This is a genomic window from Variovorax sp. UC122_21 (assembly GCF_044056785.1).
Taxonomy (GTDB): domain Bacteria; phylum Pseudomonadota; class Gammaproteobacteria; order Burkholderiales; family Burkholderiaceae_C; genus Variovorax.
Genome location: NZ_CP172004.1, coordinates 2065438 through 2121826 on the forward strand (window position 1 = coordinate 2065438; position 56389 = coordinate 2121826).

At 68.7% G+C, this 56389-nt stretch carries 47 protein-coding genes, 1 tRNA gene and 6 pseudogenes; 40 read left to right on the forward strand and 14 right to left on the reverse strand.

Going from position 1 to position 56389, the window contains the following annotated elements:
* The first annotated feature begins 8 nt into the window (after nt 1-8).
* The 22 genes and pseudogenes from pnp (at nt 9) to ACHMXE_RS22215 (ending at nt 20887) form a co-directional block, all read left to right on the forward strand.
* Nucleotides 9-2366, forward strand: coding sequence for a polyribonucleotide nucleotidyltransferase (gene pnp, locus ACHMXE_RS22110; protein ID WP_395351281.1), 2358 nt, complete (start codon nt 9-11; stop codon nt 2364-2366).
* A gap of 96 nt (nt 2367-2462) precedes the next feature.
* A complete protein-coding gene (locus tag ACHMXE_RS22115; RefSeq protein ID WP_203201915.1) occupies nt 2463-3461 on the forward strand; it encodes an NAD(P)H-quinone oxidoreductase in 999 nt (332 codons plus the stop codon).
* Between the two features lie 13 nt (nt 3462-3474).
* A complete protein-coding gene (gene tpiA / locus ACHMXE_RS22120) occupies nt 3475-4236 on the forward strand; it encodes a triose-phosphate isomerase (protein ID WP_203201914.1) in 762 nt (253 codons plus the stop codon).
* A 37-nt stretch (nt 4237-4273) separates the two neighbouring features.
* Nucleotides 4274-4678 (forward strand): preprotein translocase subunit SecG, encoded by a 405-nt coding sequence (secG, locus tag ACHMXE_RS22125; RefSeq protein WP_203201913.1) that lies wholly within the window; start codon nt 4274-4276, stop codon nt 4676-4678.
* Between the two features lie 117 nt (nt 4679-4795).
* Nucleotides 4796-4880: transfer RNA gene (locus ACHMXE_RS22130), tRNA-Leu, on the forward strand.
* Between the two features lie 63 nt (nt 4881-4943).
* On the forward strand, nt 4944-5303 hold the full coding sequence (locus ACHMXE_RS22135; protein ID WP_012748607.1) for an NADH-quinone oxidoreductase subunit A: 360 nt from the start codon (nt 4944-4946) through the stop codon (nt 5301-5303).
* A gap of 12 nt (nt 5304-5315) precedes the next feature.
* Entirely contained in the window at nt 5316-5795 is a 480-nt protein-coding gene (locus ACHMXE_RS22140) for an NADH-quinone oxidoreductase subunit B family protein (protein WP_057592164.1), read from the forward strand.
* Nucleotides 5796-5807: 12 nt separating this feature from the next.
* Complete coding sequence (locus tag ACHMXE_RS22145; protein ID WP_209543421.1) at nt 5808-6419, forward strand: NADH-quinone oxidoreductase subunit C; 612 nt, start codon at nt 5808-5810, stop codon at nt 6417-6419.
* Between the two features lies 1 nt (nt 6420).
* On the forward strand, nt 6421-7674 hold the full coding sequence (locus ACHMXE_RS22150) for an NADH-quinone oxidoreductase subunit D (protein WP_395351288.1): 1254 nt from the start codon (nt 6421-6423) through the stop codon (nt 7672-7674).
* Nucleotides 7675-7684: 10 nt separating this feature from the next.
* Nucleotides 7685-8224, forward strand: a complete 540-nt coding sequence (gene nuoE, locus ACHMXE_RS22155; RefSeq protein ID WP_395351291.1) for an NADH-quinone oxidoreductase subunit NuoE — start codon at nt 7685-7687, stop codon at nt 8222-8224.
* Nucleotides 8224-9564: an NADH-quinone oxidoreductase subunit NuoF gene (nuoF, locus tag ACHMXE_RS22160; protein ID WP_203201910.1), complete on the forward strand. Its 1341-nt coding sequence runs from the start codon at nt 8224-8226 to the stop codon at nt 9562-9564. Before nuoE ends, nuoF begins: the two co-directional genes overlap by 1 nt.
* 17 nt (nt 9565-9581) lie before the next feature.
* On the forward strand, nt 9582-11759 hold the full coding sequence (gene nuoG, locus ACHMXE_RS22165) for an NADH-quinone oxidoreductase subunit NuoG (RefSeq protein ID WP_395351294.1): 2178 nt from the start codon (nt 9582-9584) through the stop codon (nt 11757-11759).
* Entirely contained in the window at nt 11756-12832 is a 1077-nt protein-coding gene (gene nuoH / locus ACHMXE_RS22170) for an NADH-quinone oxidoreductase subunit NuoH (protein ID WP_203201908.1), read from the forward strand. Before nuoG ends, nuoH begins: the two co-directional genes overlap by 4 nt.
* A gap of 17 nt (nt 12833-12849) precedes the next feature.
* The gene (gene nuoI / locus ACHMXE_RS22175; RefSeq protein WP_057592171.1) at nt 12850-13368 is read left to right on the forward strand and encodes an NADH-quinone oxidoreductase subunit NuoI; all 519 of its coding nucleotides are present in this window, start codon (nt 12850-12852) and stop codon (nt 13366-13368) included.
* A gap of 35 nt (nt 13369-13403) precedes the next feature.
* A complete protein-coding gene (locus tag ACHMXE_RS22180; protein WP_203201907.1) occupies nt 13404-14063 on the forward strand; it encodes an NADH-quinone oxidoreductase subunit J in 660 nt (219 codons plus the stop codon).
* On the forward strand, nt 14060-14368 hold the full coding sequence (gene nuoK, locus ACHMXE_RS22185) for an NADH-quinone oxidoreductase subunit NuoK (RefSeq protein ID WP_019653383.1): 309 nt from the start codon (nt 14060-14062) through the stop codon (nt 14366-14368). Before ACHMXE_RS22180 ends, nuoK begins: the two co-directional genes overlap by 4 nt.
* A gap of 19 nt (nt 14369-14387) precedes the next feature.
* Nucleotides 14388-16428 (forward strand): annotated as a pseudogene (nuoL, locus tag ACHMXE_RS22190) (NADH-quinone oxidoreductase subunit L).
* A 27-nt stretch (nt 16429-16455) separates the two neighbouring features.
* A complete protein-coding gene (locus tag ACHMXE_RS22195) occupies nt 16456-17934 on the forward strand; it encodes an NADH-quinone oxidoreductase subunit M (protein ID WP_209543418.1) in 1479 nt (492 codons plus the stop codon).
* A 24-nt stretch (nt 17935-17958) separates the two neighbouring features.
* Nucleotides 17959-19447: pseudogene (nuoN, locus tag ACHMXE_RS22200) on the forward strand (NADH-quinone oxidoreductase subunit NuoN).
* Between the two features lie 27 nt (nt 19448-19474).
* Nucleotides 19475-19777 carry a DUF2818 family protein gene (locus tag ACHMXE_RS22205; protein ID WP_395351298.1) on the forward strand — a complete coding sequence of 101 codons (303 nt, stop codon included), beginning with the start codon at nt 19475-19477 and terminating at the stop codon, nt 19775-19777.
* A gap of 31 nt (nt 19778-19808) precedes the next feature.
* Nucleotides 19809-20411: an NUDIX domain-containing protein gene (locus ACHMXE_RS22210; protein WP_395351301.1), complete on the forward strand. Its 603-nt coding sequence runs from the start codon at nt 19809-19811 to the stop codon at nt 20409-20411.
* An 8-nt stretch (nt 20412-20419) separates the two neighbouring features.
* The gene (locus ACHMXE_RS22215) at nt 20420-20887 is read left to right on the forward strand and encodes a DUF1178 family protein (RefSeq protein WP_209543415.1); all 468 of its coding nucleotides are present in this window, start codon (nt 20420-20422) and stop codon (nt 20885-20887) included.
* A gap of 59 nt (nt 20888-20946) precedes the next feature.
* Here ACHMXE_RS22215 and ACHMXE_RS22220 read toward each other — a convergent pair whose 3' ends face one another.
* The gene (locus ACHMXE_RS22220) at nt 20947-22734 is read right to left on the reverse strand and encodes an ABC transporter transmembrane domain-containing protein (protein WP_203201900.1); all 1788 of its coding nucleotides are present in this window, start codon (nt 22732-22734) and stop codon (nt 20947-20949) included.
* Nucleotides 22735-22823: 89 nt separating this feature from the next.
* Here ACHMXE_RS22220 and ACHMXE_RS22225 point away from each other — a divergent pair, with 89 nt between their 5' ends.
* The 5 genes from ACHMXE_RS22225 to ACHMXE_RS22245 all read left to right on the forward strand — a co-directional run bounded on the left by ACHMXE_RS22225 (nt 22824) and on the right by ACHMXE_RS22245 (nt 28805).
* Entirely contained in the window at nt 22824-23360 is a 537-nt protein-coding gene (locus ACHMXE_RS22225; RefSeq protein ID WP_209543414.1) for a MarR family transcriptional regulator, read from the forward strand.
* Nucleotides 23353-24855 (forward strand): efflux transporter outer membrane subunit, encoded by a 1503-nt coding sequence (locus ACHMXE_RS22230; protein WP_395351306.1) that lies wholly within the window; start codon nt 23353-23355, stop codon nt 24853-24855. The genes ACHMXE_RS22225 and ACHMXE_RS22230 overlap by 8 nt, the downstream gene beginning before the upstream one ends.
* 29 nt (nt 24856-24884) lie before the next feature.
* On the forward strand, nt 24885-26225 hold the full coding sequence (locus ACHMXE_RS22235) for an efflux RND transporter periplasmic adaptor subunit (protein ID WP_395351309.1): 1341 nt from the start codon (nt 24885-24887) through the stop codon (nt 26223-26225).
* 41 nt (nt 26226-26266) lie between these two features.
* A complete protein-coding gene (locus ACHMXE_RS22240) occupies nt 26267-27832 on the forward strand; it encodes a DHA2 family efflux MFS transporter permease subunit (RefSeq protein ID WP_093339330.1) in 1566 nt (521 codons plus the stop codon).
* Between the two features lie 79 nt (nt 27833-27911).
* A complete protein-coding gene (locus ACHMXE_RS22245) occupies nt 27912-28805 on the forward strand; it encodes a LysR family transcriptional regulator (RefSeq protein ID WP_395351312.1) in 894 nt (297 codons plus the stop codon).
* Here the strand turns inward: ACHMXE_RS22245 and ACHMXE_RS22250 are convergent.
* Nucleotides 28790-29410: a cysteine hydrolase family protein gene (locus tag ACHMXE_RS22250; RefSeq protein WP_395351315.1), complete on the reverse strand. Its 621-nt coding sequence runs from the start codon at nt 29408-29410 to the stop codon at nt 28790-28792. The genes ACHMXE_RS22245 and ACHMXE_RS22250 overlap by 16 nt on opposite strands.
* A gap of 428 nt (nt 29411-29838) precedes the next feature.
* Between ACHMXE_RS22250 and ACHMXE_RS22255 the strand changes: the two genes are divergently transcribed.
* The 6 genes from ACHMXE_RS22255 (at nt 29839) to ACHMXE_RS22280 (ending at nt 35761) form a co-directional block, all read left to right on the forward strand.
* Nucleotides 29839-30609 (forward strand): ABC transporter ATP-binding protein, encoded by a 771-nt coding sequence (locus tag ACHMXE_RS22255; protein WP_395351318.1) that lies wholly within the window; start codon nt 29839-29841, stop codon nt 30607-30609.
* On the forward strand, nt 30609-31316 hold the full coding sequence (locus ACHMXE_RS22260) for an ABC transporter ATP-binding protein (RefSeq protein ID WP_395351320.1): 708 nt from the start codon (nt 30609-30611) through the stop codon (nt 31314-31316). The genes ACHMXE_RS22255 and ACHMXE_RS22260 overlap by 1 nt, the downstream gene beginning before the upstream one ends.
* Nucleotides 31317-31392: 76 nt before the next feature.
* Nucleotides 31393-32589 (forward strand): ABC transporter substrate-binding protein, encoded by a 1197-nt coding sequence (locus ACHMXE_RS22265; RefSeq protein ID WP_209543410.1) that lies wholly within the window; start codon nt 31393-31395, stop codon nt 32587-32589.
* 56 nt (nt 32590-32645) lie between these two features.
* Entirely contained in the window at nt 32646-33842 is a 1197-nt protein-coding gene (locus tag ACHMXE_RS22270; RefSeq protein ID WP_093356153.1) for an ABC transporter substrate-binding protein, read from the forward strand.
* Between the two features lie 45 nt (nt 33843-33887).
* On the forward strand, nt 33888-34763 hold the full coding sequence (locus tag ACHMXE_RS22275; protein WP_203201892.1) for a branched-chain amino acid ABC transporter permease: 876 nt from the start codon (nt 33888-33890) through the stop codon (nt 34761-34763).
* An 11-nt stretch (nt 34764-34774) separates the two neighbouring features.
* Nucleotides 34775-35761, forward strand: coding sequence for a branched-chain amino acid ABC transporter permease (locus tag ACHMXE_RS22280; RefSeq protein WP_395351323.1), 987 nt, complete (start codon nt 34775-34777; stop codon nt 35759-35761).
* A 214-nt stretch (nt 35762-35975) separates the two neighbouring features.
* Here ACHMXE_RS22280 and ACHMXE_RS22285 read toward each other — a convergent pair whose 3' ends face one another.
* Nucleotides 35976-37046, reverse strand: coding sequence for a lipocalin-like domain-containing protein (locus ACHMXE_RS22285; protein WP_395351326.1), 1071 nt, complete (start codon nt 37044-37046; stop codon nt 35976-35978).
* A 170-nt stretch (nt 37047-37216) separates the two neighbouring features.
* On the opposite strand from ACHMXE_RS22285, the pseudogene ACHMXE_RS22290 reads away from it, so the two are divergent.
* Nucleotides 37217-39698, forward strand: a pseudogene (locus ACHMXE_RS22290) (penicillin acylase family protein).
* A 331-nt stretch (nt 39699-40029) separates the two neighbouring features.
* Nucleotides 40030-41613: a carboxypeptidase regulatory-like domain-containing protein gene (locus tag ACHMXE_RS22295; protein WP_395351329.1), complete on the forward strand. Its 1584-nt coding sequence runs from the start codon at nt 40030-40032 to the stop codon at nt 41611-41613.
* Between the two features lie 159 nt (nt 41614-41772).
* Here the strand turns inward: ACHMXE_RS22295 and ACHMXE_RS22300 are convergent, their stop codons facing one another.
* The gene (locus tag ACHMXE_RS22300) at nt 41773-44382 is read right to left on the reverse strand and encodes an FtsX-like permease family protein (protein WP_395351332.1); all 2610 of its coding nucleotides are present in this window, start codon (nt 44380-44382) and stop codon (nt 41773-41775) included.
* A gap of 64 nt (nt 44383-44446) precedes the next feature.
* On the opposite strand from ACHMXE_RS22300, the gene ACHMXE_RS22305 reads away from it, so the two are divergent.
* Complete coding sequence (locus ACHMXE_RS22305; protein ID WP_395351335.1) at nt 44447-45163, forward strand: serine hydrolase; 717 nt, start codon at nt 44447-44449, stop codon at nt 45161-45163.
* A complete protein-coding gene (locus ACHMXE_RS22310; RefSeq protein ID WP_395351337.1) occupies nt 45046-45888 on the forward strand; it encodes a serine hydrolase domain-containing protein in 843 nt (280 codons plus the stop codon). Before ACHMXE_RS22305 ends, ACHMXE_RS22310 begins: the two co-directional genes overlap by 118 nt.
* Before the next feature lie 4 nt (nt 45889-45892).
* On the opposite strand, the gene ACHMXE_RS22315 is transcribed toward ACHMXE_RS22310, so the two are convergent.
* The 4 genes and pseudogenes from ACHMXE_RS22315 to ACHMXE_RS22330 all read right to left on the reverse strand — a co-directional run.
* On the reverse strand, nt 45893-45997 hold the full coding sequence (locus ACHMXE_RS22315) for a hypothetical protein (RefSeq protein ID WP_395352747.1): 105 nt from the start codon (nt 45995-45997) through the stop codon (nt 45893-45895).
* Nucleotides 45998-46097: 100 nt separating this feature from the next.
* Nucleotides 46098-46616 (reverse strand): annotated as a pseudogene (locus tag ACHMXE_RS22320) (thioredoxin fold domain-containing protein); the annotation flags it as partial.
* Nucleotides 46525-46812 (reverse strand): rhodanese-like domain-containing protein, encoded by a 288-nt coding sequence (locus tag ACHMXE_RS22325; protein WP_395352749.1) that lies wholly within the window; start codon nt 46810-46812, stop codon nt 46525-46527. The pseudogene ACHMXE_RS22320 and the gene ACHMXE_RS22325, both read right to left, overlap by 92 nt.
* Nucleotides 46813-47144: 332 nt before the next feature.
* A pseudogene (locus ACHMXE_RS22330) lies at nt 47145-48635 on the reverse strand (aminotransferase class V-fold PLP-dependent enzyme); the annotation flags it as partial.
* Here ACHMXE_RS22330 and ACHMXE_RS22335 point away from each other — a divergent pair.
* Both ACHMXE_RS22335 and ACHMXE_RS22340 read left to right on the forward strand, forming a co-directional pair.
* The gene (locus ACHMXE_RS22335) at nt 48622-48849 is read left to right on the forward strand and encodes a hypothetical protein (RefSeq protein WP_395351339.1); all 228 of its coding nucleotides are present in this window, start codon (nt 48622-48624) and stop codon (nt 48847-48849) included. The pseudogene ACHMXE_RS22330 and the gene ACHMXE_RS22335 sit on opposite strands and share 14 nt — an antisense overlap.
* 41 nt (nt 48850-48890) lie before the next feature.
* A complete protein-coding gene (locus ACHMXE_RS22340) occupies nt 48891-49367 on the forward strand; it encodes an Lrp/AsnC family transcriptional regulator (protein ID WP_203201883.1) in 477 nt (158 codons plus the stop codon).
* Between the two features lie 8 nt (nt 49368-49375).
* Here the strand turns inward: ACHMXE_RS22340 and ACHMXE_RS22345 are convergent, their stop codons facing one another.
* Both ACHMXE_RS22345 and ACHMXE_RS22350 read right to left on the reverse strand, forming a co-directional pair.
* Nucleotides 49376-50290 (reverse strand): ADP-ribosylglycohydrolase family protein, encoded by a 915-nt coding sequence (locus tag ACHMXE_RS22345; protein WP_395351341.1) that lies wholly within the window; start codon nt 50288-50290, stop codon nt 49376-49378.
* A gap of 4 nt (nt 50291-50294) precedes the next feature.
* A complete protein-coding gene (locus ACHMXE_RS22350) occupies nt 50295-50855 on the reverse strand; it encodes an NADAR family protein (protein WP_395351343.1) in 561 nt (186 codons plus the stop codon).
* Between the two features lie 120 nt (nt 50856-50975).
* On the opposite strand from ACHMXE_RS22350, the pseudogene ACHMXE_RS22355 reads away from it, so the two are divergent.
* Nucleotides 50976-51731, forward strand: a pseudogene (locus tag ACHMXE_RS22355) (NUDIX hydrolase).
* Between the two features lie 12 nt (nt 51732-51743).
* On the opposite strand, the gene ACHMXE_RS22360 reads toward ACHMXE_RS22355, so the two are convergent.
* The 4 genes from ACHMXE_RS22360 to ACHMXE_RS22375 form a co-directional block, all read right to left on the reverse strand.
* The gene (locus ACHMXE_RS22360; protein ID WP_395351345.1) at nt 51744-52976 is read right to left on the reverse strand and encodes an RNA polymerase sigma factor; all 1233 of its coding nucleotides are present in this window, start codon (nt 52974-52976) and stop codon (nt 51744-51746) included.
* A gap of 287 nt (nt 52977-53263) precedes the next feature.
* Nucleotides 53264-54625, reverse strand: a complete 1362-nt coding sequence (locus ACHMXE_RS22365; RefSeq protein WP_395351347.1) for an NAD(P)H-dependent oxidoreductase — start codon at nt 54623-54625, stop codon at nt 53264-53266.
* A gap of 37 nt (nt 54626-54662) precedes the next feature.
* Nucleotides 54663-55535, reverse strand: a complete 873-nt coding sequence (locus ACHMXE_RS22370; protein WP_395351349.1) for a phytanoyl-CoA dioxygenase family protein — start codon at nt 55533-55535, stop codon at nt 54663-54665.
* Complete coding sequence (locus ACHMXE_RS22375) at nt 55532-56263, reverse strand: GntR family transcriptional regulator (protein ID WP_395351351.1); 732 nt, start codon at nt 56261-56263, stop codon at nt 55532-55534. The genes ACHMXE_RS22370 and ACHMXE_RS22375 overlap by 4 nt, the downstream gene beginning before the upstream one ends.
* Between the last annotated feature and the right edge of the window lie 126 nt (nt 56264-56389).

The following is a 56389-nucleotide window of genomic DNA, read 5'->3' on the forward strand; positions in this document are numbered from 1 at the left end:
GAGCAAACATGAGCCTCTTCAACAAAGTCACCAAGTCCTTCCAATGGGGCGACAAGACCGTCGTCATGGAAACGGGCGAAATCGCTCGCCAGGCCACGGGCGCCGTGCTGGTCGACATCGATGGCACCGTCGTGCTGGCCACCGTGGTCGCTTCGAAGACCGCCAAGCCGGGCCAGGACTTCTTCCCGCTGACCGTCGACTACATCGAGAAGACCTACGCCGCCGGCAAGATCCCCGGCAGCTTCTTCAAGCGCGAAGCCAAGCCCAGCGAACACGAAACCCTGACCAGCCGCCTGATCGACCGCCCGATCCGTCCGCTGTTCCCCGAGGGCTTCCTCAACGAAGTGCACGTGGTGATCCACACCGTGTCGCTGAACCCCGAAGTCGACGCCGACATCGCCGCGATGATCGCCGTGAGCGCCGCCCTGTCGGTCTCGGGCATTCCGTTCGACGGCCCGATCGGCGCCGCGCGCGTGGGCTACATCAACGGCCAGTACGTGCTGAACCCGGGCCAGACCGCGCGCAAGGATTCGCAGATGGACCTCGTCGTGGCCGGCACCGAAGCCGCCGTGCTGATGGTCGAGTCCGAAGCCCAGCAACTGGCCGAAGACATCATGCTCGGCGCCGTGGTCTTCGGCCACGAGCAGGGCAAGCTGGCGATCAACGCCATCCACGAACTGGTGCGCGAAGCCGGCAAGCCGCTGTGGCTCAAGGAAGGCACCTGGGCGCCCGAAGCCAAGGACGAGGACTTCATCGCCAAGGTCAACGGCCTGGCCGAAGAGAAGCTGCGCGCCGTCTACCAGATCCGCAGCAAGCAGGCCCGCACCCAGGCCCTGCGCGAAGCCAATGCCAGCGTCTACGAGGCCCTGAAGGCCGAAGGCGCCGCCTTCGACGCGGGCAAGGTCAGCGACCTGCTGTTCGCGATCGAAGCGCGCATCGTGCGCAGCCAGATCCTGCAAGGCGAGCCGCGCATCGACGGCCGCGACACGCGCACCGTGCGCCCGATCGAGATCCGCAACTCGGTGCTGCCGCGCACCCACGGCTCGGCGCTGTTCACGCGCGGCGAGACCCAGGCGCTGGTCGTGACCACGCTGGGCACCGAACGCGACGCGCAGCGCATCGACGCGCTGGCCGGCGAGTTCGAGGACCGCTTCCTGTTCCACTACAACATGCCTCCCTTCGCCACCGGTGAAGTCGGCCGCATGGGCTCGACCAAGCGTCGCGAAGTCGGCCACGGCCGCCTCGCCAAGCGCGCGCTCGTCGCCGTGCTGCCGAACAAGGAAGAATTTCCCTACACCGTGCGCGTGGTGTCGGAGATCACCGAGTCGAACGGCTCCTCGTCGATGGCTTCGGTCTGCGGCGGCTGCCTCTCGATGATGGACGCCGGCGTGCCGATGAAGGCCCACGTGGCCGGCATCGCCATGGGCCTGATCAAGGAAGACAACCGCTTCGCGGTGCTGACCGACATCCTGGGCGACGAGGACCACCTCGGCGACATGGACTTCAAGGTGGCCGGCACGACCAACGGCATCACCGCGCTGCAGATGGACATCAAGATCCAGGGCATCACCAAGGAAATCATGCAGGTCGCGCTGGCACAGGCCAAGGAAGCGCGCATGCACATCCTGGGCAAGATGCAGGAAGCGATGGGCGAGGCCAAGGCCGACGTGTCGCAGTTCGCGCCGCGCCTGACCACGCTGAAGATCAACCCCGAGAAGATCCGCGACGTGATCGGCAAGGGCGGCGCGGTCATCCGCGGCCTGCAGGAAGAAACCGGCACGCAGATCAACATCGACGAAGACGGCACCATCACCATCGCGTCGACCGATCCGGCCAAGGCCGAAGAGGCCAAGAAGCGCATCGAGCAGATCACGGCCGAGGTCGAGATCGGCAAGATCTACGAAGGCCCGGTCACCAAGATCCTGGACTTCGGCGCGCTCATCAACCTGCTGCCCGGCAAGGACGGCCTGCTGCACATCAGCCAGATCGCGCACGAACGCGTCGAGAAGGTGACCGACTACCTGAGCGAAGGCCAGATCGTGAAGGTCAAGGTCCTCGAGACCGACGACAAGGGCCGCGTCAAGCTGTCGATGAAGGCGCTGACCGAGCGTCCGGCCGGCATGGAATACAGCGAGCGCCCGCCGCGCGAAGACCGTGGCGACCGCGGTGACCGTGGCGGCGAGCGCCGTGACCGTGGCGACCGCGGTGACCGTGGTGGTGATCGCGGCGATCGCGGTGACCGCGGCGGCGACCGTGGCGAGCGCGCTCCGCGCTTCAACAACGACCAGCAGCAGCAGCCGCGCAACGACCAGGCTCCGGCCGGCGAGTCGCAGCAGCCGCAGGCTCCGCGCGAGTCGCAGGAGTAAGAAGGCCATGGCGGCCGCGGCCTGCGCCGCGCGCCGCCTTTGCCTTTCCGATTGCTGAATGCGCCCGTCGCACGGGCGGCTGGAGGCCAGGAGACCATGAAAGCCATTGAAATCGCTTCGTACGGCGCCCCCGAGGTGCTGCGCGTCACGGATCGTCCCGATCCCGTCGCCGGCGCGGGCGAGTTGCTGATCCGCGTGTCGGCCAGCGGTGTCAACCGCCCCGACGTGCTGCAGCGCATGGGCCACTATCCGGTGCCGCCCGGCGCTTCCGATCTGCCGGGCCTCGAAGTGGCCGGCGAGATCGTGTCGGGCGATGCCGCGGCATTGGCCGAGGCGGGCTTCGCGATCGGCGACCGCGTCTGCGCGCTGATCGCCGGCGGCGGCTATGCGCAGCTGTGCGTGGCGCCCGTGGCGCAGTGCCTGCCGGTGCCCAAGGGCTGGAGCGACATCGAGGCGGCTTCGCTGCCCGAGACCTTCTTCACCGTCTGGAGCAACGTGTTCGAGCGCGGCCGCCTGCAGCAGGGCGAAACCCTGCTGATCCAGGGCGGCTCGAGCGGCATCGGCGTCACGGCGATCCAGATCGCCAAGGCGCTGGGCGCGACCGTGATCGTCACGGCCGGCAGCGACGACAAGTGCGAGGCCTGCCTGAAACTCGGCGCCGATCACGCGATCAACTACCGCACGGCCGATTTCGTCGAAGTGGCGAAGTCGCTGACCGGCGGCAAGGGCGTGGACGTCATCCTCGACATGGTCGCGGGCGACTACGTGGCGCGCGAGGTCGAATGCCTGGCCGAGGACGGCCGGCTGGTGATCATCGCGGTGCAAGGCGGCGTCAAGAGCCAGATCAACGCGGGTCTGGTGCTGCGCAAGCGGCTCACGATCACGGGGTCGACGCTGCGTCCGCGGCCGGTGGCATTCAAGGGCGCGATCGCCCGGGCGCTGCGCGAGAAGGTCTGGCCGCTGCTCGAGAGCGGCGCGGTCAAGCCGGTGATCCACAGCACCTTCGCGGCGGCCGGCGAGCCCAGCGGCGCGGCGCAGGCGCATGCGTTGATGGAATCGAACCAGCACATCGGCAAGATCGTGCTGACCTGGTGACGAGACGAGCACGATGACGACCCACAAGAAGCTGATCGCAGGGAACTGGAAGATGAACGGCAGCCTGGCTGCCAACGAGGCGCTGGTGACGGCGCTGGGGCAGGGGCTCGCGGCGAATGCGCCCGCGTGCGACATCGCGCTGTGCGCCCCCGCACCGTATTTCGCGCAACTGCAGTCGCTGCTGGCGGGTTCGCCGATGGCGCTGGGCGCGCAGGATATCTCCGCGCAGGCGCAGGGTGCCTTCACGGGCGAGCAGTCGGCGGCGATGCTGAAGGACTTCGGTGTGCGCTATGCCATCGTCGGCCATTCGGAGCGCCGCCAGTACCACGGCGAGACCGACGACGCCGTGGCCGCGAAGACCGCGGCTGCGCTGGCCAACGGCATCACGCCGATCGTCTGCGTCGGCGAGACGCTGGCGCAGCGCGAAGCAGGGCAGACCGAGGAAGTGGTGAAGCGCCAGCTGGCCGCAGTCATCCACGTGAACGGCCACTGCATCAGCGAGATCGTGGTCGCCTATGAACCCGTGTGGGCCATCGGCACCGGCAAGACCGCCACGCCCGAACAGGCGCAGGCGGTGCACGCGGTGCTGCGCGCGCAATTGCATCACGCCGCGAGCGAGCACGCGGCCGGCATCAAGATCCTCTACGGCGGCAGCATGAATGCCGCCAACGCGGCCGAACTGTTGGCGCAAGCCGACATCGACGGCGGCCTGATCGGCGGCGCTTCCCTGAAGGCCCCCGACTTTTTGCAGATCATTTCCGCCGCCGCCCGCTGAAGCGGGCAGGGCAGGCATCAATTAGGAGTAAGAACGAATGAACGTGGTCCTCAACCTTCTGGTCGGCGTGCAGATGCTGTCGGCGCTGGTGATGATCGGGCTGATCCTGATCCAGCACGGCAAGGGCGCCGACATGGGCGCGGCCTTCGGCAGCGGCAGCGCCGGCAGCCTGTTCGGCGCCAGCGGCAGCGCGAACTTCCTCTCGCGCACCACGGCCGTGCTGGCCGCGGTGTTCTTCGCCTGCACGCTGCTGCTGGCCTACTTCAGCCATGCACGTCCCACGGGCGGCGGCAGCCTGCTGGAGCGCGCGGCCATCGGCGCGCCGGCCACGCCGGCTTCGGGCGCGGCAGGCCAGATTCCCTCGGGCCAGTCGGGTGCGGCACCTGCTGCGGCGCCTGCGAGCGCGCCCGCGGCTGGCGCGGGACAGATTCCCAGCAAGTAACTCTGATGTTTTCAGAGTGGCCCGTAAGAAATGGCTTCATTTCAGGGTAAACTCTAAAGCTGTTCGGAAAGCCAAACCTCTTAGTAGGCACCTCATGCCATCCGAACAGAAAAAACCGCGGTCGTGGTGAAATTGGTAGACACGCTATCTTGAGGGGGTAGTGGCGAAAGCTGTGCGAGTTCGAGTCTCGCCGACCGCACCAAATCTCACCGACAGGACGCCTCATGAAGGTGCTTCTGTCGGTGGCAAGCGGTGAAAGCTCCCGATGAACCTCGATTCCTACCTTCCCGTCCTCTTGTTCATTCTGGTCGGGGTCGGCGTAGGCGTCGCTCCACAGGTCATCGGATACATCCTCGGCCCCAATCGGCCTGACGCAGCCAAGAACGCACCCTACGAGTGCGGCTTCGAGGCCTTCGAGGATGCGCGCATGAAGTTCGACGTGCGCTATTACCTGGTTGCCATTCTCTTCATCCTGTTCGATCTGGAGATTGCCTTTCTCTTCCCGTGGGCCATTGCGCTCAAGGAGATCGGTGCTGTCGGCTTCTGGGCCATGATGATCTTTCTCGCCATCCTCGTCGTGGGCTTCGCCTACGAGTGGAAAAAAGGCGCGCTCGACTGGGAATAAGGAAGCTACACGATGGCCATTGAAGGCGTTCTCAAGGAAGGCTTCGTCACGACCACCTACGACTCGGTGGTGAACTGGGCGAAGACCGGATCTCTGTGGCCGATGACGTTCGGTCTGGCCTGCTGTGCGGTCGAAATGATGCACGCCGGCGCGGCCCGCTACGACATCGACCGTTTCGGCATGCTGTTTCGTCCGAGCCCGCGTCAGTCCGATCTGATGATCGTGGCCGGCACGCTGTGCAACAAGATGGCGCCGGCGCTGCGCAAGGTCTACGACCAGATGCCCGAACCGCGCTGGGTGCTCTCGATGGGTTCGTGCGCCAACGGCGGCGGCTACTACCACTACAGCTACTCCGTGGTGCGTGGCTGCGACCGGATCGTTCCGGTCGACGTCTACGTGCCGGGCTGCCCGCCCACCGCCGAGGCGCTGCTCTACGGGATCATCCAGCTGCAGCAGAAGATCCGCCGCACCAACACCATCGCGCGTGCCTGAGGAATTGCCGAGATGACCGACTTTGCAATTTCTCCGGAGGCGCTGCAGGCGACTCTGGTGCAGACCCTGGGCGACAAGGCTCGCAGCGTGACCGTTGCGCTCGGCGAAGTGACCGTGGTGGTGAGCGCCGCGAACTACATCGAGGCGGCGCTGCTGCTGCGCGATGCGCCGGGCTGCCGCTTCGAGCAGCTGATCGACCTCTGCGGCATGGACTATTCCGACTACCGCGAAGGCGAGTGGGAAGGCGAGCGCTACGGCGTCGTCTCGCACCTGCTGTCGGTGAGCCTCAACCAGCGCGTGCGCCTGCGGGTGTTCGCGCCCAGCGAAGACCTGCCGGTGGTCGATTCCCTGCAGCCGGTGTGGAACGCGGCGACCTGGTTCGAGCGCGAGGCCTTCGACCTCTACGGCATCGTGTTCGAAGGTCACGACGACCTGCGCCGCATCCTGACCGACTACGGCTTCATCGGCCATCCGTTCCGCAAGGACTTCCCGGTGTCGGGTCATGTCGAGATGCGCTACGACGAAGAACAGAAGCGCGTGGTCTACCAGCCGGTATCGATCGAGCCGCGAGAGATCACGCCGCGCGTGATCCGCGAGGACAACTACGGCGCCGGACTCCACTGACATGGCCGAAATCAAGAACTACACCCTCAACTTCGGTCCCCAGCATCCCGCGGCGCACGGCGTGCTGCGCCTGGTGCTCGAGCTCGACGGCGAAGTGATCCAGCGCGCCGACCCGCACATCGGCCTGCTGCACCGCGCGACCGAGAAGCTCGCCGAATCGCGCACCTTCATCCAGTCGCTGCCCTACATGGACCGCCTCGACTACGTGTCGATGATGTCCAACGAACACGCCTACTGCCTCGCCATCGAGAAGATGATGGGCCTCGAGGTGCCGATCCGCGCGCAGTACATCCGCGTCATGTTCGCCGAGATCACCCGGCTGCTGAACCACCTGCTGTGGCTCGGCGCGCACGGCCTCGATTGCGGTGCGATGAACATGCTCATCTACTGCTTCCGCGAGCGTGAAGACCTGTTCGACATGTACGAGGCGGTGTCGGGCGCGCGCATGCACGCGGCCTACTTCCGTCCGGGCGGCGTGTACCGCGACCTGCCGGACGTGATGCCGCAGTACAAGGTCAGCAAGATCAAGAACGCGAAGGCGATCGAGAGGCTCAACGAGAACCGCCAGGGCTCGCTGCTCGACTTCGTCGACGACTTCTGCAAGCGCTTCCCGAAGATGGTCGACGAGTACGAGACGCTGCTCACCGACAACCGCATCTGGAAGCAGCGCACCGTGGGCATCGGCGTGGTCACGCCGGAGCGCGCGCTCAATCTCGGCTTCACCGGCCCGATGCTGCGCGGCTCGGGCGTCGAATGGGACCTGCGCAAGAAGCAGCCCTACGACGTCTACGACCGCATGCAGTTCGACATTCCGCTCGGCAAGACGGGCGACTGCTACGACCGCTACCTGGTTCGCGTCGAGGAGATGCGCCAGGCCAACAAGATCATCCAGCAGTGTTCGGCATGGCTGCGTGCCAACCCGGGCCCGGTGATCACCGACAACCACAAGGTCGCCGCGCCCGCGCGCGAATCGATGAAGGCGAACATGGAGGAGCTGATCCACCATTTCAAGCTCTTCACCGAAGGCTTCCACGTGCCCGAAGGCGAGGCCTATGCCGCCGTCGAGCATCCGAAGGGCGAGTTCGGCATCTATCTCGTGAGCGACGGCGCCGACAAGCCGTACCGCCTGAAGATCCGCGCCCCTGGCTTCCCGCACCTCGCCGCCCTCGACGAAATGTCGCGCGGTCACATGATCGCCGACGCTGTCGCGGTGATCGGCACGATGGACATCGTGTTCGGCGAAATCGACAGGTGAGAAAGAGCGAATGACTTCCTCTACCCATGACACTCACGCGGCGCCTTCGGCGCCGCTGAAGCCTGAGACCCTCGAACGCTTCGCGCGCGAGGTGGCCAAGTACCCCGAGGCCGGCAAGCAGTCGGCCGTGATGGCCTGCCTGGCCATCGTGCAGCAGGACGAGGGTTTCGTGAGCGCCCAGCGCGAGCGCGAGATCGCCGAGTACCTCGGCATGGCGCCGATCGCGGTGCACGAGGTCACGACCTTCTACAACATGTACAACCAGCATGCGGTGGGCAAGTACAAGCTCAACGTCTGCACCAACCTGCCGTGCCAGCTGCGCGATGGCGTCACCGCCCTCGTGCACCTCGAGAAGAAGCTCGGCATCAAGATGGGCGAGACCACGGCCGACGGCATGTTCACGCTGCAGCAGAGCGAATGCCTGGGCGCCTGCGCCGATTCGCCGGTGATGCTGGTCAACGACCGCACGATGTGCAGCTTCATGAGCAACGACAAGCTCGACCAGCTCGTCGATGGCCTGCGCGGTGCAACCCCCGGGGAGGCTGCGTGATGACGCCCGATCAGGTTCTTTCGCAGTTCCGCGCCACCGGCGTGCAGACCTGCTTCCATGACCGCCACATCGGCGCCCAGATCTATGCCGGGCTCGACGGCACCAACTGGCATCTGGCCGACTACGAGGCGCGTGGCGGCTACCAGGCGCTGCGCAAGATCCTCACCGAGGGCCTGACGCCCGACCAGGTGATCGCCGAAGTCAAGGCCTCGGGCCTGCGCGGCCGCGGCGGCGCCGGTTTCCCGACCGGCCTGAAGTGGAGCTTCATGCCGCGCCAGTTCCCGGGCCAGAAGTACCTGGTCTGCAACTCGGACGAAGGCGAGCCGGGCACCTGCAAGGACCGCGACATCCTGCAGTTCAACCCGCACATCGTGATCGAAGGCATGGCCATCGCCGCTTACGCGATGGGCATCAGCGTGGGCTACAACTACATCCACGGCGAGATCTTCCAGAGCTACGACCGCTTCGAGGAAGCCCTCGAGGAAGCGCGCGCCGCCGGCTATCTCGGCGACAAGATCATGGGCAGCACGTACAACTTCCAGTTGCACGCCGCCCACGGCTTCGGCGCCTACATCTGCGGCGAGGAAACCGCGCTGCTCGAATCGCTCGAAGGCAAGAAGGGCCAGCCGCGCTTCAAGCCGCCGTTCCCGGCCAGCTTCGGCCTGTACGGCAAGCCGACCACCATCAACAACACCGAAACCTTCGCGGCGGTGCCCTGGATCATCCGCAACGGCGGTCCGGCCTACCTCGAGTGCGGCAAGCCGAACAACGGCGGCACCAAGATCTACTCGGTCAGCGGCGACGTCGAACTGCCGGGCAACTACGAAGTGCCGATGGGCACGCCGTTCTCCAAGCTGCTCGAACTGGCCGGCGGCGTGCGCAAGGGCCGCACGCTCAAGGCCGTGATTCCCGGCGGCTCGTCGGCACCGGTGCTGCCGGCCGACATCATGATGCAGTGCACGATGGACTACGACTCCATCTCCAAGGCCGGCTCCATGCTGGGCTCGGGCGCGGTGATCGTGATGGACGACAGCCGCTCGATGGTCGAGTCGCTCAAGCGCCTCTCGTACTTCTACATGCACGAATCCTGCGGCCAGTGCACGCCGTGCCGCGAAGGCACGGGCTGGCTCTACCGCGTGGTCGACCGCATCCACAACGGCCAGGGCAAGCCCAGCGACCTGCAGCTGCTGGACTCCGTTGCCGGCGACATCATGGGCCGCACCATCTGCGCCCTCGGCGACGCGGCGGCCATGCCGGTGCGCGCCATGATCAAGCACTTCCGCCACGAGTTCGAAGCCTTGATCCCGGGCTACGTCCCGAAAGCAACGGTCCAGGCCTGAGCGCGAGAAAAAGACATATGGTTGAAATCGAACTCGACGGCAAGAAGGTCGAAGTGGCCGAAGGCAGCATGGTCATGCATGCTGCCGACAAGGCCGGCACCTACATTCCGCACTTCTGCTATCACAAGAAGCTCAGCATCGCGGCCAACTGCCGCATGTGCCTGGTCGACGTCGAAAAGGCGCCCAAGCCGATGCCGGCCTGCGCCACGCCCGTCACGCAGGGCATGATCGTTCGCACCAACAGCGAGAAGGCGATCAAGGCCCAGCAGTCGGTCATGGAGTTCCTGCTGATCAACCATCCGCTGGACTGCCCGATCTGCGACCAGGGCGGCGAATGCCAGCTGCAGGACCTGGCCGTGGGCTACGGCGGCTCCTCCTCGCGCTACGAGGAAGAGAAGCGCGTCGTGTTCCACAAGGACGTGGGCCCGCTGATCAGCATGGAAGAGATGAGCCGCTGCATCCACTGCACGCGCTGCGTCCGCTTCGGCCAGGAAGTGGCCGGCGTGATGGAGCTCGGCATGTCGCACCGCGGCGAGCACTCCGAGATCGAGACCTTCCTCGGCGACTCGGTCGACTCCGAGCTCTCGGGCAACATGATCGACATCTGCCCGGTCGGCGCGCTCACGAGCAAGCCCTTCCGCTACAGCGCCCGCACCTGGGAGCTGTCGCGCCGCAAGTCGGTGAGCCCGCACGACTCCACCGGCGCCAACCTGATCGTCCAGGTCAAGAACAACCGCGTGATGCGCGTTGTGCCGCTCGAGAACGAAGACGTCAACGAATGCTGGATCGCCGACCGCGACCGCTTCTCCTACGAAGCGCTCAACGGCACCGAGCGCCTGACGCAGCCCATGCTCAAGCAGGGCGGCCAATGGCAGCAGGTCGATTGGCAGACCGCGCTCGAGTACGTGGCCAACGGCCTCAAGCAGATCAAGGCCGACCATGGCGCGCAGAGCATCGGCACGCTGGTCAGCCCGCACAGCACGCTCGAGGAGCTGCAGCTCGCCGCGCTGCTCACGCGTGAGCTCGGCAGCGACAACATCGACTACCGCCTGCGCAACGCCGAATTCACGGCCTTCGAAGGCATCCGCTGGCTCGGCACCTCGATCGCCTCGCTGACGCAGCTGCAGCGCGCCTTCGTCGTCGGTTCGAACCTGCGCAAGGACCATCCGCTGTTCGCGCAGCGCATCCGCCAGGCCGTGCGCAAGGGCGCCGCGCTCAGCGTGCTGACCTCGAAGCAGCTGATGGCCGACGCCGAAGCCTGGGCCATCCAGCCCGCGCAGGCCGCCATCGTCGATGCCGGCCAATGGATCGAAGTGCTGGCCGCGATCGCGACCGTGGTGGGCAAGTCCACTGGCGCCGCCGCGCCGCTGGCACCCGCCAACGAGCCCGACGCCACCGCGCAGGCCATCGCCGCGTCGTTGCTGAGCGGCGAGCGCAAGGCCATCCTGCTGGGCAATGCCGCCGCGCACCACGCGCAGGCCGGCAGCCTGCTCGCGCTGGCCAACTGGATCGGCGCGCAGACCGGCGCCAGCGTCGGCTACCTGACCGAAGCCGCCAACACCGTGGGCGCGCAGCTCGTGGGCGCGTTCCCGAAGAACGGCGGCCTCCACGCCGGCCAGATGCTCGCCGCCGGCTCCGGCCTCAAGGCCGTGCTGCTGCTGAACACCGAGCCGGTGTTCGACTCGGCCGCCGGCGCCGCCGCTGCCGACACCATCGGCAACGCGCAGATGGTCGTCACGCTGAGCCCGTTCAAGGCCAACCTCGAATTCAGCGACGTGCTGCTGCCGATCGCGCCGTTCACCGAAACGCCCGGCAGCTTCGTCAATGCCGAAGGCCGCCTGCAGAGCTTCCACGCCGTGGTGAAGCCGCAGGGCGAAGCCCGTCCGGCCTGGAAGGTGCTGCGCGTGCTCGCCAACCTGCTGGGCCTGCAAGGCTTCGCATTCGAATCGACCGCCGACGTGCTGCGCACGGTGGGCGACAACGGCGCGCTGCCGGCCGATGCGCTGCGCAACGCCACCGGCGCTGCCGCCGTGGCCGCCAACGGCGCGGCCGCGCCTGTGGTCGCGAGCATCTACCAGCTCGATTCGATCGTGCGCCGCGCGCCGTCGCTGCAACTGACCGCCGACGCGCGCAACGCGGGCCACGGCATCGGTGCCGCGCCCTCCAGCGCCCAGGCCGAGGAGGTGTCGGCATGATCGACGCCATTCACGGCTTCGGCCAGGGTCTCGTCGCCGCCGGCTGGTGGACTGCGGTGGTCTGGCCCGTCATCTGGACGCTGATCAAGATCATCGTCGTGGTCATCCCGCTGATGCTGGCGGTGGCCTACCTCACGCTGTGGGAACGCAAGGCCATCGGCTTCACGCAGATCCGCGTGGGCCCGAACCGCATCGGGCCGCTGGGCCTGCTGCAGCCGATCGCCGACGCGCTCAAGCTGATGACCAAGGAAATCATCCTTCCGACGGTCGCCAACAAGGGCCTGTTCCTGCTCGGCCCGATCATGACCATCATGCCGGCGCTCGCCGCCTGGGCCGTGATCCCCTTCGGTCCCGACGTCGCGCTCGCCAACATCAACGCCGGCCTGCTGTTCGTGATGGCCATCACCTCGCTCGAGGTCTACGGCGTGATCATCGCGGGCTGGGCCTCGAACTCGAAGTACGCCTTCCTGGGCGCGCTTCGCGCATCGGCCCAGATGGTGAGCTACGAAATCGCGATGGGCTTCTGCTTCGTCGTGGTGCTGATGGTCACCGGCAGCCTGAACATGAGCGAGATCGTCAACGTGCAGGGCAAGGGCATGTTCGCCAACCTCGGCGTCGGCTTCCTGTCGTGGAACTGGCTGCCGCTGCTGCCGATCTTCGTCGTCTACTTCATCTCGGGCCTGGCCGAGACCAACCGCCACCCCTTCGACGTGGTGGAAGGCGAATCGGAAATCGTCGCGGGTCACATGATCGAGTACTCGGGCATGAGCTTCGCGATGTTCTTCCTGGCCGAGTACGCGAACATGTGGCTGGTCTCGATCCTGACCGTCATCCTGTTCCTCGGCGGCTGGCTGCCCCCGTTCGAGTTCCTGAGCTTCATCCCGGGCTGGATCTGGCTCGGCGCCAAGACCTTCTGCGTGGTCACCATGTTCCTGTGGGTGCGCTCGACGTTCCCGCGCTTCCGCTATGACCAGATCATGCGTCTGGGCTGGAAGATCTTCATTCCCGTCACCCTCGTGTGGCTGGTCGTGGTCGGTGGCTGGATGCAGACGCCGTTCAACATCTGGAAATAACTGGAAGCGCCAACACCATGTCTGCGCACACCGCAACCCCGTCCGCGCCGTTCTCGCTCAAGGACTTCCTCGGCAGCTTCATGCTGTTCGAGCTGTTCAAGGGCCTGGCCATCACGGGCAAGTACGCCTTCAGCCGCAAGATCACGGTGCAGTTCCCCGAAGAGAAGACGCCGCTGTCGCCGCGCTTCCGCGGCCTGCACGCGCTGCGCCGCTACGAGAACGGCGAGGAACGCTGCATCGCCTGCAAGCTCTGCGAGGCCGTGTGCCCCGCGCTCGCGATCACCATCGAATCGGATGTGCGCGACGACGGCTCGCGCCGCACCACGCGCTACGACATCGACCTGACCAAGTGCATCTTCTGCGGCTTCTGCGAAGAGAGCTGCCCGGTCGACTCGATCGTGGAGACCCACATCTTCGAATACCACGGCGAAAAGCGCGGCGACCTGTACTTCACCAAGGACATGCTGCTGGCCGTTGGCGACCGCTACGAAACAGAAATTGCGGCGAACAAGGCGGCTGACGCCAAGTACCGCTGATCCGGCCTGGCCTGAACCCCTACGAATTCGAACTCATGGACGTCAAGACCGGTCTGTTCTATCTGTTTGCCGCGGTGCTGCTGTTCGCATCGTTCCGCGTCATCACCGCCCGCAATCCCGTGTACGCGGCGCTGTACCTCGTGCTGGCCTTCTTCCAGGCGTCGGCCATCTGGCTGCTTCTGCGCGCCGAATTCCTCGCGATCTCGCTCGTGCTGGTCTACGTGGGCGCGGTGATGGTGCTGTTCCTGTTCGTCGTGATGATGCTGGACATCAACGTCGACAGCCTGCGCCAGGGCTTCTGGAAGCACTTCCCGCTGGCGGCGGCCGTCGGCGCGCTGATCGCGCTCGAGATGGCGGCCGTGCTGATGGGCGGCTTCCGCCTCGGCGAGGCGCCGCGCGCGGTGGCCGCGGCCAACAGCTCCAACACGCTCGAGCTGGGCAAGCTGCTGTATTCCGAATACCTCTATCCGCTCGAGATCGCGGCGGTCATCCTGCTGGTGGCCATCATCGCCGCCATCGCCCTGACCCTGCGCACGCGCAAGGACAGCAAGTACGTCGACCCGGCCGACCAGGTGCGCGTGAAGGCGCGCGACCGCGTGCGCGTGGTGCAGATGCCGGTGACCCGCGCTGCGGAACCCGTGGTGGAAGCCCCGGCCGAAGCGGCGCCGACGGCAGCAAAGGAGAACAAGGCATGACGCTCACCCTCGGACACTTCCTCTCGCTGGGCGCGATGCTGTTCGCGCTGTCGGTGATCGGCATCTTCCTGAACCGCAAGAACCTGATCGTGCTGCTGATGGCCATCGAGCTGATGCTGCTCGCGGTCAACATGAACTTCGTCGCCTTCTCGCACTTCCTGGGCGACATGCACGGCCAGATCTTCGTGTTCTTCATCCTGACGGTGGCCGCGGCCGAGTCGGCCATCGGCCTCGCGCTGCTGGTGCTGCTGTTCCGCAACAAGTCGAACATCAACGTCGACGAACTCAACTCGCTCAAGGGCTGATCCCAAGGCTGACACCAGAATGAGCGCAACCCTTTCCGCATCCACGCTGCTGGCCGTTCCCATGGCCCCCCTGGTCGGGGCGGCCCTGGCCGGCATCTTCGGCACCAAGTTCGGCGGCAACCACATCGGCCGCAAGATCACGCACTCGCTGACCATCCTCGGCGTGTTCGTCGCCTTCGTCATCTCGGCGCTGACGCTCAAGTCGGTCATCGTCGACGGCGCCCGCTTCAACCAGACCCTCTACGAGTGGATGGTCGTCGGCGGCCTCAAGATGGAAGTCGGCTTCATGGTCGACGGCCTCACCGCGATGATGATGTGCGTCGTGACCTTCGTGTCGCTGATGGTCCACATCTACACCATCGGCTACATGGAAGAAGACGAGGGCTACAACCGCTTCTTCGCGTACATATCGCTCTTCACCTTCTCCATGCTGATGCTCGTGATGAGCAACAACATGCTGCAGCTGTTCTTCGGCTGGGAAGCGGTGGGCCTGGTGTCGTACCTGCTGATCGGCTTCTGGTTCAACAAGCCGACCGCGATCTTCGCGAACATGAAGGCCTTCCTGGTCAACCGCGTGGGCGACTTCGGCTTCATCCTCGGCATCGGCCTGATCGCGGCCTACGCGGGCACGCTCAACTACACCGAAGCCTTCGCCAAGGCCGGCACGCTCGGCGGCATCACCTTCCCGGGCACCGACTGGATGCTGATCACCGTGATCTGCATCTGCCTGTTCATCGGCGCGATGGGCAAGAGCGCGCAGTTCCCGCTGCACGTGTGGCTGCCCGACTCGATGGAAGGCCCGACCCCGATCTCGGCGCTGATCCACGCGGCGACCATGGTGACGGCCGGCATCTTCATGGTGGCGCGCATGTCGCCGCTGTTCGAACTGAGCGACACGGCCCTGAGCTTCATCCTCGTGATCGGCGCCATCACCGCGCTGTTCATGGGCTTCCTGGGCATCATCCAGAACGACATCAAGCGCGTGGTGGCGTACTCCACGCTGTCGCAGCTCGGCTACATGACGGTGGCGCTCGGCGCCTCGGCCTACTCGGTCGCGGTGTTCCACCTGATGACCCACGCCTTCTTCAAGGCGCTGCTGTTCCTCGGTGCCGGCTCGGTGATCATCGGCATGCACCACAACCAGGACATCCGCTGGATGGGCGGCGTGCGCAAGTACATGCCGATCACCTGGATCACCTCGCTGCTGGGCTCGCTGGCGCTGATCGGCACGCCGCTGTTCTCGGGCTTCTACTCGAAGGACAGCATCATCGAGGCGGTGAAGGAAAGCCACCTGTGGGGCGCGAACTTCGCCTACTACGCGGTGCTGATCGGCGTGTTCGTCACGGCCTTCTATTCGTTCCCGCATGTACTTCCTGGTCTTCCACGGCAAGGAACGCTACGACCAGAACCCCGATGCGCACCACGACGACCATCACGCGCACGACGACCACGGCCATGGCCACGGTCACGACGACCACAAGCCGCACGAGTCGCCGTGGGTGGTGTGGCTGCCGCTGGTGCTGCTCGCGATCCCCTCGGTGGTCATCGGCTTCCTGACGATCCACCCGATGCTCTACGGCGAATTCTTCAAGGACGCGATCTTCGTCGACGCGACGAAGCACCACGCCATGAAGGAGCTCGAGGAAGCCTTCCACGGTGCGGGCGCGATGGCCATCCACGGCCTGCAGACCATGCCGTTCTGGCTCGCGCTCGCGGGCGTGGCGCTGTCCTACTACATGTACATGATCAACCCGGCGCTGCCGGCCGCCATCAAGCGCGCCTTCGGCCCCGTGTACCGCCTGCTCGAGAACAAGTACTACCTCGACTGGATCAACGAGAACATCATCGCGCGCGGTGCCCGCGCCCTTGGCATGGGCCTGTGGAAGGGCGGCGATCAGGCACTGATCGACGGCGCGGTCGTCAATGGCTCCTGGAAGCTGGTCGGCCGCATCTCGGGCGTGGTCCGCTGGCTGCAGTCGGGCTACATCTACCACTACGCCTTCGCGATGCTGCTCGGGATCTTCGTCCTGATGACGTACTTCGTCTGGTTCAAACGCTAAGCCGCAAAGCGCTGGAGTAAAAGAAAAATGGGTTTGTTGAGCCTTGCCATCTGGGTGCCGATCGCATTCGGTGCCGTGCTGCTGGCGTTCGGTCGCGACGAGCACGCCAAGGGCGTGCGCTGGGTGGCGCTCGTCGGGTCGATCGTGAGCTTCCTGGTCACGTTGCCTCTGATCACGCGTTTCCAGAACGGCAGCGCCGCGATGCAGTTCGTGGAGAAGGCGCCCTGGATCGAGCGCTTCAACATCAACTACAACCTGGGCGTCGACGGCCTGTCGGTGTGGTTCGTGCTGCTGACCGCCTTCATCACCATCATCGTGGTGATCTCGGCCTGGGAAGTGATCACCGAGCGCGTGAACCAGTACATGGGCGCGTTCCTGATCCTGTCGGGCCTGATGATCGGCGTGTTCTCGGCCATCGACGGCCTGCTGTTCTACGTCTTCTTCGAAGCCACGCTGATCCCGATGTACCTGATCATCGGCATCTGGGGCGGTCCGAACAAGATCTACGCGGCGTTCAAGTTCTTCCTCTACACGCTGCTCGGCTCGCTCTTGATGCTGGTGGCGCTGATCTACCTGTACAACACCTCGGGCGGCAGCTTCGACATCCTCACCTGGCACAAGCTGCCGCTGAGCGGCCATGCCCAGACGCTGCTGTTCTTCGCCTTCTTCGCGGCCTTCGCGGTGAAGGTGCCGATGTGGCCGGTCCACACCTGGCTGCCCGACGTGCACGTCGAGGCCCCGACCGGCGGCTCCGCCGTGCTGGCCGCGATCATGCTGAAGCTCGGTGCCTACGGCTTCCTGCGCTTCTCGATGCCGATCGCGCCCGATGCCGCGCACGAATGGGCCTGGCTCATGATCGCGCTGTCGCTGATCGCCGTGATCTACGTCGGCCTGGTCGCGATGGTGCAGCAGGACATGAAGAAGCTCGTGGCCTATTCGTCGGTCGCCCACATGGGCTTCGTGACGCTCGGCTTCTTCATCTTCAACGAACTCGGCGTGGCCGGCGGCATCGTGCAGATGATCGCCCACGGCTTCGTGTCGGGCGCCATGTTCCTCGGCATCGGCGTGCTCTACGACCGCGTGCATTCGCGCCAGATCGCCGACTACGGCGGCGTGGTCAACACCATGCCCAAGTTCGCCGCCTTCATGCTGCTGTTCGCGATGGCCAACTGCGGCCTGCCGGGCACCGCCGGTTTCGTCGGCGAGTGGATGGTGATCCTGGGCGCGGTCAAGGCCAACTTCTGGATCGGCCTGGCCTCGGCCACCGCGCTGATCTTCGGCGCCGCCTACACCCTGTGGATGTACAAGCGCGTCTACCTCGGCCCGGTCGGCAACGACCACGTGAAGGAACTCAGCGACATCAATGCGCGCGAATTCCTGATGCTGGCGCTGCTGGCGATCGCGGTGCTGTGGATGGGCCTGTTCCCCAAGCCCTTCACCGACGTGATGGACGCCTCCGTGACCCAGCTGCTGCGTCATGTGGCGGTGTCGAAGATCCCCTCCTGATGGCTGGCTGAAGAAGAGAACGAGATGATTGACAAACTCAGCTGGGTCACGATCTACCCTGAAATCGTGTTGCTGGTCATGGCCTGCATCATCGCGCTGGTCGACCTGTCGGACACCAGCGCGCGCCGCACCCGCACCTACGTCCTGACCCTGATCACGCTGGCCGTGGTGGCCGCGATGACCGGCATGGCCGCGAGCGAAGGCAAGGCCGTCTACGGCTTCGGCAACATGGTCGTGAGCGACCCGATGGGCAACTGGCTCAAGTGCTTCGCCTCGCTGGCGCTGATGGTCACGCTGGTCTACGGCCGTCCCTACGCGGCCGACCGCGACATGCTGCGCGGCGGCGAGATGTTCACGCTGGGCATGTTCGCGCTGCTGGGCATGTTCGTGATGATCTCGGGCAGCAACTTCCTGCTGATCTACCTCGGCCTCGAACTGCTGACGCTCTCGAGCTACGCGCTGGTGGCGCTGCGCCGCGACAACGCGGTCGCCAGCGAAGCCGCCATGAAGTACTTCGTGCTCGGCGCGATGGCCAGCGGCTTCCTGCTCTACGGCCTGTCGATGATGTACGGCGCCACCGGTTCGCTCGACGTGAACGAGGTGTTCAAGGCCATCGCGAGCGGCAAGGTCAACCACCAGGTGCTGGTGTTCGGCCTCGTTTTCATCGTGGCCGGCCTGGCGTTCAAGGTCGGTGCCGCCCCGTTCCACATGTGGGTGCCCGACGTCTACCAGGGCGCCCCCCACGGCGATCACGCTGATGATCGGCGCCGCACCCGAACTCGCGGCCTTCGCGATCATCATCCGCCTGCTGGTCGAAGGCCTGCTGCCGCTGGCGATCGACTGGCAGCAGATGCTCGCGCTGCTGGCCATCGCCTCGCTGCTGGTCGGCAACCTGGCCGCCATCGCGCAGACCAACCTCAAGCGCATGCTGGCCTACTCGACCATCTCGCAGATGGGCTTCGTGCTGCTCGGCCTGGTGGCGGGCGTGGTCAACGGCAACACCTACAACGCCCAGTTCGCCTACAGCGCCTCGATGTTCTACATCGTGACCTATGTGCTGACGACGCTGGCGAGCTTCGGCACCATCCTGCTCTTGGCGCGCGAAGGCTTCGAGAGCGAGGAGATCACCGACCTGGCCGGCCTCAACCAGCGCAGCCCGCTGTATGCCGGCGTGATGGCGATCACCATGTTCTCGCTCGCGGGCATCCCGCCGCTGGTCGGCTTCTACGCCAAGCTGGCGGTGCTGCAGGCGCTGATCGCCTCGGGCCAGGCCATCTACATCGGCCTGGCCGTGTTCGCGGTGCTGATGTCGCTGGTCGGCGCCTTCTACTACCTGCGCGTGGTCAAGGTGATGTACTTCGACGCACCGGTCACGGCCAGCACCGTGTCGGCGCCGCGCGACGTGCGCACCGTGCTCACGATCAACGGCGCGCTGATCCTGATCCTCGGCATCGTGCCGGGCGGCCTGATGACGCTGTGCGCCAAGGCCATCGTCGCCACGCTGGCGAACTGACGCGCCGCGCGCCAGGGCCCGCACAAGGTGTCGCAGACGGCTTCGGTCTGGGTGGTGTTGCTGCTGGCCCTGCTGGCCGCCAACCTGCCGTTCGTCAACGACCGGCTGTTCGGCGCCGTGGCGATCGGCGCGCGCAAGACGCTGGCCATGCGCTTCGGTGAGCTGGTGGTGCTGTACTTCATCGCCGGCGGGATCGGCCTGCTGTTCGAGCGCAGGGCAGGGCAGATCGCCACGCAGGGCTGGGAGTTCTATGCGGTGACCGGCGCGCTGTTCATCGTGCTGGCCTTCCCGGGCTTCACCTGGCGCTACCTGATGAAGCACCGGCACTGAGCTCGCCATCCACCCGACCACGGAGCGCACCATGACGTCCACCAGCACCCCCGGCGATTCGCACCTCAGGGAAGAACTGACCTCGCGCGAATCGCTCGCCAAGGGCAACTTCCTCGAAGTCCGCCGCGACACCGTGAAGCTGCCCGACGGCCACAGCGCCACGCGCGAGTACGTCGTGCATCCGGGCGCCGTGGTGGTGATTCCGCTGCTCGACGACGGCCGCGTGGTGCTCGAGCGCCAGTTCCGCTACCCGGTGGGCCAGGTGATGATCGAGTTCCCCGCGGGCAAGCTCGACGCGGGCGAGGATCCGCTGGTCTGTGGCCAGCGCGAACTGCTCGAGGAAACCGGCTACCGCGCAAGCGAGTGGGCGCGGGCCGGCGCGATGCACCTGGCCGTGGGCTATTCGACCGAGGTCATCCACATCTACTTCGCGCGCGGCCTCTCGCTCGGCGAGCGGCAGCTCGACCACGGCGAATTCCTCGACGTTTTCACCGCCACGCCCGAAGAGCTTCTAGGCTGGTGCCGCGACGGCTCGGTCACCGACGCCAAGACCCTGGCCTGCGCGCTGTGGCTGCAGAACACGGGCTCGGGCGCATGGGCCCTCGACTGGCAGGGCGACTCGGCCCGGGGATAATCGCGCGCATGAAGGTCCTCGATCTCCAATGCGCGCACGGCCACGGCTTCGAAGGCTGGTTCGGGTCCAATGAGGACTTCGAGAGCCAGCTCGCGCGCGGACTGGTCGAGTGCCCGGTCTGCGCCAATACTGCGATCGTCAAGCTGCTGAGCGCGCCGCGCCTGAACCTCGGCAACGCGAAGGCGCCCGAGGCGGAGCGTTCGAACGCCGCGGCGCCCGCATCGGCGCCCGCCCACCTGCCGGCCGAGATGTCGCCCGAGGCGCGCTGGATGCGCGCCGTGCGCGAGGTGCTGGCCAAGACCGAGGACGTCGGCGACCGCTTCGCCGACGAGGCCCGCCGCATGCACTACGGCGAGACCAAGGAGCGCGGCATCCGCGGCCAGGCCACGCCCGAGCAGACCGAGGCGCTGCTCGACGAGGGGATCGCGGTGATGCCGCTGCCGATCCCGGCGGGGCTCAAGGAAACCCTGCAATAAAAAGGAGAGCCGAGGCTCTCCTTTTTGCTTTCCGGGGCCCGGGTCCCGAGCGGTGCTGGTCAGCTCGTGAACTGCAACGCCGCCAGCCGCGCGTAGACCCCGCCCTGCGCCACCAGCGCCGCATGCGTGCCCTGTTCGACGATGCCGCCATGGTCGAGCACCACGATGCGGTCGGCCTTCTGCACCGTGGCCAGCCGGTGCGCGATCACCAGCGTCGTGCGGCCTTCCATCGCCGATTCGAGCGCGGCCTGCACCATGCGTTCGCTCTCGGCATCGAGCGCGCTCGTGGCCTCGTCGAGCAGCAACAGCGGCGGGTTCTTGAGCATGGCGCGCGCGATCGCGATGCGCTGGCGCTGGCCGCCCGACAGGCGCACGCCGCGCTCGCCGAGGAAGGTGTCGTAGCCCTGCGGCAGCGCCTGCAGGAAGTCGTGCGCGAAGGCGGCACGGGCGGCCGCATGCACCTCCTCGACGCTGGCCTCGGGCCGGCCGTAGCGGATGTTCTCCAGCGCGCTGGTCGAGAAGATCACCGCATCTTGTGGCACCAGGCCGATGCGCGTGCGCAGGTCGTGCAGCGCCAGCGAGGCCAGCGGCGCGTCGTCGAGCAGCAGCTGGCCCGACTGCGGGTCGTAGTAGCGCAGCAGCAGCTGGAACACGGTGCTCTTGCCGGCGCCGCTCGAGCCGACCAGCGCCACCGTCTCGCCGGGCGTCACGGCCAGCGAGAAGTCGCGCAGCGCCGGCGTGCCGGGCCGCGAGGGGTAGTGGAAGGTGATCCGGTCGAACACGATCGCGCTGCCCGCGGCGGGCACGGGCGAGCGCACCGGCGCGGCGGGCGAGACGATGGCCGCGGGCGCATGCAGCAGCTCCATCAGGCGCTCGGTCGCGCCGGCGGCGCGCAGCAGGTCGCCGTAGACCTCGCCGAGCACCGCGGTGGCGCTCGCGAGGATCGCCACGTAGACCACGGTCTGGCCCAGGTGGCCGGCCGTGATGTCGCCGCGCAGCACCGCCTGCGTGCCCTGGTACAGGCCCCACAGCAGCGCCGCCGAGGTCGCGATGATGATGAAGGCGACCAGCACCGAGCGTGCCTTGGTGCGGCGCACGGCGGTGCGGAACGCGCTCTCGGTCGAGCCCTCGAAGCGGCCGGCCTCGCGGTCCTCGGCCGTGTAGCTCTGCACCACGGGGATCGCGTTGAGCACCTCGGCCGCGATCGCGCTCGAGTCGGCCACGCGGTCCTGGCTGGCGCGCGACAGCCGGCGCACGCGGCGGCCGAACCACATGCTCGGCAGCACCACCACCACCAGCAGGCCGAGCACCTGCACCATCACGTAGGGATTGGTCCAGATCAGCATCGCGAGCGCGCCCACGCCCATCACCGCGTTGCGCAGGCCCATGCTCAGCGAGGAGCCGACCACCGTCTGCACCAGCGTCGTGTCGGCCGTGAGGCGCGACAGCACCTCGCCGGTCTGGGTGGTCTCGAAGAACACCGGGCTCTGGCGCAGCACCCGGCTGTAGACCGCGTTGCGCAGGTCGGCCGTGACGCGCTCGCCGAGCCAGCTCACCGTGTAGAAGCGCGCCGCCGAGAACAGCCCGAGCGCGACCGCGACCGCGAACAGGGCGCCGAAATGCTCGCGCAGCGCCATCGTCTGGGCGCCCTTGTCGGGGTTGACCAGGCCGCCGTCGATCAGGCTGCGCAGGGCCAGGGGGAACACCAGCGTCGTGACCGCCGCCATGACCAGGAACACGGCGGCCAGCGTGATCTGCACACGGTAGGGACGAAGAAAAGGGCCCAGACCCGACAGCGATCGGGGCGAGCCCTTGGCCGTGGAGGCCGGCGAGGGGGAGGAAGCCATGGGCCGCGATTCTAGCGAGTCGCGAGAGAACCTTTGCCTTCACAAAGGTCGCCTTGACAATAATTGCCATGGCAGCTAATATTTGGGTCATGAACGATGCCACTGCTCCCGATGACGCTCCGGTTGCACCGGACGAGGTGCGTCGTACGCCCGATTTCTACCGGGCGGAGTCGTATTCGACCGAGGAAAGCATTGGCTACCTGATGCGCCGGATCGTCACGACGGTGGCGCAGTCGGTGGAAACCCGCATGTGCGAGCCCGGCAGCCCGACCTATCCGCAGTGGGTGCCGCTCTACAAGCTGCACATCGGCGCGGCCACCACGGTGGCCGAACTGGCGCGCGCCTGCGAGCTCGACACCGGCGCCATGACGCGCCTGCTCGACCGGCTCGAGGCCAAGGGCCTGTGCCGGCGCGTGCGCTCGCTCGAAGACCGGCGCGTGGTCAATATCGAGCTCACCGACGAAGGCCGCGCGGCCGCCAAGGAAGTGCCCCACGTCCTGAGCCGCGTGCAGAACGAATTGCTGGCGGACTTCACCGCCGATGAATGGGGGCAGCTCAAGTCCTACTTGCGCCGCATCCTCGACAACGCACAGGCCCTCGCGGCCCGTGGAGGAAAAAATGACTGATTCATTCGCCGTGCGTGCCCTGCGCCGCACCCCCGTCGTCGCCGCCGCGCTGCTGGTGGTCGCGCTGGCCGGCTGTGCCGACATGGCCGGCATCGGCGGACAGGCCAAGCTGCGCGATGCCGGCTCGCTCGGCATCGCCTCGGCCGACAAGGCCGCCGCTCCCGCCCTCGACAGCCAATGGTGGCTGGCCTTCGGCGACGCGCAGCTCAACGGCCTGGTCGACCAGGCCGTGGCCGGCAACCCCAACCTGCAGGTCGCGCAGGCCCGCCTCGCGCGCGCGCAGGCCAATGCCGATGTAGCGGGCGCGGCGCTCAAGCCCAAGGTCGGGCTCGACCTCGACGCCACGCGCCAGAAGTTCAACACCAACTACATCTATCCCGAACCGCTGGGCGGCTCGATCCAGAACGTCGGCCTGCTGCAGCTCGGCGCGAGCTGGGAGCTCGACTTCTTCGGCAAGAACCGCACCGCGCTCGATGCCGCGATCGGCGCCGCCAACGCAGCCGCCGCCGATGCCGACGCGGCCCGCGTGCTGCTCGCGAGCAACGTGGCGCGCAGCTACTTCCAGTGGGCGCGCCTCAACGAGCAGCTCGCGGTGGCGCAGCGCACGCTGGCGCAGCGCGACGAAACCCTGAAGCTGGTGCGCGACCGCGTCTCGGCCGGTCTCGACACCCGGCTCGAGCTGCGCCAGAGCGAAGGCGGCCTGCCCGAGGCGCGCCAGCAGATCGAGGCGCTCAACGAGCAGGTCGCGATCGCGAAGCACGCGCTCGACGCGCTCGTGGGCCAGCCCGGTGCGAGCGACGCGCTCAAGCCGCCGCTGATCGACGGCGTCAAGCCGATCGTGCTGCAGCCCAACATCCCGGCCGACCTGCTGGGCCGCCGTGCCGACATCGCGGCCGCGCGCTGGCGCGTCGAGGCCGCCACCAGCGACGTGGCCAATGCCAAGACCCTGTTCTATCCCAACGTCAACCTCACGGCCTTCGTCGGCTTCCAGAGCCTGGGCTTCGGCAAGCTCCTGAAGTCGGGCAGCGAGCAGTGGGGCGTGGGCCCGGCGATCCATCTGCCGATCTTCGAGGGCGGCCAGCTGCGCGCCAACCTGCGCGGCAAGTCGGCCGACCTCGATGCCGCGGTCGAGAGCTACAACGCCACCGTGATCGATGCCGTGCGCGACGCGGCCGACCAGGTCACGAGCATCCAGTCGATCGGGCGCCAGCAGGCCGAGCAGCGCGCCGCGCAGACGGCCGCCGAGGGCGCCTACGACATCGCCGTGCAGCGCTACCGCGCGGGCCTCGGCAACTACCTCAACGTGCTGACCGCCGAAACCTCGGTGCTGGCGCAGCGCCGGCTCGCCGTCGACCTCGCCGCGCGCGCGCTCGACACCCAGGTCGCGCTGGCGCGTGCGCTCGGCGGCGGCTGGCAGCCGCCGTCGAACACCGCGAGCGCCGCTTCCGGCGCCACCACCACGGCCTCCGCGACCCCGTCGGCCGCGGCCCACTGAATCTCTCTTTCGAATCCGGAAAGACCATCATGAGCGACAACAACACACAGACCACCGCTGCTCCTTCCTCCGCCGCGGTCCCCGAAGCAGGCAACGGCAAGCGCCGCCGCGCACTCACCGCGCTCACCGCCGCGGTGGTCGTGGTCGGTGGCGGCTGGGGCCTCTACGAATGGCTGGTGGCCAGCCACTACGAGGACACCGACAACGCCTACGTGCAGGGCAACGTGATCCAGATCACGCCGCAGATCGGCGGCACCGTGATGGCGATCAATGCCGACGACACCGACTACGTGAAGGCCGGCCAGCCGCTGGTGCAGCTCGACCCGGCCGATGCCAAGGTCGCGCTCGAACAGGCCGAGGCCGCGCTCGCGCAGACCGTGCGCCAGACCCGCACGCTGTACGCCAACAACGGCTCGCTGGCCGCGCAGGTCACGCTGCGCCAGAGCGACATCGTCAAGGCCCAGAGCGACATCGCCAAGGCCCAGGACGACCTGCAGCGCCGCCGCGCGCTGTCGGGCAACGGCGCGGTGTCGAAGGAAGAACTCAACCATGCCGAGACCACGCTCGCCAACGCGAAGAGCGCGCTGGCCGCGGCGCAGGCCGGCGTGATCGCCGCGCGCGAGCAGCTCGCCAGCAACCAGTCGCTGACCGAGGGCACCAGCGTGGCCGAGCACCCGAGCGTGCTGGCCGCCGCCGCCAAGGTGCGCGAGGCCTACCTCGCCACGCAGCGCGTCGCCATGCCCGCGCCGGTCGACGGCTACGTCGCCAAGCGCACCGTGCAGCTCGGCCAGCGCGTCGCGGCCGGCACGCCGATGATGTCGATCGTGCCGCTCAACCAGCTGTGGGTCGACGCCAACTTCAAGGAAGTGCAGCTGCGCAACATCCGCATCGACCAGCCGGTGAAGCTCACGGCCGACGTCTACGGCAAGAAGGTCGAGTACACGGGCAAGGTCGCCGGCCTCGGCGTGGGCACCGGCAGCGCCTTCGCGCTGCTGCCCGCACAGAACGCCACCGGCAACTGGATCAAGGTGGTGCAGCGCGTGCCGGTGCGCATCGCGCTCGACGCCGAGCAGCTCAAGGCCAACCCGCTGCGCATCGGCCTGTCGATGGACGTCGAGGTCGACATCACGCAGAGGGCCGGCAAGATGCTCGCCGACGCGCCGCGCGCCACCGCGCTCACGCAGACGCAGGTCTACAGCCAGCTCGACCGCGGCGCCGACGCCGAGGTCGACCGCATCGTGGCCGCCAACCTCGGCAACGGCGCGGCCGCCAAGGCCGTGCACGTGCCCTCGGTGCCCGCCAACCGCGCCGCGCCCGCGATCTCGCCGGCCTCGGCCGCGCAGATCCCTGCGCAAGGCCAGCCCGGTTGATCGCCACGGCGCTTTCGTTCCGACCGCTGTCGCGCTGAACCATGGCCACCGCCGCCGCACCCGCCTACGTCGCACCGCCTCCGCTCGAGGGCTCCGCCCGCGTGTGGGGGACGATCGCGCTTTCGGCCGCCACCTTCATGAACGTGCTCGACTCGTCGATCGCGAACGTGTCGCTGCCGGCCATCTCGGGCGACCTTGGCGTGAGCACCACGCAAGGCACCTGGGTCATCACCAGCTTCGCGGTGGCCAATGCCATCGCGGTGCCGCTCACCGGCTTCATGACGCAGCGCTTCGGCCAGGTCCGCCTGTTCGTGGCGAGCGTGATCCTGTTCATGATCAGCTCGCTGCTGTGCGGCCTGGCGCCGAACATGACCACGCTGATCGCGTTCCGCGCGCTGCAGGGCTTCGTCGCGGGGCCGATGATCCCGCTGTCCCAGACGCTGCTGCTGTCGAGCTATCCGCGCGCCAAGGCCGGCCTCGCGATGGCCATGTGGTCGATGACCACGCTGGTCGCGCCGGTGATGGGGCCGCTGCTCGGCGGCTGGATCACCGACAACATTTCCTGGCCCTGGATCTTCTACATCAACATCCCGGTGGGCATCGTCGCCGCGGCCATCACCTGGGTGCTGTACCGCAAGCGCGAGAGCCTGACCCACAAGGTACCCATCGACGCCATCGGCCTCGCGCTGCTGGTGATCTGGGTCGGCGCGTTGCAGCTCATGCTCGACAAGGGCAAGGAGCTCGACTGGTTCCACTCGGCGCAGATCGTCACGCTCGCGGTGGTGGCCGTCGTCGGCTTCGCCTTCTTCCTGATCTGGGAGCTGACCGAGAAGCATCCGGTGGTCGACCTGTCGCTGTTCAAGCGCCGCAACTTCTGGTCGGGCGCGGTCGCCACCGCCGTGGCCTACGGCCTGTTCTTCGGCAACGTGGTGCTGCTGCCGCTGTGGCTGCAGCAGTGGATGGGCTACACCGCGACGCAGGCGGGCATGGTGATGGCGCCGGTGGGGCTGCTGGCGATCTTCCTGTCGCCGGTGGTGGGCCTGACCATCGCCAAGGTCGACCCGCGCCGCTACGCCACCTTCTCGTTCCTGGTGTTCGCGCTGGTGCTGTGGATGCGGTCGAACTTCAACACCCAGGCCGATTTCGGGACCATCATGATCCCGACCTTCATCCAGGGCATCGCGATGGCGTTCTTCTTCATCCCGCTGGTGACGGTCACGCTCTCGGGCCTCACGCCCGACCGCATCCCGGCCGCCTCGGGCCTGTCGAACTTCCTGCGCATCACGGCCGGTGCCATGGGCACCTCGATCGCCACCACGCTGTGGGAGAACCGCGCGACGCTGCACCATGCGCAGCTCGCGGAGTCGATCAACCAGGGCAACATCGCGGCCACCAGCGCGATGTCGGGCCTCGCGAGCAACGGCTTCAGCACCGAGCAGGTGATGGGCCAGATCAATCGCCTGGTCGACCAGCAGTCCTTCATGCTGGCCTCGAACGACATCTTCTATGCATCGGCCGTGCTGTTCCTGCTGCTGATTCCGCTGGTGTGGTTCGCTCGGCCGCAATCGGGCGGCGCGGGCAGCGACGCGGCGGCCGGCGCGCACTGAGTCAGCGCTCGTCGCATCCCCCATCGACCCCCGGGTTTCGCAAGAGGCCCGGGGGTTTCGTTCGCATACAGTCGCGCGCATGGATCAGTTCGCCGCCTTGAAGGCATTTCGCGCGGTGGTCGAGGCCGGCGGCTTCACGGCCGCGGCCGAGGCCATGGATGTCTCGCACACCGTCGTCTCGCGCCAGGTCAAGCAGCTCGAGGCCGCGCTCGGCGTGCAACTGCTCAACCGCACCACGCGCCGCTTCGCGCTCACCGAGGCCGGCCAGACCTACTACCAGCACGGCCGCCAGATCCTCGACCAGCTCGAGGCCGCCGCGCTGGCCGTCGCGCAACACCAGGTCGAGCCCACGGGCCTGCTGCGCATCAACGCGCCGATGTCCTTCGGGCTCGAGGCGCTCGCCCAATGGCTGCCGGCTTTTCTCGAAGCGCATCCGCAGCTCAAGGTCGACCTGGTGTGCAACGACCGCTTCGTCGACCTGATCGAGGAGGGTTTCGACGTGGGCCTGCGGCTGGCCCATGGCCTGTCGGACTCGACGCTGATCGTCAAGCGGCTGGCGAGCTTCGAGGAGTGGTGGGTGGCCTCGCCCGATTACCTGCGGCGGCGCGGCACGCCGGTCGTGCCCGCGGATCTCGCGGCGCACGAGTGCCTCAACTACTCGCTCGCGGGCAAGGCGGGGCAGCAGAGCTTCACCGCGCGCGACGGCGGCGTGCACACGGTCGAGGTCGGCGGCCGGCTGCAGGCCAACAGCGGCATCGTGCTGCGCACGGCCGCGCTGGCCGGCACCGGGCTCGCGCTCTCGCCGGCCTTCCTGCTGCGCGACCATCTCGCGCGCGGCGAGCTGGTGCGCGTGCTGCCGGACTTCGATCAGCCGGCACTGAACCTCTACGCGCTCTATCCGCAGAACCGCCACCTGTCGCCGAAGGTGCGCGCCTTCGTCGATTTCGCGGCGGCGCGTTACGGCGCCGGCTGATCGAGCAGCCGCAGCAGCTCGTCGGTCGAGCGCACCTCGGCCACCACGTCCGACACGCCGCGCAGCGCCGCGCGATGCAGTTCGCGATGGCCGAGCACGCCGCCGTCCTCGAGGTCGAGGTCGCGCGTCGCGCAGGCATCGCCCGCGATCAGGTTCTGGTAGCCGCGCGGCGCGGCATCGAAGGCGGTCGCCGACACGCACATGTGGGTCATGAGGCCGGTGAGGATCAGGGTGCGGATGCCGCGCGCCTGCAGCTCGGCATCGAGCGAGGTGCCCGCGAAGGCGCTCGGCGTCGCCTTCGTCAGCACCGCGTGCCGCGCGTCGGGGCGCAGTTCGGGATGGATGTCGAAGGCCGCGCTGCCCTGCGCGAAGATCGGGCTGTCCGCGGGCGCGAGATGCTGCACGTGGAACACCGGCACTGCATGCCGGTCGGCCGCATCGATCAGCCGCCGGGCCTGGCGCAGTGCCGGCAGGCCATCGGGGATCGGCATGCGGCCGTCGAAGTACTCGTTCTGGAAATCGATCGCGATCAGCGCCGTGGTGGCGGGATCGAGGCGGGTGGTCGGCTGCGCGCCGGTGAGCGTGCGGATGCTGGGATGCTGCATGGACTTCTCTGGGGGACTGAAGAAGACCGAAGCGTACGAAGCGCGGGCGTGCCGGTGTAGATGCACGGGCGCACAAGACTTGTGCGAATCGCGAAGGTCGGCGTGCGCGGGCCGAAGCCATCCGCCCGCCGCCGATGGACCGCGCGCGCTGCAGCCGCGATGTAGTTCGGAAGTGCGCGCGAAGAAGCAGCGATCGCATGCGCGCGGCATGCTGCGGTGCACATGCTTTGTCGTTGCGGCGACAGTGTGCCGATGGCATGCATGCCGGACATGCGTCACCGTTCGAGAAGGTTGCACTGCAGCATAGGCATTTGCCCCAGTATGCAAGCGAGAGGCGCCCCCCAACAATCGGTCCGCGCTCGATGGTGGCGCTGTGAGAACAAACGCATGACAGACTTTTTCGGTCACTACCCGGGCGGCTTCGCGAGATGAGCGACGTCATTCTCGAAACACGCCAGCTCACCAAGCAATTCAAGGGCTTCACCGCGGTCAGCAAGGTCGACCTCTCGGTCGTGCGCGGTTCGATCCACGCGCTCATCGGACCCAACGGCGCGGGCAAGACGACCTGCTTCAACCTGCTCACGAAGTTCCTCGAGCCCACCAGCGGCACGATCCTCTTCAACGGCCAGGACATCACGGGCGAGCGCCCCGCGCAGATCGCGCGGCGCGGCATCATTCGCTCGTTCCAGATCTCTGCCGTGTTCCCGCACCTCACGCTGCTCGAGAACGTGCGCCTGGGGCTGCAGCGCCGGCTCGGCACCTCGTACCACTTCTGGAAGAGCGAGAAGTCGCTCGAACCCTTGAATGCGCGGGCGCGCGAGCTGCTCGCGGAAGTCGGCCTGGAAGATCTCGCCGAAGAGCAGACCGTGAACCTGCCCTATGGCCGCAAGCGCGCGCTGGAGATCGCGACCACGCTCGCGATGGAGCCCGAGCTGATGCTGCTGGACGAACCCACGCAGGGCATGGGCCATGAGGACGTGCACCGCGTGGCCGAGCTGATCAAGCGCGTGTCGGCGGGTCGCACCATCCTGATGGTCGAACACAACATGAGCGTGGTCTCGACCATCGCCGACACCATCACCGTGCTGCAGCGTGGCGCCGTGCTGGCCGAAGGCCCCTACGCGGAGGTCTCGAAGAACCCGCAGGTCATGGAGGCCTACATGGGCACCACCGACGGCCAACTGCAGGGAGCTCACTGATGACCGCCGCATTGGAGATCAAGGGCCTGCAGGCCTGGTACGGCGAATCGCATGTGCTGCACGGCGTCGACATGGTCGTGCAGCCGGGCGAAGTGGTCACCTTGCTGGGCCGCAACGGCGCGGGCCGCACCACCACGCTGCGCGCGATCATGGGCCTGACCGGTGCGCGCAAGGGCAGCATCGAGGTCAATGGCAAGGAAACGATCGCAATGCCCACGCACCGCATCGCGCACCTGGGCATCGGTTACTGCCCCGAGGAGCGCGGCATCTTCGCGAGCCTGTCGTGCGAGGAGAACCTGATGCTGCCGCCCGAGCTCAAGGGCGCGGGGCAGGGCATGTCGGTCGAGGAGATCTACGCGATGTTCCCAAACCTGGCGGAGCGTCGCCACAGCCAGGGCACGCGGCTGTCGGGCGGCGAGCAGCAGATGCTGGCGGTGGCGCGCATCCTGCGCACGGGCGCGAAGCTGCTGTTGCTCGACGAGATCTCCGAAGGCCTGGCGCCGGTGATCGTGCAGGCGCTCGCGCGAATGATCACGACCTTGCGTTCCAAGGGCTACACCATCGTGATGGTGGAGCAGAACTTCCGCTTCGCGGCGCCGCTGGCCGATCGCTTCTACGTGATGGAGCACGGCCGCATCGTCGAGAAGTTCGGTGCCGCCGAGCTCGAAGCCAAGATGCCGGTGCTCAACGAGCTGCTGGGCGTCTGAACCTCTTTCCCTTTCCGTCCACAAGACCCCGACGTTCCCGTCCTCATCTCACAAAGATTCTTTCAGGAGACTTCGCATGCAAAAGAAACTCGGCCTCATCGCTGGCGCCATCGCCGTCCTCGCCCTCGCAGCCACCGGCGCGCAGGCCCAGGAAAAGGTCAAGATCGGCTTCGTCACCGACCTGTCGAGCCTGTACGCCGACCTCGAAGGCAAGGGGGGCGCCACCGCCATCCAGATGGCCATCGACGACTTCGGCGGCAAGGTGCTGGGCCAGCCCATCGAGCTGCTGACCGCCGACCACCAGAACAAGGCCGACATCGCCGCCTCGAAGGCGCGCGAATGGATCGACACCGCCGGCGTGACCATGGTCTTCGGCGGCACCAACTCGGGCGTGGCGCTGGCCACGGCCAAGGTGGCCGAAGAGAAGAAGCGCGTGTACTTCAACAACGGCGCGGGCAGCTCGGTGCTCACCAACGAGCAGTGCAGCCCCTACACCATCCACTACGCCTACGACACGGTCGCGCTGGCCAAGGGCACGGGCGCGGCGGTGGTCGACCGCGGCGGCAAGAGCTGGTTCTTCCTGACGGCCGACTACGCCTTCGGCCATGCGCTCGAAGCCGATACCACCAAGGTGGTGAAGGAGAAGGGCGGCTCGGTGGTGGGCTCGGTGCGCCATCCGCTCAATGCCTCGGACTTCTCGTCCTTCCTGCTGCAGGCGCAGAACTCGAAGGCGCAGATCCTCGGTCTGGCCAATGCCGGCGGCGACACCATCAACGCGATCAAGGCGGCCAAGGAATTCGGCATCAACAAGTCCATGAAGACCGCCGGCCTGCTGGTGTTCCTCAGCGACATCCACAGCCTGGGCCTGAAGAACACCGAAGGCCTGCTGCACACCACGAGCTGGTACTGGGACCTGAACGACGACACGCGCAAGTTCGCCAACCGCTTCTTCGAGAAGACCAAGCGCATGCCGACCGACGTGCAGGCCGCCGACTACTCGGCCACCACCACCTACCTGAAGGCCGTGGCCGCCGCCAAGACCACCGATTCCGACAAGGTGATGGCGCAGCTCAAGAGCATGAAGATCGACGACTTCTACGGCAAGGGCCAGATCCGCGCCGACGGCAGCTTCATCCACGACATGTACCTGGTGGAGGCGAAGTCGCCGTCCGAGTCGAAGAAGCCCTGGGACTACCTGAAGGTGCTCAAGACCCTGCCGGGCGACCAGGTCTTCACGACCAAGGCCGAAACCAAGTGCGCGCTCTGGAAGTGACGAGCGCCTGAGACCGCCCCGCCGAAGAACACAAGACCACCACGAGGATCACCACCATGAAACGCAGCGCCATCGCTTCCGCCTGTCTGCTCGCCACTGCCTTCGTGGCGGCGGGCGCCGCCCAGGCGCAGGACAAGGTCAAGATCGGTTTCGTCACCGACATGTCCAGTCTCTACGCCGACGTGGAGGGCAAGAATGGCGCGGTGGCGATCCAGATGGCGATCGACGACTTCGGCGGCAAGGTCAACGGCCTGCCGATCGAGCTCTTGACCGCCGACCACCAGAACAAGGCCGACATCGCGGCCTCGAAGGCACGCGAGTGGATCGACACGCAGGGCCTGACCATGCTGTTCGGCGGCACCAACTCGGGCACGGGTCTCGCGATGGCCAAGGTGGCGCAGGAGAAGAAGCGCGTGTTCGTGGTCAACGGCGCCGGCACCTCGGCGCTCACCAACGAGCAGTGCAGCCCCTACACCGTGCACTACGCCTACGACACCGTCGCGCTCGCCAAGGGCACGGGCGGAGCCGTGGTGGAGCAGGGCGGCAAGAACTGGTTCTTCCTGACCGCCGACTACGCCTTCGGCGCCGCGCTCGAGGCCGACACGGCGAAGGTGGTGAAGGAGAAGGGCGGCACCGTGGTCGGCGGCGTCAAGCATCCGCTCAACGCCTCCGACTTCTCCTCGTTCCTGCTGCAGGCGCAGAACTCCAAGGCGCAGATCCTGGGCCTGGCCAATGCCGGCGGCGACACCATCAACGCGATCAAGGCGGCCAAGGAATTCGGCATCACCAAGTCGATGAAGATGGCCGGCCTGCTGGTGTTCATCACCGACATCCACAGCCTGGGCCTGAAGAACACCGAGGGCCTGCTGCTCACCACCAGCTGGGACTGGAACCTCGACGAACGCACGCGCGCCTTTGGCCGCAAGTTCTTCGACAAGACCAAGCGCATGCCCACCGACATCCAGGCGGCCGACTACTCGGCCACCATGACCTACCTGAAGGCGGTGCAGGCGGCCAAGACCACCGACGCCGACAAGGTGATGGAGCAGATCAAGAAGATGCCCATCGACGACTTCTACGCCAAGGGCACGGTGCGCGCCGACGGCCGCTTCGTGCACGACATGTACCTGATGCAGGTCAAGGCGCCGTCCGAGTCGCGCCAGCCCTGGGACTACTACAAGGTCGTGGCCAAGCTGCCGGGCGACCAGGTCTTCACCACGAAGGCCGAGAGCAAGTGCGCGCTCTGGAAATGACCGACCCCCGCGGGCCCGCTCGGGCCCGCGCCTGCTGAACCCCCTATGACCATTTCCCTTCCCGCCTTGTTGAGCCAGCTCCTCCTGGGGCTGGTCAACGGCTCCTTCTATGCCATCCTGAGCCTCGGGCTGGCCGTCATCTTCGGCCTGCTCAACGTCATCAACTTCGCGCACGGCGCGCTGTTCATGCTCGGCGCGGTGCTCACCTGGATGGCGATGGAATATTTCGGCATCAACTACTGGGTGATGCTGATCGCCGCACCCATCGTCATCGGCCTGTTCGGCGTGCTGATCGAGCGGCTGCTGCTGCGCTGGATCTACAAGCTCGACCACCTCTACGGCCTGTTGCTCACGCTGGGCCTCACGCTGCTGATCGAGGGCGTGTTCCGCTCGATCTATGGCGTCTCGGGCCTGGCCTACGACGCGCCCGAGGCGCTCTCGAGCGCCACCGACCTGGGCTTCATGGTGCTGCCCAACTACCGCGCCTGGGTGGTCGTGGCCTCGCTGGTCGTGTGCATCGCCACCTGGTTCGTGATCGAGAAGACCCGCATCGGCGCCTACCTGCGCGCGGGCACCGAGAACCCGCGCCTGGTCGAGGCCTTCGGCGTCAACGTGCCGCTGATGATCACGCTGACCTATGCCTTCGGCGCGGGCCTCGCGGCCTTCGCGGGCGTGCTGGCCGCGCCGGTGATCCAGGTCTCGCCGCTGATGGGCCAGAACCTGATCATCGTGGTGTTCGCCGTCGTCGTGATCGGCGGCATGGGCTCGATCATGGGCGCCATCCTCACCGGGCTGGGGCTGGGCGTGATCGAGGGCTTCACCAAGGTCTTCTATCCCGAGGCCTCGTCCACCGTCGTGTTCGTCATCATGGTCATCGTGCTGCTGGTGCGTCCTGCCGGCCTGTTCGGCAAAGAGAAGTGAGAGCAGGCGGCATGAACATGAAAAAGATCTCCACCGTCTTCTACGGCCTGCTGCTCGTCGCGCTGGTGCTGGCGCCGTTCTTCGGCGCCTACCCGGTGTTCGTGATGAAGCTGCTGTGCTTCGCGCTGTTCGCCTCGGCCTTCAACCTGCTCTTGGGCTTCACCGGGCTGCTGTCCTTCGGCCATGCGGCCTTCCTCGGCGGCTCGGCCTACGTGGCGGGCCATGCGATCAAGGTCTGGGGCCTCACGCCCGAACTGGGCCTGATCGCGGGCACCCTGGTGGGTGCGCTGCTGGGCTGGCTGTTCGGCGTGCTGGCCATCCGGCGCCAGGGCATCTACTTCGCGATGATCACGCTGGCCCTGGCGCAGATGATGTTCTTCGTCGCGCTGCAGGCGAGGTTCACCGGCGGCGAGGACGGCCTGCAGGGCGTGCCGCGCGGCAAGCTGTTCGGCCTCATCGACCTGAGCAACGACCTGACGATGTACTACGTCGCGCTGGCGATCGTGGTTGCCGCCTTCCTGCTGATCGTGCGCACCATCCACTCGCCGTTCGGGCAGGTGTTGAAGGGCATCAAGGAGAACGAGCCGCGCGCGCTGTCGCTGGGCTACGACGTGGCGCGCTTCAAGCTGCTGGCCTTCGTGATCTCGGCAGCGCTGTCGGGGCTGGCGGGTTCGCTCAAGACGCTGGTGCTGGGCTTCGCGACCCTGACGGACGTGCACTGGACCGCTTCGGGCCAGGTGATCCTGATGACGCTGGTGGGCGGGCTGGGCACCCTGTCGGGGCCGCTGGTGGGCTCGGCCGTGGTGGTGCTGCTCGAGAACAAGATCGGCGAACTGGGCAACCTGCTCGCGCGCATCACCACCATCGACTGGTTCAACACGCTGGGCGAGTCGGTGACCATGGTCACGGGCCTGATCTTCGTGATCTGCGTGCTGGCCTTCCGCAAGGGGATCATGGGCGAGATCATCGCCTTCATCGATCGGCGCAAGGCTCGGTAGAAATCGGGATCGGACAGCCGTACGCAGAGGGCGCGAAGGTTTCGCAAAGGGCGCGAAAGAAAACCTTGAAGGTGGGCCGCTGGCGTGCCACCGCCGCGCCTGGAGGTGCCGGCACGGGGCGTAGCCGCTGTCAAAGCGCAGCCCACACATTTCAGGCTGTTCTTTTGCGTCTTTCGCGAAACCTTCGCGCCCTCTGCGTACGGCTGTCCGCCTTCTAGAGTTTCAGAGGCGCCACATACCCCGTCATCTCCAGGTAGCCGCGCCCCACGCGCCGGCCCTGGCCATCGAGCAGGTCGCTCAGGCCTTCCCAGTACACGCCGCCGGTCGAGCCGCGGCTGTCGAGCTCCTGGTCGTCGAGCAGCGCGCGCACCTCGAATTCGCCCGCGGGCGTGCGCACGCGCCACTGCACGGGGTAGCGCGCCTGCGTGCGCGGGCTGTTCCACGGACGGCCGGCCTCGAAGCGCACCTCGTCGGGGCCGAACACGCGCAGCGTGCCGTCGCCCGCGCGGAACGAACCGCCCGACCACAGCGCGCTGCCGTCGGCGCGGCGCAGGTGGAAGGCCGTGAGCGCGCCGCCGTCGTCGAGGTTCATGCCGATCCAGTCCCAGCCCACGGCCTCGGGGTGCAGCAGCGCCTCGCTCCATTCGTGGTCGAGCCAGGCCTTGCCGCGCACCGCGAAGGGCCGGCCGTCGAGCACGATGCGGCCCTGCGCCGCGAGCTGCGGTTCGCTGTAGTAGTAGCTGGCCTGGGCCTCGTCGGGCCCCTTGCGCGAGAGGCCCGCGCGGCCCTGCAGCAGCACCGGCTGGGTGGGCGCGAAGCGCAGCTCGAGCGTGAAGCCGCTGGCGGGAATGCGCGCCGTGTAGCCGTCTTCGCCGCGCAGCAGCGACCAGTCGCGCAAACGCAGCGCGGTGTCGGTTTCGCTGGCCGAGGCGCCGCCCAGGCCCGCGCGCGCGATGCGCTGGTCGTGCCGCAGCGCGCGGCCCTCGAGGTCGGTGACGGCCGCGTGCGCGAACACCAGCTGCTGCGCCGCGAACTTCGAGCGCATGCCCTGCGTGGCGTCGACGCGCGAGCGGAAGAAGGTGACCTGGAAGCCGAAGGCGCGACCGCCCTCGGCCTGCGCATGGCCCGTGACGTACCACCACTCGGTGCGCAGCTCGGGATGGCTGCCGAAGTCGCGCGGGAACTGCAGCGTGCGCGGCGGCAGGGCCCAGGCGGGCGCGAGACCCGAAGAGGCGGCGAGCGCCGCGAGCAGGAGGTCGCGGCGCGACAGGAGGGCGGGTGACATGGCCGCACGAGTCTACAAGCGGCCTCGTCACGCGTTGTAACCCGCGCGCATGCGAAAGCGATTACCGTGGGCCGGCCCATAAAAACAAGGAGACGAGATCCATGAAGCGCACGCCCAGCCCGCGCCCCGTCGCGCGGCGCACCGCATCCCCCCGTTCCGGTTCCCTCGCCATGCGGCTCGTGCCGCTGGCCGCGCTGCTCGCGCTCGCGGGCTGCGCCTCGGGACCGCCCGCCGAAAAACCGCCATCGACGAGTACAGCGCCACGCGCGCCCTCGTCATTTGCCGTGCCCGGCCTCGAGAAGCCGGCCGAGGTGCTGGTCGACCGCTGGGGCGTGCCTCACCTCTACGCGGGCACGCTCTACGACGCTTTCGTCGCGCAGGGCTTCATCGCGGCGCGCGACCGGCTCTGGCAGATGGACCTGTGGCGCAAGCGCGGCCTCGGCGAGATGGCGCAGGACTTCGGTCCCGCCTGGGTCGAGAGCGACCGCGCCGCGCGCGCCGTGCTTTATCGCGGCGACATGTACCGCGAGTGGCTGGCCTACGGCTCCGACGCCAAGCGCGTGGCCGAAGCCTTCACGGCCGGCGTCAACGCCTACGTGGCGCAGGTGCGCGCGCAGCCCGACCTGCTGCCGCCGGAGTTCAGGCTGCTGGGCTACCAGCCCGCGACCTGGTCGCCCGAGGACGTGGTGCGCATCCGCCACCATGGCCTCACGCTCAACCTCACCTCCGAGATCGAACGCGCGCGCGCCTACTGCGCGGGCGGCCCCGGCATCAAGGCCGACTGGCTGCGGCGCGAGCTCGACCCGCCCGTCAATCCGCGCGTGCCGCCGGGCCTCGACCCCTGCACCATTCCTGCCACCGAGTTGCGCGCGGCCTATCTGCGCGCGACCGAGTCGCCGCAGTTCACCAAGGCCAACACGCCGCTCACGCAGCAGGGCGCCGGGCCCGGCAGCTTCGCGGTGTCGCAGGCCGGCGATGAGCCACAGGCCGACAAGGCGGATCAAGGCGACCCCACGGCCGCCTACGGCAGCAACAACTGGGTGATCGCGCCCAAGCTCAGCGCCACGGGCCGGCCGATCCTCGCGAACGATCCGCACCGCGCGCACGGCGCGCCGAGCCTGCGCTACATGGCGCACCTGAGCGCGCCCGGCATGGATGCGATCGGCGCCGGCGAGCCCTTCCTGCCGGGCCTGTCGATCGGCCACAACGGCACCATCGCCTTCGGCCTCACGCGCTTCTACATGGACCAGGAGGACCTCTACGTCTACCAGCTCAATCCGCGCAATCCCAACGAGTACCGCTACCAGGGCCGCTGGGAGCCGATGGTGCGCGTGACCGAGCGCATCGCGGTGAAGGGCGAACGCGCGCCGCGCGAGCTGCTCAACACCTTCACGCGCCACGGGCCGGTGCTGCTGTCGGAGCCCGGCAAGCGCCGCGCCTATGCGCTGCGCGCGGCCTGGCTCGAGCCGGGCATGGCGCCTTACTTCGGTTCGATGGACTACATGCGCGCGCGGAACTGGGACCAGTTCCGCGCCGCGATGAACCGCTGGGGCGCGCCCGGGCGAGAACCAGGTCTATGCCGACCGCGACGGCAACATCGGCTGGATCCCCGGTGGGCTCACGCCGATCCGTCCGAACTGGGACGGCCTGATGCCGGTGCCGGGCGACGGCCGCTACGAGTGGTCGGGCTTCCGCAACGGCGACGAGCTGCCGTCCGAATTCAATCCCGCGCGCGGCTACGTGGTGACCGCGAACGAGAACAACATCCCGGGCGAGCACCCGGCCGCGAAGAAGGGCATCGGCTACGAGTGGAGCGACGCGGCGCGCGCGCGGCGCCTGAAGGAGCTGTTCGCGGCGAAGGTGGCCGCGGGCCAGCGCTTCACGCTCGAGGACTCGCAGCGCATGCAGAACGACATCGTCGCCACGCCGGCGCAGCGCCTGCTCAAGCTGCTCGCGGGCCTGGGCAGCAGCGATGCGCAGACCGCGGCCGGCCTCGCGCTGCTGCAGGGCTGGGACGGCACCATGGACCGCGACAGCGCGGCCGCCGCGCTCTACGAGGTGTGGAGCAGCAAGCCGCTGCGCCAGGCCGTGCTCAAGGCCGGCGCGGGCGAGTCGGCCATGCAGTACGCGCTGCCGGGCGACAACACGCGCATGGTCCTGCTGCTCGAGAACCCGTTCGGCTGGGTCAGCAACGCGCAGCGCGATGCGATGCTGGTGCAGACCATCGCGCCCGCCATGCAGGAACTGAGCAACAAGCTCGGCCCCGACCCCACGGCCTGGAAATGGGGTGCGCTGCACCGCGCCGAATTCCGCCACCCGCTCGGCGGCATCGTCGATGCAGCCACGCGCAAGAAGCTCGACGTGGGCGACTGGCCGATGTCGGGGTCGTCCTTCACGCCGATGGCCGCGAGCTACCGCGCGAGCGACTACCGGCTGACCTCGGGTGCCTCGTTCCGCATGGTGCTCGACGTGGGCAACTGGGACGCCTCGCGCGTGATCAACACGCCGGGCCAGTCGGGCAATCCCGACAGTCCCAACTACCGCGACCTCGCGCCGCTGTGGCTCGAGGGCAAGTACGTGCCGCTGGTCTACAGCCGCGCGGCGGTGGAAAAGGAAACGGTGGAGCGGATCCGGCTGACGCCCGCGCCCTGAAGCCCGCGGTAACCCCCTTGCAGGGCCCGGCGGGGCTAGCGCAATCGGGTTGCATCAATGGATCGCGGCACCGCGCGGGCCGCCGCGAAATCTTCCGTATTCACTTCCCCGCGTGCATGCAACGGCCGTTGCATGCGCGTGACTTTTGGCACTGTTTGCCGCGTTCCGCGATGCATACGCTCGGTCCCCTTCGATGCATGGCATGCGATGCCGCGCATCGGACACCGAGGCTGCCGCATGGCGGCCGCATTCATCGATCAGTTGCCACAGAGGGGGAGAGAACCCATGAAATTCAAGATTGCAATGGCCGCCGTGGCGGTCGCATTGGCTGTTGCCGCGTGCGGCGGCGGGGGGCGGAGGCTCGGGCTTCGCGTTCCTGCCACCCGGCCAGAACGGCGGTGACCCCGGCGGTCCCGGTGACCCGGGTGGCCCCGGCGACCCCGGCACGCCCGCGCGCAAGGACGCGAAGGTCACGGGCCGCGTGACCCACGCCCTCGACGGCGCCGGCATCGCACAGGTCAAGGTCACGGCCGGCGGCGTCAGCACGACGACCGCGGACGATGGCTCCTACACGCTCGAGGGCATCACCAACGGCGCTTCGGTGCTGCTCGGCTACGAGAAGAGCGGCTTCGCACCGCAGAGCCGTGCCACGGCCGCGCTCGCGGCCGCCGAGGCCAGCACCGTCATCAACATCCCGATGCTGCCGGTGGCCTTCAGCGACACCTTCAATCCGGGCGCCGCGCGCGACCTCGCGGTGCCGGGCTCGACCGCGATGGTGCGCCTGCCGGCCAACGCGCTGCGCCGCGCCGACGGCAGCACGCCCACCGGCCAGGTCACCGGCCGCCTCACGCCGATCGCACCCGCGACCAACGTCAACCTGATGCCCGGTAACTACCTCGCGGCCACCAGCGGCGAGCCGGCCGCGATGGAGAGCTTCGGCGCGCTCGATGCCAGCTTCGTCGATGCCGATGGCGCACCGCTGCAGCTCGCGCAGGGCGTGAGCGCCACCGTGCGCATCGCGCCGTCGTCGCGCAGCGCCGCGCTGCCGCCGACGGTGCCGCTGTTCTTCTACAACACGGCCACGGGCCTGTGGGTGGAAGAGGGCAGCGCGAGCCTGCAGGGCGCCGCGCCGAACCAGTACTACGAGGGCACGGTCACGCACTTCACGACCTGGAACGCCGATCAGATCTACAACACGGTGCGCGTCAACGGCTGCGTGCAGAACGCGGCGGGCCAACGCGTCGCGGGTGCGGTCGTGGCCTCCGAAGGCAAGTCGTACAGCGGCGTCGGCTCGGCCGTGACCGATGCCGAAGGCAACTTCTCGGTGCCGGCCAAGCGCAGCAGCGCCGCCTTCGTGGTGGCGAGCAAGAACGCCGAGCTGTCGAACGCGGTGAACGTGGACCTCGGCGAGCAGGACCAGTCGATCGAAGGCTGCCTGACGCTCACGAGCGCCGCGGTGTCGATCAAGCTGACCTGGGGCGAGACGCCGCGCGACCTCGATGCGCACACGCTGGGTGCCAACCTCGGCGAGCACATCTACTACGTGAGCCAGGGTTCGCTCGCGACCGCGCCGTTCGTCAACCTCGACGTGGACGACACGAGCAGCTTCGGCCCGGAATACACCACCTTCGCCAAGCTCGCGCGCAATCGCACCTACCGCTTCTTCGTCCACCGCTACTCGGGTGACTTCGGTTCGGGGCAGACCGGTTCGCCCGCGCGCGTGGAGTTGAACAACCGCGGTGCCCAGGCCGTGTACGCACCGCCGGCCGGCGAGACCAGCAGCACGCGCTACTGGCACGTCTTCGACCTGCGCACCGACGACAGCTGCAACGCGACGATCGTGCCGATCCAGAAGTTCCTGACCGAGGAACCGCCGCCGGTCAACACCGACGCGAACGCGCAGTACTGCAACTGAGCGGCAGGAACGACGACCGGCGAACACCGATCGTCTTCAGCGGAAGAACAAGAAAAGGGAGCAGGGGGAAAAGGCGCATGAACAAAGCGCCGGCAGGCACGGGACCGCGGACCTCCGCGGGTCGCGTGCCTGCTTTTTTTTGTCTGCGCGAGGCCGCGCCTACCAGTCTTCCTTCACCGCCAGCACCGCATCCCTGCCGGCAGCGGCCCGCCCCGCCATCCACGCCGTGACGGTGCCCGCGGCCACCACGGCCGCGCACAGCGCGAGCAGCCGGCCCCAGGGCAGCAGCAGGTCCATGGTCCAGTGGAAGCTCTGCGGATTGACCACCTTCACCAGCACCACCGACACCGCGAGGCCCAGGCCCAGTCCGGCCACCGCGCCGATGGCGGTCCAGGCGGCGCCTTCGCCGGCCACCACCGCGAGCACCTGCGCGCGCGTGAAGCCCAGGTGCGCGAGCAGGCCGAACTCCTTGCGCCGCGCGAGCACCTGCGCGCTGAAGCTCGCGGCGATGCCGAACAGCCCGATCGCGATCGCCACCGCCTGCAGCCAGTAGGTGACGGCGAAGCTGCGGTCGAAGATGCGCAGCGAGACCGCGCGGATCTGGCCCACCGAGGCGATCTCGATCTCGGTGCCGGCGCGTTGCGCGGCCAGCGCGCGCACCGCTTCCTGCACCGTGCCTTCCACGGCGCCGGGCGCGAGCCACAGCGCGATGTCGCTGACGTCGCGCTCGCCCGTCAGGCGCTCGAAGTCGCGCGCCTCGATCGCGATGGCGCCGAACTGCCGCGCATAGTCGCGCCACACGCCGGCGACGAAGAAGCGGGCGGGCGCGCCGCCGGCGGCGGGCGTCAGCGCGTGCGACAGCGGCGCGAAGACGCTGCCGGGCTTCGCCCCGTAGAGCTCGACCATCGGCTCGCTCACGTAGATGCCGATCTGCCCCTCTGGCACCGCCAGCGCGCGCCCCACCAGCGGCAGCGCCTGCGCCACGCCGCCTTCGAGGTGGCGCGAGATCAGGGTCACCGCGGGCTGCGCGGTGTCGAGCTGCAGCGAGCGCGTGCGCAGCGTGCCGCTGCGGGCCACGCCGGGCAGCCGCGACAGCGCCTGCACGAAGTCGGGCGCGAAGGTCGCGGTGTCGGTGCTGCTCTCGGCGCCGCTGTTGCCGCCGCGCCCGCTCGAGGTGGCGCGCACGTAGAGGTCGGCCGGCAGCACGATGTCGAGCCATTGGGTGACCGAGTCGCGGAAGCTCGCGACCATCACCGTGAGCGCGACCGCGAGGCTCAGGCTCGCGACCACGCCGCTGACCGCCACCGCCGCGGTGCCGCGCATGCGGCGCGCGCGCTCGATGGCCAGCATGGGCAGCACGCGGCGCGACAGCAGCGGCGCGATGCGGTCGTAGAGCAGCGCGATCAGCCACGGCAGCGCGGTGATGCCGCCGACCAGCAGGCAGGCCACCGACAGGTAGGCCGCCACCGGCACGCCGCGGATCGCGGGCAGGTTGGCGAGCGCCACGCCCAGCGCGATCAGGCCCAGCGCCAGCCAGTGGCTGCGGCCCTGCGCGGGCGGTGCGCCCAGGCCCTTGAGCGTCTGCGCCTCGGGCAGCGCCTGCGCCGCGCGCGCCGGCCACCAGCCGCCCACCAGCGCGGCCGCCACGCCGAGCGCGCCGTAGAGCAGGGCCGAGGCGCCGCTCCAGTGCAGCGTGGGCGCCACGCCCTCGAAGTAGCCGCCGCCGAGGTCGCCGCCGAGCACGCGCAGCGCGACGTCTGCCAGCGCGGTGCCGAGCGCGAGCCCGGCCGCGCTGCCGATCAGCCCGAGCACCAGCGATTCGGCCAGCACCAGCCGCAGCCGCTGGCGCGGCGTGAGGCCCAGCACGCCGAGCAGCGCGAACTGCTGCGCGCGCTTGGCGACGCTGAGCGCGAGCACCGAGAACACCAGGAAGGCCCCGGTGAACAGCGCCACCAGCGCCAGCACCGTGAGGTTGACGCGGTAGGCGCGCGAGAGGTTGCTCACGCGCTCGGCCGAATCGCCGGGCTCGGCGAACTGCAGGCCGGCGGGCCAGCCGGGCGTGGCCTGCAGCGCCGCGATGAAGGCGGCGCGGTCGGTGCCCGCGGCCAGCCGCAGGTCGATGCGGCTGAGCTGGCCGAGGCGGCCGAAGCGTTCCTGCGCGGTGGCGATGTCCATCACCGCGATCGCGCCGCCGCCGGCCGCCACATGGCCGGCCACGCGCAGCCGCTGCCAGTCGGCGCCGCTGCGCAGCCGCACGTTCTCCTCGGCACCGGCCGGTGCCTGCGCGGGCAGGCCGAGGGCGCTGCGCGCCGCGGCGTTGAGGAACACCAGGTCCGGCGCGAACAGCGCGAAGCGTTCGGCGCCCGCATCGGGCTGCGGCATCAGCGCCGGCGCGATCGCGGGCAGCGCGAGCGCGTCGACGCCGATCGCGCGCAGCGGTACCTGCCGCTCCTCGCCGCCGGGCGTCGGAGCGACCAGCGCGAGCGCCTGGAACTCGAGCACCGGGCTCGCGAGCGTCACCTGCGGCTGGCGCGCCAGCGTCTCGAACACCCCCTCGTCGAAGCTGCCCTGCGGCGCGCGCAGCTCGAGGTCGGGCTGGCCGTTGACCGAGCGCACCGCGCTCGAGAACTCGTCGAGCGCCGAGGCGTTGATGAGCTGCACCGAGAACGCGAGCGCCACGCCCAGCATCACGGCCAGCACCGCCGCCGCGTTGCGCCAGGGGTGGTGGCGCAGTTCCTGCCAGGAGAAGGTGGTGAGCAATGCACGCATGGGGCGATTGTGGCCCGCGCGCCGTGGCACCATGCGGCACCTGTCCCTGCCCGAGGAATCGACGATGCGGCTTCTCTCCCGCGGCCCCCAGGCCTCGCTCCGGCGCCTGGCGCTGCTGTCCATGGCCTCGGCGCTGTCGCTGCTGCTGGCCGGCCCCGCCAACGCGCAGTCGCCGCCCGGCGCCGCGCTCTCGCTCGCGAGCGACCCGGCCCTGATCGCGCGCACCGCGCTCGACACCGAGCGCGGCACCGTGGTGGTGGGCCTGCTGCGCGGCGGCAAGGCCAGCTACGGCGCGGCCTACAACCCCGAGCCGCCGACGCCGCCGCGCGCGCTGTCTTCCGAGAGCGCCGAGCAGCCGATGTTCGAGATCGGCTCGGTTACCAAGGTCTTCACCGGGCTGTTGCTCGCGCAGGCGGTGGAGCGCGGCGACATGAAGCTCGACGACAACCTGGGCCAGCTGATGGCCGGCAAGATCAAGGCGCCGCTGTCGCCGGCGGTGGCCTCGGTCACGTTGCGGCAGCTGGTGACCCACACCGGCTGCATGCCGGTGATGGCCGACGGCGTGACCGGCGGCCCGGCGCTGGCCTCGCAGATGCGCGCCTTCGAGCGCCAGGAGGTCTACGACGCGCTGCCGCGCATCAAGCTGCTGGGCGCCGCGCCGCCGTGCGCGGCGCGTACAGCAACTACGGCATGGCGCTGGTCGGCCTGCTGGTGGCTGACCGCTACCACACGACCTGGAGCGAGCTGGTGCGCGCGCGCATCACCGAGCCGCTGGGCATGAACGACACCGTGATCCTGCTCGGCGACAAGGCCTCGCGCATGGCGCCGGCCTTCGCGGGCGACCGGCGCCAGTCGCTGCTCGACATGAAGGCCTATGCGCCGATCGCCGCGCTGCGTTCGACCGCGGCCGACATGATGGTCTTCAGCCGCGCCATCCTCGCCGGGGCCAGCGGTCCGTTCGGGCCGGCCGCGGTGCGGCTGCTCACGCCGCTGGCCAGCTACGAGGGCGCCGAGATCGCCTATGCGGTGATGGTGCGCGGCGCCGAGGGCGGCCGCCGCACCTACTACCACGCGGGCGTCACCGAGGGCTACCGCACCCTGTGGCTGCTCGCGCCCGACACCGGCGAGGCCATGATCCTCTTGAGCAGCAACACGCGCGCGCCGCTGCAGCGCGTGATGCTGGCGATCGGCAAGAGCCGCTATCCCGCGCCCACGGTCGAGGTGCCGGTCGACGCCGACAAGCTGGCCGAGTACCGCGGCGAGTACCGCGTCACGAAATCCAAGTCGCTCGACTTCACCGTGCGCGGCGGCCGCCTGCTGGTGCGCGAGAGCGGCCGTGGCTACAACCCGCTCAAGCCGATCGGCGCCGACCGCTTCACGGTCGGCGAGATCGGCGCGCAGATCGTGTTCCAGCGCGAGGGCGGGCAGGTGGTGGGCGTGACGCTGTCGCAGGGCGGCGCGCAGGTGGTCGGGCGCAGGGTGCGCGAAAGCGCGCTGGTGGACTAGGGCCTCAGCGACGCTCGGCGGCGTCGAGCAGCTGCTCGATCCACGCCGCCCGTATCGCGCCCGGCACGCGCGTGCCGTCGCCGAAGATCAGCGTGGGCGTGCCGCTCACGTCGTAGCGCTTGCCGAGCGCCGCGTTGCGCTGCAGCGCCGAGGCATCGCAGCGGCCCCGCGGGCTCGCCGGGGTCGATGCCCTTCTCGATCCATTGCTCCCAGTTCATGGCCGGTCGGGCACTGCACAGGATGTTGCGCGCCTTGGCCACCGATTCCTCGCCGAGCACCGGATAGAGGAAGACATGGACCGTGACGTTGCCGATCGCCTTCAGGTCCTTGTCGAGGCGCTGGCAGTGGCCGCAGCGCGGATCGGAGAACACCGCGATGCGGCGCTTGCCGTTGCCATGGACCAGCGTGATCGCGTCCTGGAACGGCAGCTTGTCGAAGTCGAAGCCCTCGATCTTCTTGAAGCGGCCCGCGACATCGTCGCGCCGGACCTGGGCATGACCGATGGTGGCGGTGGCGCCCCAGAGGGAGGTGGCGAGCAGAAGGCGGCGGCGGAGGTTCATCGAGACGGTCCCTGACATCGTTGTTGGCGTCAATGCGGTTCGGGCGCGCGGCGAAGGTTCCCGGGCCGCGTGCGCATCAGTGCACCGCTTCGTGCAAGGTGCCCGCTTCGTCCGCGGCATGGCGCGGCCACAGCGCGAGACCGCCCGCGAGGCTCCAGGCCTGGGCATGGCCGAGGCGGCGCAGCGCGCGCGCGGCCTGCGCGCTGCGGTTGCCGCTGCGGCAGAAGAACAGGATCGGCGTTTCGTTCGGCAGCGCGAGCCAGTCGGGCAGGGCGTTGAGCAGCCGCGAGAGCGGCACGGCCTCGCGCCGCGCGGCGTCGAGCACGCCGGGCTGGCCGAGCCGCTGCTCGTAGGGCTCGCGCACGTCGACCAGCAGCAGGCCGGGATGCTTGCGCAGCAGCGCGGCCGAGGCTGCGGGCGACAACTCGGCATGCCGCTGCCGGCACCGCCGGCGCAGCGGTCGACCCGCGCGCCGCAGGCCATGGTCCGGTATTCGGTGAGCCCGAGGTCGCGCTCGAGCGCCGCCTTCGCGCTCGCGAAGCCCTGCGCGTCGAGGCGGCCGTCGAGCACGTCGTCGAGCAGCGGCTGGGCCATGCGCTCGGTGGCCAGCGTGCTCGCGAAGCGGTCGTCGTAGTCGTGGCCCGGCAGCAGCAGCGTGTCGGGCTTGAGCGCGCGCTGGAGCTTCAGCAGCGACGGGCCGAAGGCCAGCGGCCGGCTCTGCGCGAAATCGCCGCGGCCCAGCGCGCCGGGCATCACGGTGTCGCCGACGAAGGCCAGGCGCAGCCCCTTGGCATCGCGCAGCAAATAGACGGTGGAGTCGGCGGTGTGGCCCGGCACGGCCAGCCGCGTGAGGCGCAGGGCACCGAGCGCGATCTGCGTCGCGCCCTCGGGCCAGCCGAGCGCATCCACCGCGCCCGGCGCCAGTTGCCGTGCCGGCACGGCGGCGCGCAGTTCGGGGCCCGAGGAGGCATGGTCGCCGTGGCTGTGGGTGTCGAGCACGGCCGCCAGCGTGTAGCCATGGCAGCCCAGCCACTGGGTCAGTTGCGCATTCAGTTCGGGCAGCGGATCGATGACCACGCAGCGCCGGCTCTCGGCATCGGCCAGCAGGTAGCAGCAGGCGCCGTCGACCACGAAGCGGGTCAGGCGCTCGGGTGGCTGCGCCTGGCTCTGCGGCACCGGGCCCAGGCAGCTTCGGCGCAGCGACTCACCGCAGGCGCGGATGCGCGCGCAGGCCTCGTCGATGAAGGCGTCGTCGCTGGCCGGGCCGAAGGACAGCCGCACCGCCGACGCGGTCTGCCAGGCGGGCAGCCCCATCGCCTCGAGCACGTAGCTGGGCCGCGCCTTGGCGGCGCCGCAGGCCGAGCCGCCGCTCACGCGCATGTCGGCCGCGTCGAAGAGGTCCAGCAGCAGCTTGGAGCTCAGGCCCGGCACCGAGAAGTTCAGCGTGGTCGGCAGGCTGAGCGCGCTCGGCGCGTTGAAGACCAGGCCCGGGAAGGCCTCGGCCAGCGCGGCTGCCAGGCGGTCGCGGCAGGCCGCGAGCGCGTCGGCGCGGCGGAAGGTGAAGCCTTCCTCCAGCGCGGCCAGCACCGCGCCGAGCGCCGCGATGCCCGACATGTTCTCGGTGCCCGAGCGCAGCGAATCCTCCTGGCCGCCGCCGGCCATCAGCGGCGTGAACGGCGCGCCCTCACGCACGTAGAGCAGACCGATGCCCTTGGGCGCATAGAGCTTGTGGCCCGAGAAGGGCGCGTAGTCGATGGGCCGCTCGCCCAGGCGCAGCGGCAGCTTGCCGAGCGCCTGCACGCTGTCGACCATCCATAGCGCCGGGCTGCAGACCAGCGCGGCCGCGATGCCGTCGAGGTCGCTGACCACGCCGGTCTCGTTGTTGGCGGCCATGGTGCAGACCATGCCGGCGCGCGGTGCGTGCGCGCGCAGCCAGTCGAGGTCGTGGCGGCCGTTGCGGCCCACCGGAATCGCCAGCACCTCGAGGTCGAGGCCCAGCAGCGCGTTCCAGTGGCGCAGCGCCTCGGGCACGGCCTTGTGCTCGGTGGCGCCGTAGAGCAGCAGCTCGGGCACGCTCTCGCCGGCCCGGCGCCGCGCGCGCAGCGCGTTCAGGGCCGACAGCACCGCGGTCTGGATGCCCTCGGTCGCGCCGCTGACGAACAGGAGCCGCCCCGTGGGCGCGCCGATCGCGCGCGCGCGCGCGCTCGCGCACCGCGTCCATCAGCGCCCGGGCCTTGAGGCCGGTGTTGTGGATGCTGCTGGGGTTGCCGAAATCGCCGGCCATCGCGGCCAGCGCGGCCTCGCGGGCCTGGGGCAGAACGGGGGTGGTGGCGTTGGCGTCGAGGTAGATGTCCATGCCTCGATTCTGCGAAGCCGCGACAGGAAAAAGCTTGCGTTGTAGACTCGATTTACCTGCATTTGGAGAATCAGATTCTATTTTTCATGGCAAAAATAAAACTCGACGCCATAGACAGGAAGATTCTCGAGCTGCTGCAGCTCGATGCCGGGCGCCAGATCGCCGAGCTCGCGAGCGAGGTCGGCCTGTCGCAGACGCCGTGCTGGCGCCGCATCCAGCGGCTCAAGGAAGCCGGCGTGATCACCCGCAACGTGATGCTGGTCGATCCGCAGAAGGTCAACGTGGGCGTGACGGTGTTCGTCGCCGTGCGCACCAGCACCCACACGCAGGCCTGGTTCGATCGCTTCAAGGCCGTGGTCGACGTGATCCCCGAGATCGTCGAGTTCTATCGCATGAGCGGCGAGATCGACTACCTGCTGCGCGTGGTGGTGCCCGACATCGCGGCCTACGACAAGGTCTACAAGCGGCTGATCGCCGACACCGAGCTGTTCGACGTCAGCTCCAGCTTCGCGATGGAGGAGATCAAGTTCACGACCGCGCTGCCGCTGTCGTACGCGCAGTAGCGAAGGGATCAGGCCGGATGGGCGAGCGCGAACAGCGCGCGCGCCATTGCGTCGATCTCGTCGCGCATCGTGAGCGTGGCCAGCCACGGCGCCGGAATGCCCGCCACGCCATGGAAGGCGCCCGCGAGCTGGCCGCAGATCGCGGCCGTGGTGTCGGCGTCGTCGCCGAGGTTGGCGGCCGCGAGGATCGCCTGCTCGAAGGAGTCGGCCTGCGCGAAGCACCACAGCGCCGCTTCGAGCGATTCCACGCAATAGCCCGAGCCCTTGATCGCGTCGCGCGGCTTGTCGCGCCAGCGGCCCGCCGCGAGCGCGGCCACGCCGGGGCTCGGTGCTTCGCCGATGTCGCGCGGCGCGAGGATCGACGCCTTGTCCTCGCCGCGCAGCGCGGCCTGCAGCTGCAGCGCGAACAGGCGCGAGCAGGCGATGGCCTCGGCCGCGCCATGCGTGGTGCGCGTGCTGTCGGCGGCATGCCGCAGCAGCGCGGGCGTATCGGCCACCCCGAACATCGCGACCGGCGCGAGCCGCATCAGCGCGCCGTTGCCGGCGGTGCGCGGATCGGGATCGCCCGCGAAGGGATCACCGTTCGCCAGGTAGCGCGACAGCGCGTTCGACACCGTGATGCCGATGTCGAAGCAGCGCCCGTTGCTGCTCATGTAGCCCACGCTGCGCCAGTTGCAGTAGCGGTTCATCTGGTCGACGGCATCGAAGCCGCGGCAATGGAGCAGGCTGGCCGCGAGGCACAGCGCCATCGAGGTGTCGTCGGTCCATTCGCCGGGCGCGAGGCCGAAGGGGCCGCCGCCCTGCATGCCGGTGACGGGCACGAAGCTGCCGCGCGGGCTGAATTCCACGCGCGTGCCGACGGCGTCGCCGCAGGCCAGGCCGAGCAGGGCGCCGCGGAAGCGGTCTTCCATCGAGATCGTCATGGTTTCAGCCCGCCCGCAGTCGGTCGCGCACGGCCATCAGCGCGAAGCCCAGCAGGTTCTGGCCGCGCCAGCGCGTCGGCTCGCGCGCGTCGGCATGGCTCGCGGCCATGCCGATGCCCCAGATCGCGTCGTAGGGGCTGGCTTCCACCAGCACCTGCTCGCCGGTGCGCAGCAAGAACTCGCCCATTGCCGCGTGCTGCGAGAACTTCGCGAGGTTGCCCTGCACGACCAGGTCGAAGGCCGCGTGCTTCCAGGCCGCGTCGTCGAAGCCGCGCACCGCGCGGCCCAGCTTCTTGGCCTCGGCCGGCGTGCGCGCGGCGAGCACCTGGCCCAGCACCTCGGTGTCGCCGAACAGCCGCGCCTTGCCGGCCATCATGAAGTGCTCGGCCGTGGCGTAGCGCACGCCCTCGATCTCGAACGGCGCCTCGAACCACTGGCTGAAGCAGCCCTTGCCGGCGCTGCCGTCCTTCTCGGGCTGGTGGCCCCAGAACAGCAGGTAGCGGGGGTCGAAGCCTTGGGCGATGCGGTCGATCAGGGCGGTGCGGTGCAGGGGGGTGTCGGTCATCTCGTGATCCCTTTCTCGTCTTCGAGGTCCACCGGCTCCTGCTTCGTCGAAAGCGGTGGAGGCGGTGTCCTATTTATTAGTTGCTCAGTACAACAAATTGAGAGTTGTATAGTACAACTAATCATCCGAACGTCAAGCCCGCGTGAGCAAGCCTTCCTCTTCCCCTCCTCGCTCGACTTCCCCCGCCCCCTCGTCACCGTCGACGTGGCGATGTTCACCGTGCTCGACGACGCCCTGCAGGTGCTGCTGGTGCGCCGCCCCCCGACAGCGCCGAACCCTATCCGGGACGCTGGGCGCTGCCGGGCGGCTTCGTGAATGTGGCCGAGGACGCGACGCTGCTCGACTGCGCGCTGCGCAAGCTGCGCGAGAAGACCGGCGTGGTCACGCCCTACCTCGAGCAGCTCGGCAGCTGGGGCGGGGCGAAGCGCGATCCGCGCGGCTGGTCGGCCACGCATTGCTTCTATGCGCTGATCCCGGCGCAGGCGATGCAGCTGCGCGGCGGCGCCAACGCGGCCGAGGTGGCGTGGTTCGAGGTCGAGGCGGCGCTGCGCAAGCGGCTGGCCTTCGACCATGGCGAGCTGCTCGCGGCGGCGGTGGCGCGGCTGCGCAGCAAGGTCGAATACACCTCGCTGCCGGCCTTCCTGCTCGAGGAGCCGTTCACGCTGCCGGCGCTGCAGCACACCTACGAGGTCGTGCTCGGGCGCCCGGTCGACAAGAGCGCGTTCCGCAAGCGCATGCTCGACGGCGGCTTCATGGAGGAGGCCGGCATGCTCGCCGGCGGGCCCGGGGCGCCCGGCGATGAGCTACCGGCTGCGCGACCGTTCGCAGGCGGCGCTGTTCCCGCGCACCTTCAATGCCCGGCCCGACGCGGGCTGAGCGCGCCGCGCCTCACAGGCGCAGCATCATCGCCCCAAGGTAGGTGCGCACCGCCGCGCTGCTCGCGAGTCCGATCGCGCGCTCGTAGGCCTGGCGCGCCGCCGCACGCGCGCCGCCGGCCGCCAGCAGGTGCGCGCGCGCGGCCCAGAAGGGCTGGTAGTTCGCAACCTCGTCGGGCGGGATCGCATCGAGCGTGCGCAGGCCCACGTCGGGTCCGCGCGCGTTGGCGAGCGCGCAGGCCAGGCTCACCTGCGCGCCGATGCTCGGCCGCAGCGCGAGCAGGCCTTCGTAGAGCGACACCAGCGCCTCGGGCGGCACCGGCGCGCCGACGCGGCGCTCGCAGTGCGCCGACTGGATCGCGGCCTCGAGCTGGTAGGCGCCCAGGCGCTGCATGGCCGAGGCGCGGCGCAGGCAGGCCTCGGCCTCGGCGAGCAGGTCGGGGTCCCAGCGCGCGGTGTCCTGCTGATCGAGCGGCACGTAGGCGCCGGTGTCGCTGCGGCGCGCCTCGGCGCGGCTCTCGCAGAACAGCATCAGCGCGAGCAGGCCCAGCGGCTCGGGCTCCTCGGGCATCAGCGCGCAGAGGATGCGGCCGAGGTCGATGGCCTCGGTGGTGAGGCCGTCGGGCCGCGCATCGGCGCCGTCGACATCGTCCCAGCCGGTGCCGTAGGCGGCATAGATGCCGTCGAGCACGTCCTGCAGCCGCTGCGGCAGCTCGCGCTGCTGCGGATATTCGAAAGGGATGCGCGTGTTGCGGATGCGCGTCTTGGCGCGCACCAGCCGCTGGCTCAGGGTGGCGGGCGAGGTGAGGAAGGCGCTGGCCATGCGGGCGGCGTCGAGGCCCAGCACGGTCTGCAGCATCAGCGGCGTGCGCGCGGAGACATCGATGGCCGGATGGGCGCAGACGAAGAACAGGCGCAGCCGGTCGTCGGGCACCGCATGGCCCTCGGCCTCGGCGGTGTCCATCTCGCCGGCCAGCAGCAGCAGGGTCTGGGTGGCGTCGTCCTGCACGCGGGTGTGGCGCCAGGCATCGAGGCGGCGGTTGCGCGCGACGCTCAGCAGCCAGGCGTCGGGCCGCTCGGGTACGCCATCGGACGGCCAGCGCTCGAGCGCGCGCGCGAAGGCATGGGCCAGCGCGTCCTCGGAGCCGGCGATGTCGTGCGTGCGTGCCGAGAGGATCGCGAGCAGCCGGCCATAGGACTGGCGGGCCGCTCGCTCGGCGGCCTCGCGGGCGGCCGTGTCGTTCATGGCGCGTGCCCCGGCGGCCTCAACCGCCCAGGGCGGACGCATCGTCGCGCCGCTCGAATTCGGCAGGCGCCTGGTAGAACAAAAGCATGTACTGCATGGTGCAACTCCGTCACGAAAAGCGGACCGCAAGAGCGCTCACACCAATGACGGCCGGCCGACCGCCATTTCGACAGCGAGTTGCATATTCTTCGACGTCGCGGGCGGCAGCGCAATGCCGGTCGCGCGCGTTTTCAGGATCGGGCGCGGTGCGGCGCGGGGCGAGCCCGCACCGCCGCGCCGAGACACTCCTACGCGGCCCGGGCCTGTTCCTTCGGCGCGAACATCGCCTCGAGTTCGCTGCGCAGCTTGAAGGCGTGGGTGCCGGTGTCCATCGCCACGTCGGCCCAGGTCAGGCTCTGGCCCTTGCGCACCGGGCGCACCAGCTTGATGCCGTGCGCCAGCCCCAGCGGCAGGCCGCCGATGCGCAGCGAGCGCTCGGCCGGCAGCAGCTTGCCCCAGACCGTGTAGCCGCCTTCGCCGTCGAGCAGCTCGCCGGGCGCGAGGTCGCGCTTGGCGGTGGCGACCACGTCGGCGTTCCAGCAGGTGGCCACGCCCGTGGGCTCGCCGCGCAGCGCCACGCTCGCGACCGACAGGCCGACCTCGAGCCCGATCAGGTGCCAGCGCTTGTAGAGCGTGAAGTAGCGCCCGCTCGGGTCGGTGTGGGCGTTGTATTCCTCGAAGCAGTTCTTGATGTAGTCGGTCTCGGCCTCGACCGTGACCCACACGCCCATGCGGATGTCGTAGGGGATCTTCCGGCCATCGGCCTCGAGCGAGGACACCACCTCGACCATGCCCTTGCGCTCGAGCACGCCGCCCTCGCTGCGCGGGCGGGTCACGAACGGGATGTCCTCCACGCTGGCCGGCGGGTAGAGCAGGCCGTCGGAAGGCACGCCCAGCCCGGTGGCATTGGCCACGGCCGAGCTCTCGATCGAGGGCTTGGAGCCGTCGAGGAAGCTGTTGAACATCTTCGGGTTGAGCCCGCCGCGCTGCGCCTGCTCGGGCGTGAGGCCGTAGTTGCCCCAGACGGTCTCGGGCGTGGATTCGCTGAAATGCGGCAGCCACTTGTGGCCGCGCCCGGCCGCCACCACCGGGAAGCCGCAGGTGCGCGCCCAGTCCACCAGGTCGCAGATCAGCGCGGGCTGGTCGCCGAAGGCCAGCGAATAGACCACGCCGGCCTGCTGCGCGCGGCGCGCCAGCAGCGGGCCGCAGAAGGCATCGGCCTCGACCGTCACGTTGACCACGTGCTTGCCGTGCGCGAAGGCGTCGAGGCAGTGGTCGACCGCGGCCACCGGGTTGCCGGTGCACTCGACCACGATGTCGATCGACGGCTCGCGCGTCACGGCCTGCCAGTCCTCGGTGATCCAGGTGGCGCCGGACTTCAGCGCTTCCTGCACCGAGGTTGCGTTGGCGCGCGCGGCCTCCCAGCCCACGCGCTCGAGGTTGACGCGCGCGGCCGCGGGCGAGAGGTCGGCGATCGCGACCAGCTGCACGCCCGGCGTGCGCGGGATCTGCGCGAGGTACATCGAACCGAACTTGCCGGCGCCGATCAGGCCGATGCGGATCGGGCGGCCTTCGGCGGCGCGCTGCTGGAGTTTCTGGTGGAGGCTCATGGAAGGGGCTTGGTCTCGGTGGTTCTTCTTCGGGGGCTCAGGCGACGGCCTCGAGCGTCTCGGTCGAGGTGCGCAGCGCGCTTTCGGGCAGGCCGTTCTTCCACGGCAGGTCGACCGGGTAGGGCTGGAGCAGGCAGTCGTCGGGCAGCATCTCTATCGGCGCGAAGTCGCGGTGCGCGATGTACTCGGGACGCTTGTGGCGGCGGATGTGGTTGCTGACCGCGCACAGGCTCAGGTAGACGGCCACGCGGTTGAACGGCGACAGGTTGCTGCCCGAGGCATGCACCAGGCAGCTGTGGAACAGGATCATCGAGCCGGCCGGCCCCTTGGGCGAGACGATGCCGCCGTCCTTGCCGCCGGCGCGATCCACCAGCTGGCGGATCAGCGCGTTGTCGACCGTCCACAGCGGGTAGCTGGTGGTCGTGAGGTCGTGCTTGGCGTCGACCACGCCCTTGCGGTGGCTGCCCGGGATGAACATCAGCGGGCCGTTGTGCTCGTTCACGTCGTCGAGAAAGATCGCGACGTTCATCGCGCGCTCGGTCGGCATCAGGTCGTCGTTGAGCCAGGTGCCGTAGTCCTGGTGCCATTGCCAGACGTCGCCCTCGAAGGCCATCTTGCCGTTGATCTTGAACTGGTGCATGTAGACCTCCTCCTCGAAGAGGTCGCGCACCGGGCCCACCATGCGCGGATGGCGCGCGAGCTTCGCGAACGGCTCGCTGTAGAGGTGGGCCGCGAAGTTCGTGCGCACCGCGTCCGATCCCTTCTCGCGCACGTTGAAGGCCTCGCGGCGGCCGTAGAGCTCGGGCACCGCGTCGGTCAGCACGCGGACCTCGTCGGGGGAGAAATGGCCGGGAAAGAACAGGTAGCCGTCGCGCTCGAACTGCGCGCGTTGCTCGGGGGTCAGCTTCATGCGGTGTCTCCTTGGGTCGTGCGGGGGTGGGAAGGGGAAGAGGGGGCCGATGCGGGTGAGGCTGCGCGCGCAAGCTGCTCGGCCAGGCGCCGGCCCAGCGCCTCGCTGGCCCGCGCCACGTGCTCCTCGCTCAGGCGCGCGGCCTCGCCGGCGTCGCCCGCGGCGATGGCGGCCGCGATGGCCTCGTGTTCGTCCCACAGCGACTCGCGCTGCGGCTCGGCCTGCAGCACCGCGCCCATCGCGCGGCGCAGGTGGCGCCAGTGTTGGTCGGCGCTCTGCGCGATCAGCGGATTGCCCGAGGCCGCGTAGATGACCTGGTGGAAGGCCATGTCGGCATCGATCATGGCCTCGACGTTGCGCCCGCGCGCGGCGCGGCGCCCGCGTTCCATCAGCTTGGGGTCGATGCGAAAGCGTTCGGCCGCCGCGAGCCGCGCGGCCAGCACGTCGAGCGCGCCGCGCACCTGGTAGACCTTGCGCATCCAGTCGGGATCGAGCGGCGCCACCAGCACGCCGCGGCCCGGCGCGTCGTGCACGAAGCCGTCCTTCTTGAGCAGCCGCAGCGCCTGCAGCACCGGCTGGCGCGACACCGCGAGCCGCTGCGCGATGTCCTCCTGGGTGAGCCGCTCGCCGGGCGCGAGCTCGCCGCTGCTGATCGCGCCGAGCAGGGCGCGGTACACCTGGTCGACGAGGTCGGGCGCGACCTCGATGCTGACGAGCTGGGCGGGCATGGCGGGACTCCGTTTCTGAACTCTGTATACAGAGTACGAAATTCGGAGCGGCGGCGCAGCTAGGGTTTTCACCGGAACGGCCGGCGGCGCGCGCAATGCTCGCGTAACGCGCGGCCAGACAATCCG

What these genes read in the sequence shown, in the direction of transcription:
- pnp (WP_395351281.1), top strand. Translation starts at nt 9, where the DNA reads ATGAGCCTCTTCAACAAAGTCACCAAGTCCTTCCAATGGGGCGACAAG.
- ACHMXE_RS22115 (WP_203201915.1), top strand. Translation starts at nt 2,463, where the DNA reads ATGAAAGCCATTGAAATCGCTTCGTACGGCGCCCCCGAGGTGCTGCGC.
- tpiA (WP_203201914.1), top strand. Translation starts at nt 3,475, where the DNA reads ATGACGACCCACAAGAAGCTGATCGCAGGGAACTGGAAGATGAACGGC.
- secG (WP_203201913.1), top strand. Translation starts at nt 4,274, where the DNA reads ATGAACGTGGTCCTCAACCTTCTGGTCGGCGTGCAGATGCTGTCGGCG.
- ACHMXE_RS22135 (WP_012748607.1), top strand. Translation starts at nt 4,944, where the DNA reads ATGAACCTCGATTCCTACCTTCCCGTCCTCTTGTTCATTCTGGTCGGG.
- ACHMXE_RS22140 (WP_057592164.1), top strand. Translation starts at nt 5,316, where the DNA reads ATGGCCATTGAAGGCGTTCTCAAGGAAGGCTTCGTCACGACCACCTAC.
- ACHMXE_RS22145 (WP_209543421.1), top strand. Translation starts at nt 5,808, where the DNA reads ATGACCGACTTTGCAATTTCTCCGGAGGCGCTGCAGGCGACTCTGGTG.
- ACHMXE_RS22150 (WP_395351288.1), top strand. Translation starts at nt 6,421, where the DNA reads ATGGCCGAAATCAAGAACTACACCCTCAACTTCGGTCCCCAGCATCCC.
- nuoE (WP_395351291.1), top strand. Translation starts at nt 7,685, where the DNA reads ATGACTTCCTCTACCCATGACACTCACGCGGCGCCTTCGGCGCCGCTG.
- nuoF (WP_203201910.1), top strand. Translation starts at nt 8,224, where the DNA reads ATGACGCCCGATCAGGTTCTTTCGCAGTTCCGCGCCACCGGCGTGCAG.
- nuoG (WP_395351294.1), top strand. Translation starts at nt 9,582, where the DNA reads ATGGTTGAAATCGAACTCGACGGCAAGAAGGTCGAAGTGGCCGAAGGC.
- nuoH (WP_203201908.1), top strand. Translation starts at nt 11,756, where the DNA reads ATGATCGACGCCATTCACGGCTTCGGCCAGGGTCTCGTCGCCGCCGGC.
- nuoI (WP_057592171.1), top strand. Translation starts at nt 12,850, where the DNA reads ATGTCTGCGCACACCGCAACCCCGTCCGCGCCGTTCTCGCTCAAGGAC.
- ACHMXE_RS22180 (WP_203201907.1), top strand. Translation starts at nt 13,404, where the DNA reads ATGGACGTCAAGACCGGTCTGTTCTATCTGTTTGCCGCGGTGCTGCTG.
- nuoK (WP_019653383.1), top strand. Translation starts at nt 14,060, where the DNA reads ATGACGCTCACCCTCGGACACTTCCTCTCGCTGGGCGCGATGCTGTTC.
- ACHMXE_RS22195 (WP_209543418.1), top strand. Translation starts at nt 16,456, where the DNA reads ATGGGTTTGTTGAGCCTTGCCATCTGGGTGCCGATCGCATTCGGTGCC.
- ACHMXE_RS22210 (WP_395351301.1), top strand. Translation starts at nt 19,809, where the DNA reads ATGACGTCCACCAGCACCCCCGGCGATTCGCACCTCAGGGAAGAACTG.
- ACHMXE_RS22215 (WP_209543415.1), top strand. Translation starts at nt 20,420, where the DNA reads ATGAAGGTCCTCGATCTCCAATGCGCGCACGGCCACGGCTTCGAAGGC.
- ACHMXE_RS22220 (WP_203201900.1), bottom strand. Translation starts at nt 22,734, where the DNA reads ATGGCTTCCTCCCCCTCGCCGGCCTCCACGGCCAAGGGCTCGCCCCGA.
- ACHMXE_RS22225 (WP_209543414.1), top strand. Translation starts at nt 22,824, where the DNA reads ATGAACGATGCCACTGCTCCCGATGACGCTCCGGTTGCACCGGACGAG.
- ACHMXE_RS22230 (WP_395351306.1), top strand. Translation starts at nt 23,353, where the DNA reads ATGACTGATTCATTCGCCGTGCGTGCCCTGCGCCGCACCCCCGTCGTC.
- ACHMXE_RS22235 (WP_395351309.1), top strand. Translation starts at nt 24,885, where the DNA reads ATGAGCGACAACAACACACAGACCACCGCTGCTCCTTCCTCCGCCGCG.
- ACHMXE_RS22240 (WP_093339330.1), top strand. Translation starts at nt 26,267, where the DNA reads ATGGCCACCGCCGCCGCACCCGCCTACGTCGCACCGCCTCCGCTCGAG.
- ACHMXE_RS22245 (WP_395351312.1), top strand. Translation starts at nt 27,912, where the DNA reads ATGGATCAGTTCGCCGCCTTGAAGGCATTTCGCGCGGTGGTCGAGGCC.
- ACHMXE_RS22250 (WP_395351315.1), bottom strand. Translation starts at nt 29,410, where the DNA reads ATGCAGCATCCCAGCATCCGCACGCTCACCGGCGCGCAGCCGACCACC.
- ACHMXE_RS22255 (WP_395351318.1), top strand. Translation starts at nt 29,839, where the DNA reads ATGAGCGACGTCATTCTCGAAACACGCCAGCTCACCAAGCAATTCAAG.
- ACHMXE_RS22260 (WP_395351320.1), top strand. Translation starts at nt 30,609, where the DNA reads ATGACCGCCGCATTGGAGATCAAGGGCCTGCAGGCCTGGTACGGCGAA.
- ACHMXE_RS22265 (WP_209543410.1), top strand. Translation starts at nt 31,393, where the DNA reads ATGCAAAAGAAACTCGGCCTCATCGCTGGCGCCATCGCCGTCCTCGCC.
- ACHMXE_RS22270 (WP_093356153.1), top strand. Translation starts at nt 32,646, where the DNA reads ATGAAACGCAGCGCCATCGCTTCCGCCTGTCTGCTCGCCACTGCCTTC.
- ACHMXE_RS22275 (WP_203201892.1), top strand. Translation starts at nt 33,888, where the DNA reads ATGACCATTTCCCTTCCCGCCTTGTTGAGCCAGCTCCTCCTGGGGCTG.
- ACHMXE_RS22280 (WP_395351323.1), top strand. Translation starts at nt 34,775, where the DNA reads ATGAACATGAAAAAGATCTCCACCGTCTTCTACGGCCTGCTGCTCGTC.
- ACHMXE_RS22285 (WP_395351326.1), bottom strand. Translation starts at nt 37,046, where the DNA reads ATGTCACCCGCCCTCCTGTCGCGCCGCGACCTCCTGCTCGCGGCGCTC.
- ACHMXE_RS22300 (WP_395351332.1), bottom strand. Translation starts at nt 44,382, where the DNA reads ATGCGTGCATTGCTCACCACCTTCTCCTGGCAGGAACTGCGCCACCAC.
- ACHMXE_RS22305 (WP_395351335.1), top strand. Translation starts at nt 44,447, where the DNA reads ATGCGGCTTCTCTCCCGCGGCCCCCAGGCCTCGCTCCGGCGCCTGGCG.
- ACHMXE_RS22340 (WP_203201883.1), top strand. Translation starts at nt 48,891, where the DNA reads ATGGCAAAAATAAAACTCGACGCCATAGACAGGAAGATTCTCGAGCTG.
- ACHMXE_RS22345 (WP_395351341.1), bottom strand. Translation starts at nt 50,290, where the DNA reads ATGACGATCTCGATGGAAGACCGCTTCCGCGGCGCCCTGCTCGGCCTG.
- ACHMXE_RS22350 (WP_395351343.1), bottom strand. Translation starts at nt 50,855, where the DNA reads ATGACCGACACCCCCCTGCACCGCACCGCCCTGATCGACCGCATCGCC.
- ACHMXE_RS22360 (WP_395351345.1), bottom strand. Translation starts at nt 52,976, where the DNA reads ATGAACGACACGGCCGCCCGCGAGGCCGCCGAGCGAGCGGCCCGCCAG.
- ACHMXE_RS22365 (WP_395351347.1), bottom strand. Translation starts at nt 54,625, where the DNA reads ATGAGCCTCCACCAGAAACTCCAGCAGCGCGCCGCCGAAGGCCGCCCG.
- ACHMXE_RS22370 (WP_395351349.1), bottom strand. Translation starts at nt 55,535, where the DNA reads ATGAAGCTGACCCCCGAGCAACGCGCGCAGTTCGAGCGCGACGGCTAC.
- ACHMXE_RS22375 (WP_395351351.1), bottom strand. Translation starts at nt 56,263, where the DNA reads ATGCCCGCCCAGCTCGTCAGCATCGAGGTCGCGCCCGACCTCGTCGAC.